The 57671-nt window shown below is 42.3% G+C and carries 50 protein-coding genes, 1 pseudogene and 1 other annotated feature (1 of these 52 running past the window's edge); of the genes and pseudogenes, 20 read left to right on the top strand and 31 right to left on the bottom strand.

What is annotated here, in order from left to right:
• The 3 genes from PSI23_RS06695 to metG form a co-directional block, all read right to left on the bottom strand.
• Positions 1–628, bottom strand: partial view of a CidB/LrgB family autolysis modulator gene (locus PSI23_RS06695; protein WP_273554347.1) — the 5' portion only. 68 nt of this gene lie to the left of the window's left edge; the window shows 628 of its 696 coding nt (coding positions 1–628); it begins with the start codon at positions 626–628; the stop codon falls past the left edge of the window.
• Entirely contained in the window at positions 622–1089 is a 468-nt protein-coding gene (locus tag PSI23_RS06690) for a CidA/LrgA family protein (RefSeq protein WP_273554346.1), read from the bottom strand. Before PSI23_RS06690 ends, PSI23_RS06695 begins: the two co-directional genes overlap by 7 nt.
• Before the next feature lie 146 nt (positions 1090–1235).
• Entirely contained in the window at positions 1236–3263 is a 2028-nt protein-coding gene (gene metG, locus PSI23_RS06685) for a methionine--tRNA ligase (RefSeq protein ID WP_273554345.1), read from the bottom strand.
• 179 nt (positions 3264–3442) lie between these two features.
• On the opposite strand from metG, the gene apbC reads away from it, so the two are divergent.
• The 4 genes from apbC (at position 3443) to asmA (ending at position 8142) form a co-directional block, all read left to right on the top strand.
• Positions 3443–4555: an iron-sulfur cluster carrier protein ApbC gene (gene apbC / locus PSI23_RS06680; RefSeq protein WP_273554344.1), complete on the top strand. Its 1113-nt coding sequence runs from the start codon at positions 3443–3445 to the stop codon at positions 4553–4555.
• 368 nt (positions 4556–4923) lie between these two features.
• A complete protein-coding gene (gene udk, locus PSI23_RS06675) occupies positions 4924–5565 on the top strand; it encodes a uridine kinase (RefSeq protein ID WP_273554343.1) in 642 nt (213 codons plus the stop codon).
• 47 nt (positions 5566–5612) lie between these two features.
• The gene (dcd, locus tag PSI23_RS06670; protein ID WP_047766961.1) at positions 5613–6194 is read left to right on the top strand and encodes a dCTP deaminase; all 582 of its coding nucleotides are present in this window, start codon (positions 5613–5615) and stop codon (positions 6192–6194) included.
• Between the two features lie 79 nt (positions 6195–6273).
• The gene (gene asmA / locus PSI23_RS06665) at positions 6274–8142 is read left to right on the top strand and encodes an outer membrane assembly protein AsmA (protein ID WP_273554342.1); all 1869 of its coding nucleotides are present in this window, start codon (positions 6274–6276) and stop codon (positions 8140–8142) included.
• 265 nt (positions 8143–8407) lie between these two features.
• On the opposite strand, the gene PSI23_RS06660 is transcribed toward asmA, so the two are convergent.
• Positions 8408–12631 (bottom strand): phage tail protein, encoded by a 4224-nt coding sequence (locus PSI23_RS06660; protein WP_273554341.1) that lies wholly within the window; start codon positions 12629–12631, stop codon positions 8408–8410.
• A 276-nt stretch (positions 12632–12907) separates the two neighbouring features.
• Complete coding sequence (locus tag PSI23_RS06655) at positions 12908–14488, bottom strand: TerC family protein (RefSeq protein ID WP_273554340.1); 1581 nt, start codon at positions 14486–14488, stop codon at positions 12908–12910.
• A gap of 290 nt (positions 14489–14778) precedes the next feature.
• On the opposite strand from PSI23_RS06655, the gene gnd reads away from it, so the two are divergent.
• A complete protein-coding gene (gene gnd / locus PSI23_RS06650) occupies positions 14779–16185 on the top strand; it encodes an NADP-dependent phosphogluconate dehydrogenase (RefSeq protein ID WP_273554339.1) in 1407 nt (468 codons plus the stop codon).
• 324 nt (positions 16186–16509) lie between these two features.
• Here gnd and PSI23_RS06645 read toward each other — a convergent pair whose 3' ends face one another.
• The gene (locus PSI23_RS06645) at positions 16510–17019 is read right to left on the bottom strand and encodes a YbaK/prolyl-tRNA synthetase associated domain-containing protein (RefSeq protein WP_373567287.1); all 510 of its coding nucleotides are present in this window, start codon (positions 17017–17019) and stop codon (positions 16510–16512) included.
• A 154-nt stretch (positions 17020–17173) separates the two neighbouring features.
• Here PSI23_RS06645 and yiaY point away from each other — a divergent pair, with 154 nt between their 5' ends.
• A complete protein-coding gene (yiaY, locus tag PSI23_RS06640; protein WP_273554337.1) occupies positions 17174–18325 on the top strand; it encodes an L-threonine dehydrogenase in 1152 nt (383 codons plus the stop codon).
• 277 nt (positions 18326–18602) lie between these two features.
• Here yiaY and PSI23_RS06635 read toward each other — a convergent pair whose 3' ends face one another.
• Positions 18603–18944, bottom strand: a complete 342-nt coding sequence (locus PSI23_RS06635; protein WP_273554336.1) for an ArsR/SmtB family transcription factor — start codon at positions 18942–18944, stop codon at positions 18603–18605.
• 120 nt (positions 18945–19064) lie between these two features.
• Here PSI23_RS06635 and PSI23_RS06630 point away from each other — a divergent pair, with 120 nt between their 5' ends.
• The 3 genes from PSI23_RS06630 to PSI23_RS06620 all read left to right on the top strand — a co-directional run bounded on the left by PSI23_RS06630 (position 19065) and on the right by PSI23_RS06620 (position 20941).
• Positions 19065–20069: a permease gene (locus PSI23_RS06630; protein ID WP_273554335.1), complete on the top strand. Its 1005-nt coding sequence runs from the start codon at positions 19065–19067 to the stop codon at positions 20067–20069.
• 65 nt (positions 20070–20134) lie between these two features.
• Entirely contained in the window at positions 20135–20476 is a 342-nt protein-coding gene (locus PSI23_RS06625; RefSeq protein ID WP_273554389.1) for a methyltransferase domain-containing protein, read from the top strand.
• Between the two features lie 39 nt (positions 20477–20515).
• Positions 20516–20941 carry a hypothetical protein gene (locus PSI23_RS06620; RefSeq protein WP_273554334.1) on the top strand — a complete coding sequence of 142 codons (426 nt, stop codon included), beginning with the start codon at positions 20516–20518 and terminating at the stop codon, positions 20939–20941.
• A 226-nt stretch (positions 20942–21167) separates the two neighbouring features.
• Here PSI23_RS06620 and hisIE read toward each other — a convergent pair whose 3' ends face one another.
• From hisIE to hisL, 9 genes are all read right to left on the bottom strand, one after another.
• Positions 21168–21803: a bifunctional phosphoribosyl-AMP cyclohydrolase/phosphoribosyl-ATP diphosphatase HisIE gene (hisIE, locus tag PSI23_RS06615; RefSeq protein ID WP_273554333.1), complete on the bottom strand. Its 636-nt coding sequence runs from the start codon at positions 21801–21803 to the stop codon at positions 21168–21170.
• Positions 21797–22573 carry an imidazole glycerol phosphate synthase subunit HisF gene (gene hisF / locus PSI23_RS06610; protein ID WP_273554332.1) on the bottom strand — a complete coding sequence of 259 codons (777 nt, stop codon included), beginning with the start codon at positions 22571–22573 and terminating at the stop codon, positions 21797–21799. The genes hisIE and hisF overlap by 7 nt, the downstream gene beginning before the upstream one ends.
• A complete protein-coding gene (gene hisA, locus PSI23_RS06605; RefSeq protein WP_273554331.1) occupies positions 22555–23292 on the bottom strand; it encodes a 1-(5-phosphoribosyl)-5-[(5-phosphoribosylamino)methylideneamino]imidazole-4-carboxamide isomerase in 738 nt (245 codons plus the stop codon). The genes hisF and hisA overlap by 19 nt, the downstream gene beginning before the upstream one ends.
• A 4-nt stretch (positions 23293–23296) precedes the next feature.
• Positions 23297–23887, bottom strand: a complete 591-nt coding sequence (gene hisH, locus PSI23_RS06600; protein WP_273554388.1) for an imidazole glycerol phosphate synthase subunit HisH — start codon at positions 23885–23887, stop codon at positions 23297–23299.
• A gap of 23 nt (positions 23888–23910) precedes the next feature.
• Positions 23911–25008: a bifunctional histidinol-phosphatase/imidazoleglycerol-phosphate dehydratase HisB gene (hisB, locus tag PSI23_RS06595; RefSeq protein WP_273554330.1), complete on the bottom strand. Its 1098-nt coding sequence runs from the start codon at positions 25006–25008 to the stop codon at positions 23911–23913.
• Positions 25005–26123: a histidinol-phosphate transaminase gene (gene hisC / locus PSI23_RS06590; protein ID WP_273554329.1), complete on the bottom strand. Its 1119-nt coding sequence runs from the start codon at positions 26121–26123 to the stop codon at positions 25005–25007. The genes hisB and hisC overlap by 4 nt, the downstream gene beginning before the upstream one ends.
• A gap of 42 nt (positions 26124–26165) precedes the next feature.
• A complete protein-coding gene (gene hisD / locus PSI23_RS06585) occupies positions 26166–27479 on the bottom strand; it encodes a histidinol dehydrogenase (RefSeq protein WP_273554328.1) in 1314 nt (437 codons plus the stop codon).
• Positions 27480–27481: 2 nt separating this feature from the next.
• Positions 27482–28381, bottom strand: a complete 900-nt coding sequence (hisG, locus tag PSI23_RS06580; protein ID WP_273554327.1) for an ATP phosphoribosyltransferase — start codon at positions 28379–28381, stop codon at positions 27482–27484.
• Positions 28382–28437: 56 nt separating this feature from the next.
• Positions 28438–28560, bottom strand: a sequence feature (His leader region).
• Positions 28536–28583: a his operon leader peptide gene (gene hisL / locus PSI23_RS06575; protein WP_113967449.1), complete on the bottom strand. Its 48-nt coding sequence runs from the start codon at positions 28581–28583 to the stop codon at positions 28536–28538. Its footprint overlaps the feature before it by 25 nt.
• A gap of 381 nt (positions 28584–28964) precedes the next feature.
• Here hisL and PSI23_RS06570 point away from each other — a divergent pair, with 381 nt between their 5' ends.
• Entirely contained in the window at positions 28965–29798 is an 834-nt protein-coding gene (locus tag PSI23_RS06570) for an SDR family oxidoreductase (RefSeq protein ID WP_273554326.1), read from the top strand.
• A gap of 11 nt (positions 29799–29809) precedes the next feature.
• Here PSI23_RS06570 and PSI23_RS06565 read toward each other — a convergent pair.
• Positions 29810–29923: pseudogene (locus tag PSI23_RS06565) on the bottom strand (glutathione S-transferase); the annotation flags it as partial.
• A 215-nt stretch (positions 29924–30138) separates the two neighbouring features.
• Between PSI23_RS06565 and PSI23_RS06560 the strand changes: the two are divergent.
• Positions 30139–31344: a serine hydrolase gene (locus PSI23_RS06560; RefSeq protein WP_273554325.1), complete on the top strand. Its 1206-nt coding sequence runs from the start codon at positions 30139–30141 to the stop codon at positions 31342–31344.
• 77 nt (positions 31345–31421) lie between these two features.
• Here the strand turns inward: PSI23_RS06560 and PSI23_RS06555 are convergent, their stop codons facing one another.
• From PSI23_RS06555 to PSI23_RS06545, 3 genes are all read right to left on the bottom strand, one after another.
• Positions 31422–32729, bottom strand: a complete 1308-nt coding sequence (locus PSI23_RS06555) for an HAAAP family serine/threonine permease (RefSeq protein WP_273554324.1) — start codon at positions 32727–32729, stop codon at positions 31422–31424.
• 1042 nt (positions 32730–33771) lie between these two features.
• On the bottom strand, positions 33772–34380 hold the full coding sequence (gene ybjG / locus PSI23_RS06550) for an undecaprenyl-diphosphate phosphatase (protein WP_273554323.1): 609 nt from the start codon (positions 34378–34380) through the stop codon (positions 33772–33774).
• Positions 34381–34878: 498 nt separating this feature from the next.
• A complete protein-coding gene (locus PSI23_RS06545) occupies positions 34879–35142 on the bottom strand; it encodes a GrxA family glutaredoxin (RefSeq protein ID WP_092518862.1) in 264 nt (87 codons plus the stop codon).
• A 210-nt stretch (positions 35143–35352) separates the two neighbouring features.
• Between PSI23_RS06545 and PSI23_RS06540 the strand changes: the two genes are divergently transcribed.
• The 3 genes from PSI23_RS06540 to rlmC all read left to right on the top strand — a co-directional run bounded on the left by PSI23_RS06540 (position 35353) and on the right by rlmC (position 37426).
• The gene (locus PSI23_RS06540; RefSeq protein WP_273554322.1) at positions 35353–35664 is read left to right on the top strand and encodes a YbjC family protein; all 312 of its coding nucleotides are present in this window, start codon (positions 35353–35355) and stop codon (positions 35662–35664) included.
• Positions 35665–35745: 81 nt separating this feature from the next.
• A complete protein-coding gene (locus PSI23_RS06535; protein ID WP_273554321.1) occupies positions 35746–36267 on the top strand; it encodes a type III secretion system chaperone family protein in 522 nt (173 codons plus the stop codon).
• Positions 36268–36292: 25 nt separating this feature from the next.
• A complete protein-coding gene (gene rlmC, locus PSI23_RS06530; RefSeq protein ID WP_273554320.1) occupies positions 36293–37426 on the top strand; it encodes a 23S rRNA (uracil(747)-C(5))-methyltransferase RlmC in 1134 nt (377 codons plus the stop codon).
• Between the two features lie 87 nt (positions 37427–37513).
• On the opposite strand, the gene artM is transcribed toward rlmC, so the two are convergent.
• The 5 genes from artM to PSI23_RS06505 form a co-directional block, all read right to left on the bottom strand.
• Complete coding sequence (artM, locus tag PSI23_RS06525; protein ID WP_273554387.1) at positions 37514–38182, bottom strand: arginine ABC transporter permease ArtM; 669 nt, start codon at positions 38180–38182, stop codon at positions 37514–37516.
• Positions 38182–38898 carry an arginine ABC transporter permease ArtQ gene (gene artQ, locus PSI23_RS06520; RefSeq protein ID WP_273554319.1) on the bottom strand — a complete coding sequence of 239 codons (717 nt, stop codon included), beginning with the start codon at positions 38896–38898 and terminating at the stop codon, positions 38182–38184. Before artQ ends, artM begins: the two co-directional genes overlap by 1 nt.
• Before the next feature lie 11 nt (positions 38899–38909).
• Entirely contained in the window at positions 38910–39647 is a 738-nt protein-coding gene (gene artJ / locus PSI23_RS06515) for an arginine ABC transporter substrate-binding protein (RefSeq protein ID WP_273554318.1), read from the bottom strand.
• A gap of 158 nt (positions 39648–39805) precedes the next feature.
• On the bottom strand, positions 39806–40534 hold the full coding sequence (gene artP / locus PSI23_RS06510) for an arginine ABC transporter ATP-binding protein ArtP (RefSeq protein ID WP_273554317.1): 729 nt from the start codon (positions 40532–40534) through the stop codon (positions 39806–39808).
• A gap of 223 nt (positions 40535–40757) precedes the next feature.
• Positions 40758–41660 carry a LysO family transporter gene (locus tag PSI23_RS06505; protein ID WP_273554316.1) on the bottom strand — a complete coding sequence of 301 codons (903 nt, stop codon included), beginning with the start codon at positions 41658–41660 and terminating at the stop codon, positions 40758–40760.
• A 393-nt stretch (positions 41661–42053) separates the two neighbouring features.
• Between PSI23_RS06505 and macA the strand changes: the two genes are divergently transcribed.
• Together macA and macB are read left to right on the top strand one after the other, a co-directional pair.
• Complete coding sequence (gene macA / locus PSI23_RS06500; RefSeq protein ID WP_273554386.1) at positions 42054–43217, top strand: macrolide transporter subunit MacA; 1164 nt, start codon at positions 42054–42056, stop codon at positions 43215–43217.
• Positions 43218–43219: 2 nt separating this feature from the next.
• Positions 43220–45175: a macrolide ABC transporter ATP-binding protein/permease MacB gene (macB, locus tag PSI23_RS06495; RefSeq protein WP_273554315.1), complete on the top strand. Its 1956-nt coding sequence runs from the start codon at positions 43220–43222 to the stop codon at positions 45173–45175.
• A gap of 62 nt (positions 45176–45237) precedes the next feature.
• Here the strand turns inward: macB and cspD are convergent, their stop codons facing one another.
• A complete protein-coding gene (cspD, locus tag PSI23_RS06490) occupies positions 45238–45468 on the bottom strand; it encodes a cold shock-like protein CspD (RefSeq protein ID WP_273554314.1) in 231 nt (76 codons plus the stop codon).
• Positions 45469–45792: 324 nt separating this feature from the next.
• On the opposite strand from cspD, the gene clpS reads away from it, so the two are divergent.
• Together clpS and clpA are read left to right on the top strand one after the other, a co-directional pair.
• Positions 45793–46113 (top strand): ATP-dependent Clp protease adapter ClpS, encoded by a 321-nt coding sequence (clpS, locus tag PSI23_RS06485; RefSeq protein ID WP_273554313.1) that lies wholly within the window; start codon positions 45793–45795, stop codon positions 46111–46113.
• Positions 46114–46144: 31 nt separating this feature from the next.
• Complete coding sequence (clpA, locus tag PSI23_RS06480) at positions 46145–48430, top strand: ATP-dependent Clp protease ATP-binding subunit ClpA (RefSeq protein ID WP_273554312.1); 2286 nt, start codon at positions 46145–46147, stop codon at positions 48428–48430.
• 122 nt (positions 48431–48552) lie between these two features.
• On the opposite strand, the gene infA is transcribed toward clpA, so the two are convergent.
• From infA to trxB, 5 genes are all read right to left on the bottom strand, one after another.
• Positions 48553–48774 (bottom strand): translation initiation factor IF-1, encoded by a 222-nt coding sequence (infA, locus tag PSI23_RS06475; protein ID WP_086111255.1) that lies wholly within the window; start codon positions 48772–48774, stop codon positions 48553–48555.
• A 163-nt stretch (positions 48775–48937) separates the two neighbouring features.
• A complete protein-coding gene (gene aat / locus PSI23_RS06470) occupies positions 48938–49627 on the bottom strand; it encodes a leucyl/phenylalanyl-tRNA--protein transferase (protein ID WP_273554385.1) in 690 nt (229 codons plus the stop codon).
• 11 nt (positions 49628–49638) lie between these two features.
• Entirely contained in the window at positions 49639–51414 is a 1776-nt protein-coding gene (cydC, locus tag PSI23_RS06465) for a heme ABC transporter ATP-binding protein/permease CydC (RefSeq protein WP_273554311.1), read from the bottom strand.
• Between the two features lie 2 nt (positions 51415–51416).
• Positions 51417–53201, bottom strand: a complete 1785-nt coding sequence (gene cydD, locus PSI23_RS06460; protein WP_273554310.1) for a heme ABC transporter permease/ATP-binding protein CydD — start codon at positions 53199–53201, stop codon at positions 51417–51419.
• Positions 53202–53306: 105 nt separating this feature from the next.
• On the bottom strand, positions 53307–54266 hold the full coding sequence (gene trxB, locus PSI23_RS06455; RefSeq protein ID WP_273554309.1) for a thioredoxin-disulfide reductase: 960 nt from the start codon (positions 54264–54266) through the stop codon (positions 53307–53309).
• 823 nt (positions 54267–55089) lie between these two features.
• Here trxB and lrp point away from each other — a divergent pair.
• A complete protein-coding gene (gene lrp / locus PSI23_RS06450) occupies positions 55090–55584 on the top strand; it encodes a leucine-responsive transcriptional regulator Lrp (RefSeq protein ID WP_004256338.1) in 495 nt (164 codons plus the stop codon).
• A 133-nt stretch (positions 55585–55717) separates the two neighbouring features.
• A partial coding sequence (locus PSI23_RS06445; protein ID WP_273554308.1) for a DNA translocase FtsK 4TM domain-containing protein occupies positions 55718–57671 on the top strand: 1954 nt, incomplete at its 3' end.

Raw genomic sequence — 57671 nt, 5'->3', positions numbered from 1 at the left:
TCATTAAGGCCAGTGAGCTGTACGCCCCTTCAATGTGATCCATTTCCGCACAGCGGGCTGTTCCCAACGCATGGGCAGCAGTACCCATAGCCAACCCTCGTGAAGCCTGAGTTTTTATTTTTAGCATGTTAAATAGATTGTGACCAAAGACCGCGCCAAAAATACCTACCGTAATGACACAAGCTGCGCTAATGGCAGGAATTCCACCTATGGAATCGGCCACAGCCATGGCTATTGGGGTGGTCACAGATTTAGGTAGAACAGAGGCTGCAATTTCAGGCGTTGCACCTGCCCATAATGCAATAGCTGTTCCCGTGACCATTGCGACAATACTGCCAATAAAACAAATACTAATAATTGATTTCCACTGAGCACGGATTTGATGTAGTTGTTCATACAGAGGGAAAGCTAAGGCAACAACGGCAGGTTGCAGCAAATCGTTCAATATCCGGCTGCCAGAAAAATAGTGCTTGTAAGGTGTATGGGTCATGAGCAGCAAGGGAATGATAACAGCCATTGATATCAATAACGGATTGAATATAGGCAGTTTGAGTCGCATTGCTAGTTTTTTAGCAAAGTAAAAGACAATTAAAGTTAATGGCAGTGACCACCAAATATGGCTTAACATTTTTCTTTCTCTTCCGATTCTTGTGATAATTGCTGTGATGGGGTTGTTGGTGTCGGGATGGGTTCTTGCGGTTTAGTACAAATAATGACGCGTTCACGATGAATATAGTGGGAACTGTAAGCAACGATAACCATGATAATAACGGTACTGACGATACAAGAAAGGAGAATTGGAAACATCTGTTGGCTAAGTTGTGAGTAATAATCCATGATTCCTACGCCGATGGGCAAAAAAAGCAGTGTCATGTTTTTCATCAGCAGGCTACAGCTTGGTTTCACCCAGTGTGAGGGAATAATTTGGAATGCGAGTAAACAAAACAGAAGAAGTAAGCCAATAATGCTGCCGGGGAGAGAGAAGGGAAGTAGTGCTGAAATGATATTCCCCGCGATCAGGCACAAATAGAGCAGCGCGAATGCGCGCAGATATTGCCAACCTATCATCAGCACATTTTGAAAAGACATAATCGATAATTCCTCAATATAACGAGGGTTTTATCATACGACTAACGTTGTAAATGTGCCATACATCACATTAAAAAGCGGGCTTTTTTTGAGCCCGCTTTGTTATCTGGTTGATAATATTAATATTTTTTTAAGAAATGCAATTATTATTTAACCTGCATACCAGGTTGAGCACCGCTGTCTGGGCTTAACAAGAAAATATCTTTTCCACCAGAGCCTGCTGCCATTACCATACCTTCTGAAATACCGAAGCGCATTTTGCGTGGTGTGAGGTTGGCAACCATCACCGTCAGACGATTTTCCAGCGCTTTTGGATCAGGATAGGCTGAACGAATACCGGAGAAAACTTGGCGAGTTTCACCACCGATATCAAGAGTCAGTTTCAACAGCTTATCTGAACCTTCGACAAAATCAGCCTGTTTGATCAATGCGATTCGCAGGTCAACCTTGGCAAAGTCATCAAATGCGATAGTGTCCTGAATCGGCTCATCGGCTAACGGGCCTGTCACGGTTTTTTGTGGTTCGATGCTCTCTTTTGAGTCAGCGACCATTGCTTCAACTTTAGCCATCTCAATGCGATTGAACAGTGCCTTGAATGGTGAAACATCATGGTTCAACAGAGGTTGTTGGATTCCATCCCAAGTCAGTTCAGTATTAAGGAAAGCTTCTGCACGCGCAGTCAGGCCTGGAAGAACAGGTTTCAGGTAAGTCATCAGTATGCGGAACAGGTTAATGCCCATGGAGCAGATAGCTTGCAGATCAGCGTCGCGGCCTTCTTGTTTAGCCACAACCCACGGTGCTTGCTCATCAACATAGCGGTTGGCAAGATCAGCCAGTGCCATAATTTCACGGATTGCTTTGCCGAATTCACGGTTGGTAAAGTCTTCTGCAATAACCTGTGCTGCATCGACAAACTTCTGGTACAGCGAAGGATCAGCGAGCTGATCTGCCAGTTTGCCTCCGAAGCGTTTATTGATGAAGCCCGCATTGCGTGAAGCAAGGTTAACGACTTTATTAACGATATCGCTGTTTACACGCTGAACAAAATCTTCCAGATTCAGATCGATATCATCAATACGGGAAGAGAGCTTCGCCGCGTAGTAATAACGCAGGCAGTCTGCATCAAGGTGTTTCAGATATGTCTCAGCCTTGATGAAGGTTCCACGGGACTTGGACATCTTAGTGCCGTTAACGGTGATGTAACCGTGAACAAACAAGTTAGTTGGTTTGCGGTAGTCACTACCTTCCAACATAGCCGGCCAGAACAGGCTGTGGAAATAAACGATGTCTTTGCCAATAAAATGGTAGAGGTCTGCTTTGGAATCTTTCGCCCAGAACTCATCGAAATTCAGGTCATCACGTTTATCACACAGATTTTGGAATGAACCCATATAACCAATTGGGGCATCTAGCCAGACATAGAAATATTTACCCGATTGATCTGGGATTTCAAAGCCAAAATAAGGCGAATCACGGGTGATATCCCACTGTTGCAGACCAGATTCGAACCATTCCTGCATTTTATTTGCCACTTGTTCCTGCAAGGTGCCGGAACGAGTCCATTTTTGCAGCATATCGCTGAAAACAGGAAGATCGAAGAAAAAATGCTCTGTATCTCGCATTTGTGGTGTTGCACCAGAGACAACGGAGCGAGGGTTGATTAGTTCCGTTGGGGAATAGGTCGTTCCACAGACTTCACAATTATCGCCATACTGATCTTCTGCCTTACATTTCGGGCAGGCGCCTTTGACGAAACGGTCTGGCAGGAACATTCCTTTTTCTGGATCATACAATTGAGAAATTGTCCGGTTTTTAATGTAACCGTTCTTTTTCAGTTTCAGATAAATTTTGGAGGCAAGTGCTCTGTTCTCTTCGCTATGCGTAGAGTGATAATTATCATAGCTAATGGCAAAACCGGCAAAATCCTGCTGATGCTCTAGGTTCACCTTGGCAATCATTTCTTCTGGTGAGATCCCAATTTGTTGGGCTTTCAGCATGATTGGTGTACCGTGGGCATCGTCGGCACAGACAAAGTGAACCTCTTTGCCGCGCATTCGATGATAACGAACCCAAATATCAGCCTGAATGTGTTCCAGAATATGACCGAGATGAATTGGACCGTTAGCATAAGGTAACGCACAGGTCACCAATAATTTTTTCGCGACTTGAGACATAGTTAGGATCTGACTTCCATTAAATTAAAAGGGTTTTTGATGTTACCTGATAAGGAGCATTGTCGCTAGGGTAACGCGAGATCTTCATCACTTTTACGTTGCCTTATCCGAAGCCGTGAGCTTCTGTTATGATGGCTGAACAGTTTTAGGTTGAAAAAGATAAATCAAAAGGAGCCGGGATGAACTCACAATCCCCCGAGCAGACCAATCCTGACCTGCTGAAAGCACATGTTGCGAAAATATTGGCAACTTTCAAACATCCGACATTAGAGCGAGATTTGATTGCCCTGAAAGCATTGCATCACTGCACTATACTGGATGGGATACTGCATATTGAATTAATCATGCCTTTTGTCTGGAAACGCACTTTTGAAGTATTGAAGAAAGAAATAACCCAACCGTTGCAATCCGTGACGGGAGCAAAATCCGTAGAATGGCGATTAACCCATAATATCAGCACATTGCGTCGTGCCAATAATTTGCCGGGCGTCAATGGCGTGCGCAATATTGTCGCCGTCAGTTCAGGAAAAGGCGGAGTGGGGAAATCCAGTACAGCGGTGAATCTGGCGCTGGCGCTGGCACAAGAAGGAGCGAAAGTGGGCATTCTGGATGCGGATATCTATGGCCCATCTATCCCCAACATGCTTGGTACAGCGAAAGAGCGTCCGACTTCCCCTGATGGTCAGCATATGGCGCCAATTATGGTACACAGTATAGCGACCAACTCCATCGGCTATCTTGTTACTGATGATAACGCGATGGTCTGGCGTGGTCCGATGGCAAGCAAAGCCTTGATGCAGATGCTGCAAGATACGCTGTGGCCGGATCTGGATTATCTGGTGATTGATATGCCACCGGGAACGGGGGATATTCAGTTAACGCTGTCCCAGAATATTCCGGTGACAGGTGCGTTGGTTATTACAACGCCGCAGGATATTGCCTTGATCGACGCGATGAAAGGCATCGTCATGTTCCAGAAGGTCAATGTGCCAGTATTGGGCATTATTGAGAATATGAGCACCCATATTTGCAGTAACTGCGGTCATCATGAACCGATTTTTGGTACGGGTGGGGCAGAAAAACTGGCAGAAAAATATAATTGTCAATTATTGGGGCAAATCCCGTTGCATATCTCATTGCGTGAAGATCTCGATCGTGGTGAGCCAACGGTGAGCCGTCAACCTGACAGTGAATTTGCGGATATTTATCGTGAAATTGCTGACAATATTTCTGCAAAGATGTATTGGCAGGGCGAAAAAATCCCAACTGAAATTTCCTTCCGCGCAGTTTGATTTGAGTAGTCATTTAATCATCTGTGTAACTAATATACGATAAACGCCGTTTTGATTAATGATTTTTGTGGGCGGCGTTTTCTTAGCGTTTCAAAATGTATTTTATTCACCTTAAAAAAATTATGTATAACTCCAGGGTGTAAGAGCGCACCTGTAGGATAAGGGATCACGTTCCTTACTTATAGAATATCCTCTATTTGAAGCATAAAATTGCGGAATTTTTATGCGAATCGTATCGAAAAAAACGAGACTTATCTTGTTTACTCTGGAATAGAAGTCATTAACTCCCTATAATCCGCCAAACGTGGTATTAGCGAATACCATGTTCCCACTTTATTTTTTTCTTTTTTAACCAGGTTATTTCTACTATGGCTGATGAAGCACATAAGTGTACAATCGTAGGTATTTCAGGTGCCTCTGCCTCAGGCAAAAGCCTTATCGCCAACACACTTTATAGAGAATTACGGGCTCAAGTTGGTGATCACAATATCGGTGTTATTCCAGAAGATTGCTATTATAAAGATCAAACCAATACCCCGATAGAAGAGCGTTATAAAGTTAATTATGATCATCCAAGCTCAATGGATCACAGTTTACTGTTTGAGCATCTTCAGACATTGAAAGCCGGAAAGCCCATCGAACTGCCGCAATATGACTACGTCGAGCACACCCGCAAATCTGAATCCATTCATTTTAAACCGAAAAGAGTCATTATTCTTGAAGGTATCCTACTATTAACGGATAAGCGTCTGCGTCAAGAGCTGGATTTTTCCATTTTTGTTGATACGCCACTGGATATCTGTTTGATGCGCCGCATTAAGCGTGATGTGAATGAACGCGGACGTTCATTGGATTCTGTTATGGAACAGTATAAGAAAACCGTACGTCCAATGTTCCTGCAATTTATCGAGCCATCAAAACAATATGCCGATATTATTGTTCCTCGTGGTGGGAAAAACCGTGTGGCCATTGATATCTTAAAAGCTAAGATTGGCCAATTTTACGAATAATCTGTTGTTCAGGTATTCATAAGTATCATCGTATTTGAGAGGAAATAATGCGACTCTGTGACCGTGACATTATTAAATGGCTAGATGAAGGAAAGTTGGTAATTACCCCACGTCCCCCTGTTGAACGTATTAATGGGGCAACTGCTGATGTGCGCCTTGGGAATCAGTTTCGCGTTTTTCGTGGTCATACTGCTGCTTATATTGATTTGAGTGGCCCTAAGGCTGAAGTCAATGCGGCACTAGACCGAGTCATGAGCGATGAAATTACTTTGCCGGCGGGAGAAGCATTTTTCCTCCATCCTGGTGAATTGGCTTTGGCGGTAACGCTGGAATCTGTCACACTGCCTGATAATTTAGTGGGGTGGTTGGATGGACGCTCATCTTTGGCGCGTCTTGGCCTGATGGTCCATGTGACTGCGCATCGTATTGATCCGGGTTGGCAGGGGCAAATTGTTCTGGAATTCTATAATTCAGGCAAACTGCCTTTGGCTTTACGTCCTGGTATGGTTATCGGTGCATTGAGCTTTGAACCGCTTTCAGGTTCAGCTGAACGGCCTTATAACCGACGTCAGGATGCTAAATATAAAAATCAGCAGGGAGCCGTAGGTAGCCGCATCAGTGAGGATTAACCTTTTCTGGTAAAGCTTTCTGGTAAGACTAGCTTTTTAGTGAAAATAGTCTTCTTGTGGACATGAGGCTGGGGAAGTCATGAAAAGATTGTTGACGACACTCGTTATTTTGTTGGTAGTCATTGTTACTGGCTTAACTGCACTGGTTATGTTGGTTAATCCAAATGATTTTCGTGGCTACATAGTTAAACAGGTACAAAAGAAGAGTGGTTACCAGCTCGTGTTCCGGAATGACTTACGTTGGCACGTTTGGCCAAAATTGAGCATCCTGACTGGTGGGATCTCTTTAACCGCCGAGAATGCTAAAGTACCGGCTATTGTGGCAGAAAATATGCGTTTGGATGTGGAGTTACTGCCACTGCTGTCTCATCAACTCTCAGTTAAAGAAGTGATGCTGAAAGGAGCTGTCTTGCGGCTCACTCCAGATAGCCAACCGAAAAAACGGTCAGAGGCCCCAATTGCACCAGAAAGCGATACCCACTATCCAATCATTGCGGGAAGTCAGGCTTGGAAACTGGATATTGCCAGAATCAGGGTAGCGGATAGCTTATTGATCTGGCAATCCAATGAACATTCCCAAATAAATGTCCGTGATATCAATTTATTGTTGGAACGCAGTGATCAGGATCACGTTGATCTTAGCCTCCGCAGTAAAATCAATAAAAACCAACAAGAACTGTCACTTGAACTCAACTCATCAATAGATATTTCTGATTACCCGCAGCAGCTATCGGCTGACATTGATTCCTTTGAATACCAATTGCAGGGAATTGGGTTACCGTCTACGGATATCCAAGGGAAGGGAAGTGCCACAGTGAAATATCAGGCTTTATCTAAATCAATTTCGCTGCAAAAAATGGCATTGACGCTGAATGATGGGGATGAGCTTAAGGGAAATATTACCGCTATTCTGACAGATAAGCCGCAATATTCTATCAACCTGAACTCACCAAAGTTCAATCTGGATAATGTGCTGGGGTGGGAGGCTTTATCGAAAAAGACACCACGGGAAAAACATGATTATCGGGTTGAAAATAATTCATTAAAACCGGTGATTGCGACATCAGTCTCGGCATTATCCAACTATGATCTTACATTTTTGCAAGGGTTTGATGGCGATATCTCGTTCACAGCAGATAAATTCATTTATCAGGGGATGGCTATTGATAATTTTGCTCTGAAAGCAGCCAATAACAGTGGCGTGGCGGAAATCACTAAATTAAATGGCAACGTGTTTGGTGGATATTTTGCGTTACCGACATCGATTGATGCTACGGTTGTTCCCGCAAAACTGCACACAAAGCCGCGCTTGCAGAAGATTGAGATACAACCTTTGTTAAATGCACTGGCATTACCGTTGATATTCAAAGGTCAGCTTAATGTAGACGGTGATCTTCTGGGAGAAGGTTATGACGAATATGCCATTTCTCATTATTGGCAAGGTGGTTTGAATATCGACCTGAAAAACGCGCGTCTGGAAGGGTTGAACATTCCTCAGCTTATTCAACAATCTTTTGCACGGGCAACAGATCAAGTTAGCCAACCCTTGAATACAGGTGACTTCACTGAAGCTACTAGTATGTTAGTAAAAGCACAATTGGATCGCGGTGAGGTTAAAATTAGTGAACTTGCAGCGAATTCAAGTGTGTTCAATATTAAAGGGCAGGGGAAAGCCAATTTACTGAAACAGAACACCGATGTTTCATTATGGGTGCAATTGACCAATGGATGGGGCAAACAGAACGAATTTGTCCGTCGCTTGGTGCAATTAAAAATCCCATTGCGGGTTTATGGTGACTGGAATAACCTGCAATATAAGCTGAATGTGGAATCCATGTTACGTGATGAATTACAACAGAAGGCCAAAAAATCTATCAGAGATTGGCTCGAAAATAACAGCGATAATAAAGATCTTAAGAAGCTAGAGGATCTACTGAATAAAAAGTAGGATCAGCCATGTGGAGAGAGAAAATAATGACTCTCTCCGCAGAGTAATATTCTATCGTTCAAAATTTGTTATTTTCTCCCCTTTACCTTATTTGTTGATGGTTGCGGGAGTATTTGCACAGGGGTAAGTGCGATTAAGTTTATCAGCGGCCTCAGGTGATCGCCGGGGCGATCACCTGATTTATTGGGATCTTAGCGAAACTATTCTATTTTACAATATTGTTCCATTCTAAAATAACGAACTAGTTCTGAACTTACTGTTTCTGCTAATACCCTACAACCTGATAATAAAAATGTGGAACCCAGCCCGTTTGAGGAGTCGTGACAGATATTGTCAGTGTATCCTTAGATAATCCGATTCCATTTGAATTATCTCTCTGTATTTTGACATCAGCCAGATAACCGGGGCGTTGGTGATCAAAAGCATCTCCGACAATACTTGCCTGACATGAGATAATGCCATTTGGCAAAGTCGTAGGCAGTTTGATTTTGTAGAAGTGGGTATAGTAAGTCACTCCACCGATCATAGATTGGTTAAGTTCACCAATTGGTTCACTGGCAACGGCAAGCCCGTTGATCATGAATATCTCACCGATCTTGATGATGGTGTGCTCGTCCATGATTCGTCGTGACTCAATACCTAATCCAACCAGATCACCTAAGCCTAAATTCCTCACAAAGGCCTGTTTATCTAGGATATCCGCCCCGTTCTTACTTTTCTCCAGTCGGTTTTCAGCGTCAGCTTTAGCTGCTATCGCATTGACATTGGCATCATTTGCTAATTTCTCAGCTTTGCCAACGCGAGTATCAACTTCTACTTTGCCATAAGCTCCTACATCAGAGGCAGTAAGTTTAATATCAGTTAACAGGGCCTTGCCATTTACAGTACGCGTGAGTGGTACTCGGCTATCCGTATTGTTGTTAGCCTCATTTGCTAGTTGTTTAACGCTTTCAATGTGAAGATCTACCTCTCCTTTGGTATAGGCATTCATATCAGATGCGGTCAACTTAATATCGGATAATAGAGCCTTGCCATTTATGGTACGGGTTAATGGAACTTTGCTATCCGCATTGTTATTGGCGGTGTTTGCATGATCTTTAATTTCGTCAATAAGGATGTCGATATGTGCCCTGTCATAGGTATCTACATCATGGGCAGTTAATGTAATATCTGCTACCAGCTCTTTATCATTCACTTTACGTGTTGATGGTACTCTGTTGTTAGCATCCTGAATGGCCGTGGTGGCGTTGTGATTGGCGGTTTCGGCCAGCTTATCCACTTTGCCGATACGGTTATCGATTTCTGCTTTATTGTAGGTATCAACATCTGCCGCCGTTAATCGAATATCTACTGACAGCTCTTTGTCATTGACCTTGCGGGTTAATGGAACTTTGCTGTTTGCCTCCTGAATGGCTGCATTGGCGTTGCTATTGGCGGTTTCGGCCAGCTTATCTACTTTACCGATATGATCATCGATTTCTACTTTGTTATAAGTACCGACATCAGCCGCATTTAGCTCAATATCAGTTAACAGTTCTTTGCCATTCACTTTGCGGGTTGAAGGGACTTTGTTACCCGCATCCTGAATGGCCTGATCAGCTTTCTTATCGGCGTGCTCAGCCAGAGTCCTAACGTCCTTGATCTGGCCGTCAGTTTCTTCTTTATTGTAAGCATCAACATCTGCCGCCGTCAGCTGAATATCTGTTGCCAGCTCTTTGCCATTGACCTTGCGGGTTAAGGGAACTTTGCTGTTTGCCTCCTGAATGGCTGTGGTGGCGTTATTACTGGCAATATTAGCCAATTGTTGAACACTATTGACTTGTGTTTTGACGCCATTAATAAGGTCATCAGTTTCCTTCTTGTTATAGGAATCGACATCCGCCGCCGTCAGTTGAATGTCGGCGATCAGCTCTTTGTCATTGACCTTGCGGGTTAATGGGACTTTGTTGTTCGCATCCTGAATAGCCGTGGTAGCGTTGTGGTTGGCGGTTTCAGCCAGTTTGTCCACTTTGCCGATATGATCATCGATTTCTACTTTGTTATAAGTACCGATATCAGCGGCACTTAGCTCAATATCAGTTAACAGTTCTTTGCCATTCACTTTGCGGGTTGAAGGAACCTTGTTACCCGCATCCTGAATGGCCTGATCAGCTAGAATTCTAACATCCTTGAGCTGGGCGTCCGCTTCTTCCTTACTGTAAGCATCAACATCCGCCGCCGTCAGTTGAATGTCAGCGATCAGCTCTTTACCATTGACCTTGCGGGTTAAGGGTACTTTGCTGTTTGCCTCCTGAATGGCCGTGGTAGCGTTGTGGTTGGCGGTTTCCGCCAGTTTATCCACTTTGCCGATACGCTCATCGATTTCCACTTTATTGTAGGTATCGACATCCGCCGCCGTCAGTTGAATGTCGGTGATCAGCTCTTTGCCATTCACTTTGCGGGTTAAAGGAACTTTGTTACCCGCATCCTGAATGGCCTGATCAGCTAGAATTCTAACATCCTTGAGCTGGGCGTCCGCTTCCTCCTTACTGTAAGCATCAACATCCGCCGCCGTCAGTTGAATGTCGGCGATCAGCTCTTTGCCATTGACCTTGCGGGTTAAGGGAACTTTGTTGTTTGCCTCCTGAATGGCCGTGGTGGCGTTGTGGTTGGCGGTTTCGGCCAGTTTATCCACTTTGCCGATACGCTCATCGATTTCCACTTTATTGTAGGTATCGACATCCGCCGCGGTCAGTTGAATGTCGGTGATCAGCTCTTTGCCATTGACCTTGCGGCTCAGGGGAACTTTGTTGTTTGCCTCCTGAATGGCCGTGGTGGCGTTGTGGTTGGCGGTTTCGGCCAGTTTATCCACTTTGCCGATACGTTCATCGATTTCCACTTTATTGTAGGTATCGACATCCGCCGCGGTCAGCCGAATGTCGGTGGTCAGCTCTTTGTCATTGACCTTGCGGCTCAGGGGAACTTTGCTGCTCGCATCGTTGATAGCTTTGATTGCGTTAGTATTGGCAGTTTCCGCCAAATTATTGACATCGCTGATCTGTATTTTGATATCTTTGAGCATGCCATCAGTTTGTTCTTTACTGTAAGCATCGATATCCGCCGCGGTCAGTTGAATGTCGGTGATCAACTCTTTGTCATTGACCTTGCGGGTCAGGGGGACTCTGTTGTTTGCCTCCTGAATGGCAGCAGTGGCATTGTGGTTGGCGGTTTCCGCCAGTTTATCCACTTTGCCGATACGCTCATCGATTTCCTCTTTATTGTAAGTATCGACATCCGCCGCGGTCAGCCGAATGTCGGCGACCAGCTCTTTGTCATTGACCTTGCGGGTTAAGGGGACTTTGCTGTTTGCTTCCTGAATGGCTGTGGTGGCATTGTGGTTGGCGGTTTCCGCCAGTTTGTCCACTTTGCCGATACGCTCATCGATCTCCCCTTTATTGTAGGTATCGACATCCGCTGCCACCAGTTGAATGTCGGTGGTCAGCTCTTTGTCATTGACCTTGCGGGTCACTGGGACTTTATTACTAGCATCTTGGATAGCCGTGGTGGCAAGTTGCTCAGCAGTTTTAGCCAATGCCTCAACGGGAGCGATAAGTTCATCGGTTTCCTTCCTGCTGTAGGCATCCACATCAAGCGCTGTAAGTTCAACATCTATTACCAGCTCTTTGCCATTAACCTTGCGGGTCAGAGGGACTTTGTTATTTGCAGTATCAATAGCTTTATGGGCTAATGTCGTAGCTTTATCGACAAGAGAATCTGTTTGGCTCTTGTCATAGGCATTGACATCTGCTGCTGTCAGTTCAATATCTTTGGACAGCTCTTTGCCATTAACTTTACGTGTTAGTGGCACATATTTATCTGTCGAAGATATTGATGTAGCCAATTCATAAGCTTTATTGGCTAATTCATACGCCGTTTTTATTGCTTTGGGTGTTGCAGCATGAGCTTCGCTATCACTGTTTACTGCGTTACTTAACGCAACAAACCCTCTTTCTTTTAAGGTTGCATCAGGATGGTTGCGGCTTTCGGCGTGTTCTTTAATTCTTTCTCTCACATATCTGCGAGTGGCAAGGCCAGAAATTAGTTCTCTTACCCACTCAGCCAAGCTATTATCGCCAATCGTCAATGCCATGCGGATAGTTTGTTCCTGAGATTCTGGCTTATAGAGGTCAGCGCAGTTTCCTACCGCAATCAGTGTGCCATCTTTATCGAATAGGCCAATTTCACGAACCCACCAATTACCTTCACCTTCAGGAATTATCTGTTCGGCGATAATTTGGTGAGGTTTTTGGGGAGCGATGGTCAGGGCATCAAGTTCAGAACGATGCTTTTCATTAATCAGACAGGATTGCTTGGCATTGGGAGTGGGTAAACTACCACCACCGTCGCCTACAGCCATATGGGTAATTTCAAGCTTGGTGCCTGATGAGGCTGCTTTCTTCAGTTTTTCTGTGCCAGTATGTGTTAATAATGCAAAATATTTTGTACTCATATAAAACCCTCACTTATCAACAATAAATGTATGTATTGCTAACTCAGCCACAAAAGAGCTTTGTAAAGCTCTTGGGCCATATGAAGGCGGTGCGACATCCCCGCTAACTGCTATTTTCTGTTAACTTAACTGCTATTGAATCGGGGTCATTGTACTTGGTGTAATCGTGAGCAAATATCCTAAAAATTAACTCAAACTGATAAAACTTATAGGAATAAAAAAACCGGCCTTATGCCGGTTTTTTCTTAGTAGGTGTTGTGGTTTTAAGATTTCTGATTATATTTCAGCGTATTCTTCCACTTTCAGTGAGGTAATCTTCACTTTATTGATGCGGTGGCTGGTGATTTCCAATGCTTCAAACAGATAGTCACCAATCTTCAATTGCTCACCTTGTTGTGGAATATGTTGCAGATATTCCATTAACAGGCCTGCCAATGTCTGATATTCTCGTTTTTCATCCAATGGCAGTGGCACGTAAAGCACTAAATCTTCCAGTGGCATAAATCCATTGGCAATCCAATACCCCTCTTCCATAACCTGAATATCATGGCGAGCATCAAGCTCTCCGCTACCGACAGGGAGATTGCCTGTAATGGTTTCCATCACATCAGTTACCGTAACTACCCCTTCAACAGAACCGAATTCATCAACAACAAAAGCAAAGTGTGTTTGTGCCTGACGGAACTGTTCCAACGCTTGTAGCAGGGAGAGAGATTCAGGGAAAATCAACGGTTGCTGGACTAACTTCCTTAAATCAAAAGTATTGTGAGTCAGCTGTTGATTAAGGATATCAATCACATGTACAACACCAAGAGGCTCATCACTGGTCTGTTCGTCTGTGACCACAATTCGCGTGTGTGGCTTTTGTTCCAGTAGCGTAGTTAATTTTTCTGTAGGAGCATGGACATCAAGATAAACCACATCATGGCGTGAAGTCATGATACTGCTGACGGTACGTTGTGCCATGCTGAGAACGCGGGCGATCATCTGGCGTTCTTGAGGCTCAAAGACTTCTTTGTTCTCTGTATGATCCGCAATCAGGTTGGAAGTATGGTTATCAAGTGCAGCGTTTTCACGTTTACCATTTAAAATGTGAAGAACAGCCTCTGCGGTTCTTTCGCGCAGGGAGCGGGAAGCACTCAAGAATTTGCGGCGATTGAACTGAGCGAACTGATTCAGTGCTTCAATCATGATGGAGAAGCCTATGGCTGCATAGAGATAGCCTTTCGGAATGTGATAGCCAAAGCCTTCAGCAACCAAGCTGAAGCCGATCATCAGTAAGAAGCTGAGACACAGAATAACGATTGTGGGATGCGCATTGACGAATTTTGTCAGAGATTTGCTAGCCCATATCATCAGGATCATGGCGATGATCACAGCAGCAATCATAATACCAATGTGATCGACCATCCCCACGGCAGTGATAACAGAATCGAGAGAAAATACTGCATCCAAGACAATAATTTGCACAACTACTGCCCAGAAGCTGGCTCCTTTGCGTTGTTGATTGGTATGCAGGTTTTTTCCTTCTAACCGTTCATTCAATTCCATTGTTGCTTTGAACAGCAAGAAGATACCCCCTATCAACATAATTAAATCACGGGCGCTGAGAGGATGTTCCCATAAAGTAACCAATGGATTAGTCAGGGAAATGAGCCAGGATAGGCTGAATAGCAGCAATATCCTCATGATAAGGGCACAGGAAAGCCCTGTCAGGCGAGCTTTATCTCTCTCTTTTTCAGGAAGTTTATCTGCCAGAATGGCAATGAATATTAAGTTGTCTATTCCGAGAACAATTTCTAAAACGATAAGTGTGGCCAGACCTGCCCATATCGTCGGATCAGCGATCCATTCCATACAATTTGTTTTACCTTTTTAATAGGACGGCATTTGCCGACTATTAAATAATGCGTATTGAAGTGCGAAATATCAATAGGTGATTTATCTCAGTTGGAAATTTTTTCAGCAAAAAAACATCTCGACGGTATCGGTTGCATCAATAACTACCCTCTATGGCCTTTCCTGAGTTAACATGTGACCTCATTAACAAATTGCTCACTCTGTTTTGTTGCATACGGCATGTAATACACTTGGTATTACGTATGCATCTTGGGTGGGCAGCAGTCATTATTAGACGGGAGTTATTCATGTCCAAACAACAGATCGGTGTTGTCGGTATGGCGGTAATGGGGCGCAACCTGGCGTTGAATATTGAAAGCCGTGGTTATTCTGTATCTATTTTTAACCGCTCAAGCGATAAAACTGATGAAGTTATTGCTGAAAATCCAGGGAAAAAATTAGTTCCAAGTTATTCCATTGAAGAGTTTGTCGATTCGCTGGAAAAGCCACGTCGTATTCTGTTGATGGTTAAGGCTGGTGAAGCTACGGATAAAACCATTGCATCACTGACACCACATTTGGATAAGGGTGACATTCTGATCGATGGTGGCAACACCTATTTTCAGGATACTATCCGCCGTAATCGTGAGTTGTCTGCTCAGGGTTTTAACTTTATCGGTACAGGTGTTTCTGGCGGTGAAGAAGGCGCATTGAAAGGCCCTTCAATTATGCCGGGTGGTCAGAAAGAAGCTTATGAGTTGGTGGCACCAATTCTGAAAGAGATCGCTGCCCAAGCTGATGGTGAGCCTTGTGTTGCTTATATCGGGGCAGATGGTGCAGGCCATTATGTGAAGATGGTTCACAATGGCATTGAATATGGTGATATGCAGTTGATTGCAGAGGCCTATTCTCTTTTGAAAAATTCATTGAACCTGAGTAATCAGGAATTGGCTGAAGTATTCAGTAATTGGAACCAAGGCGAGCTGAGCAGCTATTTGATCGAAATTACTGCTGATATTTTCCGTAAACAAGATGAAGAAGGAAAATATCTGGTTGACGTGATTCTGGATGAAGCAGCCAACAAAGGCACCGGTAAGTGGACCAGCCAAAGCTCGCTGGATCTAGGTATCCCGGTAACACTTATCACGGAATCTGTATTTGCACGCTATATCTCTTCCCTGAAAGATCAGCGCGTCGCTGCATCCAAGGTGCTGTCAGGCCCGGAAGCCCAGCCATTTAACGGAGATAAGGCTGAATTTATTGAGAAAGTTCGCCGTGCTCTGTATTTGGGTAAGATTGTGTCTTATGCGCAAGGCTTCCAACAGTTGAAGGCGGCATCGGATGAGTACAACTGGGATCTGAACTATGGCGAAATTGCTAAGATCTTCCGGGCTGGTTGTATTATTCGTGCACAATTCCTGCAAAAAATCACGGATGCATACAATGAAAACCCAGCTATCGCTAACTTGCTGTTAGCACCTTATTTCAAACAAATTGCAGACGAATATCAGCAAGCTCTGCGCGATGTTGTTTCCTACGGTGTGCAGAATGGTATCCCAACGCCAACATTCTCTGCTGCTATCTCTTATTACGATAGCTATCGTTCTGCTGTATTGCCTGCTAATTTGATTCAGGCACAGCGCGATTACTTTGGTGCGCATACTTATAAGCGTACTGATAAAGAAGGTGTTTTCCACACTGAATGGCTGGGTTAATTATTAGATATCTTTATAATAAATAAACATGTTTAAAGTTAAGGTGCTGAGTTATCAGCACCTTTTTTACTAAGTTAAACTAAAGTCTCAAGTTGAAGGTTGCCACTTAAGCAATCGTTGCACAAATATCTCCAACCATTGTGCTATCTCTGCATCGTGAAGGAAAAGGAATATAGCGAGGCTGAGGATAGCAAGACCGAGTATTACCAGAACAAAAATATTACTCATATAATAATCGCTCATTTTTGTCTGGTTAAATTATAGCAAAATGTAAACTTTGTTTAATTTAGTTTTAATTTATTGGGTAATTTCTTCGAGTTAGCCTCAATTGGCTATTTTCCGAAAAGCAATTAATTCTGGTACAGCGATGCGACGGTAATCTTGCGTATTCAAAATAATCGAGCGCTCCAAACTACCCGCATTAAATGCCAGTTCATCATAGCGCTCGAATAATAGTGGATCGGCAACTAACTTTAGGTCTGGGTGGAAACTAAATGGTGGAATGGCACCAAAAACGCAGTAAGTCAATTCAGAAACTTCTTTGGGGCTTGCCAGAGAAGCCCGGCTTCCTCCCACTTGTTTGGCAAGAGCTGCAAGATCGGCCTGTTGATCCGCAGGCAAGACAGCAAGGACATACTGCCGATAGCCATTTCCTTTCACATGGCAGACCAGGCCCTTAGCTCCTTGCCCTAGATGGGTTCCCCGTATTTTTGCCACTTCTTCTGAACGACCACCAGTAGTATGTTCTATAATACGATAGTGGGCATTGTTAGTGTCCAATAAGGCAGTGAGGCGTTCAAAAATGTCGTTTTTTAGCAAAATATTCTCCTGCATAAACTCAAAGTAAAAATTGATACCTATTTTTTTAATTTTACATAGGCAATTATTGATTCTGGTCAAAATTACTGAGAGAGATAAATGTCACATTGTAATCTAATTCTCTTACATTGAGCTTTGAAATACTTCAGTAAAATCTAAGGAGTTTCAAATGGCAGCATCAACTTTCTTTATCCCGCCAGTGAATAAAATCGGCATGGGATGCATGACTGAAGCTATCGAATTAATGAAAAATTATGGCTACAGACAGGCTTTGATTGTTACTGACCGGGTGCTAAATGAGATTGGTGTTGTTGGAAAAGTTCAGGCTTTACTGGCGGATGTCAGGATAAAAAGTGCAATTTATGATGGAACAAATCCAAACCCAACGACGATTAATGTTGCGGAAGGTTTGGAAATTCTGCGTCAACATAATTGCGATTGTGTGATCTCTTTAGGTGGTGGCTCACCGCATGATTGTGCAAAAGGTATCGCATTAGTGGCAGCTAATGGTGGGGATATTCGTGATTATGAAGGGGTTGATCGTTCAGCTAAACCACAGCTACCTTTGATTGCTATCAATACGACTGCGGGAACGGCATCTGAAATGACACGCTTCTGTATTATTACGGATGTGGAACGCCATATCAAAATGGCAATTGTGGATAAAAATGTTACGCCTATTTTGTCAGTCAATGATTCTGCGTTGATGGCAGGAATGCCAAAAGGATTGACTGCCGCGACGGGGATGGATGCATTGACCCATGCGATTGAGGCTTATGTCTCTACGGCGGCTAACCCTATCACTGATGCTTGTGCGTTGAAAGCCGTGACAATGATTAGTCATAATTTGCGTCGTGTCGTTGAAGATGGAAATGATATGGAAGCGCGTGAGAATATGGCTTATGCCCAGTTCTTAGCAGGTATGGCATTCAATAATGCGTCTTTAGGATATGTCCATGCTATGGCACACCAGTTAGGTGGATTCTATGATTTGCCACATGGTGTCTGTAATGCGGTCTTATTGCCACATGTACAGAGATTCAATGCAAAAGTTTCTGCTGCACGTTTGAAAGAGGTTGCCGCTGCTATGGGCGTTGAGGTTAATACTTTAAACGATGTGCAAGGTGCTGAAGCCTGTATTCAAGCGATCTCTGAATTGGCAGAAGATGTAAATATTCCGTCAGGTTTGTCTGAGTTGAATGTAAAAGAGGAAGATTTGCCAACACTGGCGACCAATGCATTGAAAGATGCTTGTGGGTTCACTAACCCAATTCAAGCTTCTCATGAAGAAATCTTTGCTATCTTTAACGCGGCAATGTAACTCACTGAGTCGCGATTTTAGTCACTGAGTGTTCTGGTAACATGAATTCTAATCCTTTGAAAAACACATTTTCCCTCAGAGAATGTGTTTTTCATTAGATGACAGGCAAATTATGCTATAAATGATAAAAAATCTTCACTATCAACCACTAATAGTAATTTTTTCTGGCAGTAAGTATCTGTTTTCAAAAGTGTACAGATGCACTGCACGTATCTGTTTTTCCTTTCAGGTATACTGTGACTTTATTCCGTATCCTTGACAGAAATATCGCCTTCTTCTAACACTTCTGTTTTTTATATAACCCACATGATTGTTCGGTGAAGTGTTCAACCGAAATTCCCACACAACACTCTTCTTGCAAGAAGTTGATCAAGTTTTCCAAGTGCTGGTATTCAGGTATACATACAATAGTACGACTGTGCTTCTCTTGACGGATTAGCCCAACCTTCACCATGCGGGCGAGATGATGTGATAGTGTTGAAGCAGGAATATCCAGGGCTTTCTGAATTTCTCCGACGGAAGCTCCCTGATGGTCGGCCTTAACTAAAAAGCGAAATATGGCTAATCGGTGACTATTCCCCAGTTCAGCCAGACTAGATGCGACTTCTTCATGTTTCATGTGCGTCTCTAAACAAAAATTTCTATGTTTCTAGAAATATAATTGACAGGAACGGTAATGGCAATCTAATATCTCCAATATTTCCATAAAACTAGAAATATAGATATTTGGAGGTTTAGAATGTCTTCTCAATTGCAAGAAACTTTAAACATGTTTGTCTTTCTCGCCATAGAGTTATCAGCTTTATTCATTGGTATTAGTTTATTGGTTGGTATTCTCCAGCGACATATACCCCCATCCAAGGTGGAAGCTTTACTGAGTGCTAACCGGAAAAGAGGATATTTTTTGGCTGCAATCCTCGGATCTATCACCCCTTTTTGTAGTTGTTCGACCATTCCTATGTTGAAAGGGCTAATTCGTGCCAAAACTGGTTTTGGTCCGATGATGGTATTTCTATTTACTTCCCCTCTATTGAACCCCATCATCGTTGTATTGCTTGTTGTTACTTTTGGTCTGACGCTAACAGCTATTTACGTACTATCAGCTCTTCTGGTCTCACTTGGTGCCGGATGGTCGCTACAAAAATTGGGATTTGAACGTTATATACGCCATGAAGAGGTGTCTGGTTGCGGGGTTTCTGGGAGTAGTTGTGACGTTAAGCCAACGGTATCAAACAGTTGTGAATCAATAGCGACTTCCTGTTGTCCTGCTCCCCAGATCACCACGCAATCTACAGGTTGCTGCGATAACCAAACCATCAAAACTGAGCGTCCGAAAAGTAAGTATAGTGGTTTGTGGCAGGAAGCTTGGTCAGATTTCAAGGATGTCCTGCCGTATCTAATTATTGGTATAGCAATCGGCAGTGTGATCTATGGCTATGTACCTACTAGCCTGCTCGAACAATATTCTGGCTCAGATAATCCTTTTGCTATTCCAATTGCTGCTGTCATTGGCGTGCCGCTGTATATTCGTGTCGAAGCCTTGATACCGCTTTCAGCAGCCTTGATGGCGAAAGGGGTCGGCACCGGAACGATTCTGGCGTTAATTATCGGTGGTGCTGGTGCCAGCCTGACTGAGTTAATTTTATTACGCTCCCTATTTACATTTAAGCTCTTGGCGACCTTTGTGGCGGTTATTTTTGCTATGGCAATGATTGCGGGTTACACGACTTTCCTATTTTTCTGAATGCTAATCCGAATGAGTAGATTGCCACTCATTTTCACTGAAGGTTACTGATCATAAATATATGAATAAATACAGAAGGGAACGTTATCGGCGTGGATGCTACTCTTGAACAAATTGAATTTGCTGAGAGTTACGTTGAATATCACCGGGAAGCCTATGGCTACAACGAAAGTAATGTACATTTTATACACGGAAATATTGAGTCCTTGGAGCTACTCAATTTACCGCCGAATAGTGTCGATGTCATCGTCTCCAATTGCGTCATTAACCTAGCGGCTGCAAAATCTGATGTGCTTCAGGGAATGGCCCGGTTACTCAAACCTGGTGGAGAAATTTATTTTGCTGATATTTTCTCTGATCGCAGACTTTCACAAGAGTTGAAAAATGATCCATTACTGATTGGATAGTGTATTGGTGATGTATTGTATTATGGCGACTTTGTGCGAATGGCGCGTGATGCTGGCTTTCGGGATGTACGAATTGTTGCAAGCAATTTAAAAACTATTAATAACAAATCCATTGAAGAAAAATTGGGTGGTGCAAGACTGTATTCAATGACTCTCAGGTTATTCAAGATTGATCTAGAAGATAGCTGTCAAGATTATGGTCAGGTCGCCATATACAAAGGTAATCTCCCTGATGCCCCCATTTACTTTATGTTTGATCAAGAACATGTATTTGCAGCAGGGAAAGCGGTGCCAATATGTCGAAATACAGCAGATATCATTTGCAAAAGCCGATACCATAGTTTGTTTAGTATGATTGGTGAAGGCCGTACACACTATGGAGTTTTTAACTGTGGAGCAGTCCCAAGCAATTTTGTAACTTCAATTGAGCCCCCTATGAGCGCAGCAGGAGTCTGTGGCTGCTAAATAGCCTCTAATCCATTGGCAATGGGTTTACAATTTGCTGGACACTTTGAGTGGCAGAAGAGGGCGTTAATTTGAATAGCTACCGTTATTGATGCTACATACGATCTCAGATATAAAAAGCCATCTAATAAGACAGTAAGAAGCCACTTCGTGCATATCACTTGGCAAAGTGGCTGACATTTTTCAGATTTTCAATCTTTGCTCGGAACTCTATCTGCTCGGAATTCTACTGTTGAGTAGAGTGCCGTTCCCGCAATTGACTGATGATACGACTAAGATCGAGTTCTTGATCTTGGAGTAAAACCAGCAGGTGATAGATCAAATCTGCGGCTTCGTTGGTCAACTCTTCTCTGTCATTTACTGTAGCCGCTAATGCGGTTTCTACACCTTCTTCGCCAACTTTTTGGGCGATGCGTTTTGTTCCGCTAGCATATAAGTGAGCAGTATAGGAACTGTCCGGTGAGGCGTTTTTTCGGCTTGCCAGTAATTGTTCCAATTCATAGAGAAAGCCCCATTCGGTTTGTGCAGGCGCAAAGCAGCTCTCAGTGCCTTTATGACAGGTTGGACCAATAGGATTCACTAAGGCCAGCAGAGTATCGTTGTCGCAGTCAGGATAGATCTCTACCAGATTCAGAAAGTGGCCGGAGCTTTCGCCTTTTGTCCATAATCGCTGCTTAGTGCGGGAAAAAAAAGTCACCTTGCCAGAATTGAGCGTTACATTCAGTGCTTCCTGATTCATGTAGCCCATCATTAACACCGCTCCAGAGGTGGCATGTTGAACGATGACGGGCATCAGATTATCTACTTTTTTCCAATCTAGTTTCTCAATTTCTTGAGCTGTTAATCGTCGTGTTGTCAACATGTTCTAACCTCGACATTCTGTGTAGCAAGATATTGTTTAAGTTCACTGATATTGATGATCTGTTTGTGGAAGACGGATGCAGCCAAAGCTCCATTAACATTTGCAAGTTGAAAAGCATCCAGGAAATGTTCTGGTGTACCGGCTCCCCCGGAAGCAACCAATGGCACAGAGCAGACATCGCGCACTAATTTTAGCTGAGTAAGATCATAACCATTACGGACACCATCTTGATTCATCATGTTCAGAACGATTTCACCAGCGCCACGTTGTTGTACTTCTTTGACCCAATCCAATGTCTGCCAGTGCGTTGCGGCTGTGCGCTTTTCATCTCCTGTAAACTGGTAAACCTGATAGCTGTTGGTTTTCTCATCAAACCACGTATCAATACCCACAACGACACACTGGACACCGTAGCGATCAGCCAGACGGTTAATCAAATCCGGATCAGCTAAGGCTGGAGAGTTGATGGAGATTTTATCTGCACCGAACGCCAATATTTGCCCTGCTTCTTCGACAGTTTTAATTCCACCTGCCACGCAGAAAGGGATATCGATGACTTCAGCAACTTTCGCCACCCAGCTCTTATCTACCACGCGGCCATCGGAAGAGGCGGTAATATCATAAAACACCAACTCATCAGCCCCTTCTTGTGCATAGCGCTGTGCGAGAGGAACAATATCACCAATAATTTCATGGTTACGGAATTGTACGCCTTTGACGACTTGCCCATTACGGACATCCAGACATGGAATTATGCGCTTTGCCAACATTGGATAGCCTCCGTCAGTGTAAATTTTCCTTCCAGTAATGCGCGACCGACGATAACACCTGCGACACCAGATGCAGGCAGGGGCGAAATATCGGTGAGGCTGCCAATACCACCGGAGGCTTGAAATTGGATTTGTGGATATTGTTGGCTGATCTCCTGATAGAGCACAATATTGGAGCCGCTTAATGTGCCATCACGGGAAATATCGGTACATAAAACATGCTTTAGCCCAACAGGGAGATATTGTTCAATCACATTCTCAAGGGTAGCATTGCTGTTTTCCTGCCAACCACTGATGGCGACTTGCTTAATTCCATCTGCATTGATGCGGATGTCCAGCGCCAGCACAATTGCGTCAGCACCGTATTGATGAAACCATTGCCTGACTAATTCAGGTTGTGTAATAGCGGTAGAACCAATTACAACTCGGCTTGCTCCTGCTTCAAGCAATGCTTTTACATCTGCCTCTGAACGAATTCCTCCACCGACTTGAACGGGAACAGTAACCCCTGCCAGTAGCTTTTTCAAAAGTGCAATTTGACGTCTGGCTGGATCTTTTGCGCCAGTGAGATCCACCAAATGCAGCAATTTAGCGCCTTCCTGTTCATATTGTTGTAAGCGGGAGAGCGGAGAACTGCCATAATCCCGACGCTGATCATAATCTCCTTGATGCAGGCGCACCACATTACCATCAATTAAATCTAATGCAGGTATAATCATGCGCTTACATCTCCAAAAAGTTTTTTAGTAATTGTGCGCCTGCTGCACCTGAACGTTCAGGGTGAAATTGCACACCAAAGAAATTGTCTTTTGCAATCGCACTGCTAAATGTATTGCCATACTCAGTTTGGGCAATCGTATATTCCCCAACGGGCAGAGCATAGCTATGAACAAAATAGAAACGGGAATTGTCGGCAATATCCCGAAACAGTGGATCACCTGACTGTGCTTTCACTTGATTCCATCCCATATGTGGTAATGGCAGACCTGCGGTCATTATTTTTTCGACTGGGGCGTCAATTAATTTCAGTAGGGGAACGTTATCTCCTTCTGCACTGACTTTGGCAAGTAACTGCATGCCGAGGCAGATACCCAATACAGGTTGGGTAAGAGAATTAATCAAAGGAATTAATTGTCGCTGCTCAAGCTGTTTCATTGCGGCAGTAGCCGTGCCTACTCCCGGTAGAAATAGTTTATCGGCTGTTCGTACAATATCCGCGTCTAAACTTACAATGGGCTTATAACCTAACCGACGGATAGCATAGGTAACAGAAGCAAGGTTAGCGCAGCCTGTATCTAGAATAACAACGTTCATCATGACTTCCTTTATAGCATTTCCTATAAAACACCTTTGGAGCTAGGCAAGGTATCGCCTTCTATGCGAATGGCTTGCCGCAATGTCCGGCCAAAGACTTTAAACAGGCTTTCTGCCCGATGGTGATCATTTTTGCCTTTGGTTTTCAGGTGCAGGGTGCATCCCATGGTGTAAGAGAGGGAACGGAAGAAGTGTTCGATCATCTCTGTGCTCAAATCTCCAACACGCTGATGTTTAAATTCGGCTTTATATTCGAGGTGTGGACGACCGGAAATATCCAGAGCGCAGCGTGCTAGACATTCATCCATTGGCAATGTGAAGCCGAATCTGGCAATGCCACGTTTATCTCCCAATGCTTGTTTTAAAGCTTCTCCCAGTGCGAGACCGGTATCTTCAACAGTATGATGATCGTCAATATAGAGATCACCTTTGACTTGTATATTCATGCGGAAGCCGCCGTGAGTCGCAATCTGATCCAGCATGTGATCGAAGAAACCGACACCTGTATTGATGCGACTTTCTCCTTCACGATCCAGCCAAATTTCAATATCAATAACAGTCTCTTTGGTTTTTCGTTCAACGTGAGCATGGCGATCTTTACAGGTTAATTCTTTACATGTTAATTCATTGCGGAGTAATTGATCGCAAATAGTTGACCATCCCAGTGATTCGGGTTGATAACGAATGCCTTTGATCCCCATGTTTTGGGCTAATTCCAGATCGGTTTCCCGATCGCCGATGACATAACTGTTTTCAGTATCAATGATATTTTCGACCAGATATTTTTGTACCAATCCGAGCTTGGGTTTACGGCAAAGACAGTTATCTTCTGGTTTGTGTGGGCAGATCAGCACCTCTTCAAAATGGATACCTTGTGAAGTGAAAACCTGCATCATCAGGGCATGGGGTGGTTCAAAATCCGCTTGTGGAAAACTGGCCGTACCTAACCCGTCCTGATTAGTGATCATCACTAATTTGTAATTGGCTTTTTGCAGGGACAGTAAGGCGGGGATCACACCAACCTCAAAAGCCAATTTATCAAGGCGATCAACTTGATAATCACTAGGTGGCTCGGTGATCAATGTTCCATCGCGGTCAATAAAAAGCATTTTCTGGCTCATGGGGTCTCAGTTTCCTTGATTTGTTGAGTTTGGTTGAAAAGTGCACTAATGGCACTGACTAACTGTTCACATTCATTCCGGCTGCCGATGGTAATGCGTAGGCAATTCTCTAATCCCGGTTGTTTACTTTGATCACGCAAGATGATTCCTTGTTTCCATAGCGTTTTGAAAACGAATTCTGCATTGATAAATTTCACCAAAATATAGTTAGTTTCGCTTGGAAACACGTTTTCAACCAACGTCAATTTGCTGAGTGCTTGCTGGAGATAAGCCCGGTTGCTGACAATTTCTTCCACTCGATTTCTCATTGTTTGAATACCCGTTTCAGTTAGCGCTTGTGCAGCGATATCTGCGATAGGTGTAGCAAGTGGATAAGGGGTAATCACTTTTAGCATTAGAGCGATGATATCGGCAGAAGCCAACGTAAATCCACAACGCAATCCAGCCAAAGCGAAAGCTTTCGAGAGGGTTCGCAAAATGACTAAGTGAGGATAGTCTTGTAGCCAACGGGTGGTAGCATAGGTAGTTGCATGTTGTGGGCAAAATTCGATGTAGGCTTCGTCAATAGCAACGATGGCACGGTTACGGGCCAATTCAAGGATCTGATGTAATGCAGCCGGATCAATGAGGTTGCCTGTAGGGTTGTTGGGATTACAGATATAGATCAACTTGACGCGATTCAGATTACTTTTTATGGCGGCAATATCCGGTTGCCAGTCGACGCTGACAGGGATCTTTTTCTGCTCTATGCCGAAGGTTTCGGCACTAACGCTATACATGCCATAGGTGGGTGGGCAAAACAGTACAGCATCGCGTCCCGGCTCACAAAAAACTCGGAGCAGCAATTCGATAGATTCGTCTGCGCCACGACTGACAAGAATTTGCTCCGGTTGCAGATCAGCGTAATCGGCATAACGTTGAATTACTGTTGCTGGTTGGCATTCAGGATAGCGATTGAGTGTATTTTCAGTGAGTTGGAAATTGGGTGCGATGGGGTATTCATTCGCATTTAACCAAATATCACCATGACCGCCCAGACGGCGGGCAGACATATAAGGGACTAATTTGCGAACGTTTTCTCTTGCCAGTGAATTGATATCAAAAACCGTACTCATGATTGTTCCTTAACTTTTTATGGTTATCAAACCCCGTGGTTCTCAGTCTGAGTTATTCAAGGCAGTCATGCGTAACGTAACGGCATTTTTGTGCGCGATGAGCTGTTCTGCCTGTGCCAGTGTTTCGATAGTTGGTGCGAGGTTTCTTAACCCTTGAGGAGTGAGCCGCTGAACGGTCATTCTTTTCAGGAAATCAGTCAGGCCAAGGCTGGAATAGGTTGAAGTATAGCCATAGGTAGGCAGAACGTGATTAGTGCCTGAAGCGTAATCTCCAGCAGATTCAGGCGACCAGTCACCGAGAAAAATGGAACCAGCACTGGTAATCTGCTCAACCAGTTGCTCAGGCTGACGAGTTTGAATGATCAAATGCTCTGGGCCATATTGATTGCTGATCGCCACACATTGAGTGAGATCTTCAGTAATAATAATCCGGCTGGCTTGCAAGGCTTGTGCTGCGATCTGCTGGCGTGGCAAAACTGCAAGTTGTATTTCAATTTCACGGATAACTTGTTCTGCCAAGTTTTCATTGGGAGTTACCAGTATTACTTGGGAATCGGGGCCGTGTTCTGCTTGTGACAATAGATCTGCTGCTGTGAATATGGGGTTGGCTCCACTATCAGCGATAACCAGTACCTCAGATGGACCTGCGGGCATGTCGATCGCTGCACCGTCGATCTGTTGGCTTACCTGACGTTTGGCTTCTGTAACCCATGCGTTTCCGGGACCAAAAATTTTGTCTATTTTGGGAACGGATTCGGTTCCGAATGCCATTGCTGCAATTGCTTGTGCCCCACCGATTTGAAATATTTCACTGATCCCACATAGTTGGGCAGCATAGAGGATTTCATCCGCAATGGGAGGAGGTGAACACAGGATGACTTTACGGCAACCCGCAATATTGGCAGGTGTACCTAGCATTAGTACGGTGGAAGGCAAAGGGGCAGAGCCTCCGGGAATATAGAGCCCCACTGAATCTATTGGACGCGTAACTTGCTGGCAGTGAACGCCCGGTAATGTTTCAATGTCAATCTCTGCTGGTTTTTGGGCATTGTGGAACTGACGGATATTGTTCATGGCCTGTTGCATAGCCTGCTTGATTTCTGGCGTCAGGCGAGCGGCGGCGGCATTCACTTCATTTGCAGAAATCTGAATGGTTCCAATAGTTGTTTTATCGAAGCGTTGACTGAATTCTTGTAATGCTTGATCTCCGCGTATTTTTACGGTTTCCAGAATCTGTTTAACCGTGTTGGAAATATCGTCGGATGCGGCAATCGCCGGGCGTGTCAGTAATATTTTTTGTTGTGCTGGCGTGCATTTTTGCCAGCGAATAATGGTCTTAAAATTGGTGTTCATCAAGGTTACTCCATCATTTTTTCAATTGGCAGAACCAGAATGGAACTGGCACCTAATGCCTTGAGCTTTTCCATCGTTTCCCAGAACAGAGTTTCACTGCTGACCATATGCATAGCTACACGATTTTGTGCACCTGCCAGTGGCAAGATAGTGGGGCGTTCTGCGCCCGGAAGCAGGGATATAATCTCTTCCAGTTTGTCATTGGGAGCATGTAGCATGATGTATTTGGATTCTCGCGCCTGAATGACGCCTTGGATGCGGAGCATCAATTTGTCAATAAGCTGTTGTTTGGTTGCTGGCATTTCTCCATCACGCTGGATCAAACAGGCTTTTGAGCGATAAATGACTTCAACTTCCCGCAAGCCATTGGCTTCCAATGTAGCGCCCGTTGAAACTAAATCGCAGATAGCATCGGCAAGCCCTGCTCGAGGGGCAACTTCAACTGAACCATTGAGAAGGCAGGATTTGAAGCGAATGCTTTTTTGATCTAAATAACGTTTTAATAAATGCGGGTAAGAGGTAGCAATGCGGGAATCTTGCAGACATTCCACACCTGTATAATCGCAATCAAAAGGTGTTGCCAGAGAGAGGCGGCAATCGCCAAAATCGAGGCGACGCAATGTTAAGTAGCGAGGGTCTTCTCCTTGTGCCCGGCGAGTCAGTAATTCTTCTTCGAGGACATTTTCCCCAATAATACCTAAATCGACAATACCATCCATGACAAGGCCTGGGATGTCATCATCGCGGACACGCAGAATATCGATAGGCATATTTTCAGCAAATGCAATCAGGCGTTGTTGCTGTAAGTTAATTTTGATACCACAGAGAGCCAGTAATGCTCTGGAGTCATCACTAAGGCGGCCTGATTTTTGAATGGCTATGCGTAAGCGTGTTTTATCTAGCATGTTGTGTTTTATCCTATCTCAGTATTCAGTCAGTAATTAATTCGTAAAAATCAGGAATAAAAAAACCCCCGGAAAATCTTCCGGGGGTTTTTCATCATATTCATGCCACCGGAAGACGGGTCAAATGTCTTCCAGCACACAGCAGCCTGAAAGACTAATCAGGATGATGGTGGTGATGATGGTTAAATTGAATACGATTCATGTATACGAACTCTCTATCTGCGTTTGATGTTATTTTCAGTACTATTTTTCAGTACTATTTTTCATATAACGTTCTTATATAAAGCTGTTTTTTTATAAATCTATTTTTATACAAAACGATATTTATACAAGGGTACGTTGTACTGAATGATACCTGTACGTAACGTTATATTTACGTCTAAGGATTGGTTGCTTGTTGTTTAACCTATCCGATTTTATGTATAAAAAGCAAACTTTTTTTTAAAAAAGATGTTTATTTTGTATTAATGTATTGTTTTTAAATTGAAATATGTTCGGTTGCCATTAAGTCAATATCTGAGTAATGTTAGTCATGGTCACATAATGACCTACGGGTAAAAATGGTATTGCTCTTGGGAGAATCATGGTGAGAAAAGTTTCCATTATTGGATTGGGCTGGTTAGGAATGCCATTGGCCCAAGCATTACAAAGCGGAGGGATGCAGGTTGTAGGTAGTAAAACAACACCAGATGGTGTTGAAGCTGCATGTATGTGTGGGGTAGATTGTTACCTATTGAACTTGGAGCCTCAAATTATCTGTGATGCAGATGCCCTTGACCAACTGATGTCTGTTGATGTGCTGGTTTTGGCACTGCCCGTTAGTGGTGTTGCTGGTGGTAGGGAAAAATATGTACAAGCAGTGCAATTGGTTGTTGATACTGCGCTTGCGTATTCGGTTCCACGGATTATCTTTACTAGTTCAACTTCAGTTTATGGATCGTCTGTTGGCTATCTCAATGAAGATGGACCATTGCGCCCTGAAACTGCATCAGCCAAGGCGTTAGTAGAGTTGGAAAACTGGCTGCATCAACTCCCCAATACATCGGTCGATGTATTACGTCTGGCTGGTTTGGTGGGCAATGGACGTCATGCTGGGCGTTTTCTTACAGGGAAAAAAGCACTCAGGGGAGGAAACAATGCGGTCAATTTGGTTCATCAAGATGATGTTATTTCTGCCATTAAGCTTCTTATTCAACAACCGGAAGGCGGGCATATCTTTAATTTGTGCGCGCCAATACACCCGAAAAGATCGGAATTTTATCCGTTAGCCTGTCATCAGCTCGATCTGACTCCACCAGAATTTTTGCAGTCAGAAAGTGTAGAAATCGAGAGCAAGATAGTTGATGGTAGCCGTATCTGTCGGGTACTAGGGTTTGAATACCAGTTCCCAGATCCCGGCAGAATGCCAATGAGCTAACAAGAAAAAGCTTAATTTATTTCTATCATAACAATTTTTTTAAAAGCAGGTCTTTCGGTCAGTAATTGATACCAGCGCTCTAGGTTTGGCAAGGATGGGCGCTCTACTTCTACGTTTAATGAATTTTTACGACCCCAGATTGTCAACATGGTTTTCTCCTTAATGTCAGAACATTCTTATCTATTGATAATATGACAATAAACCAGTTGGATAACAGAAAAACCTTTACGTTATGGATTGGAGTCTTCTCTTATAACATCCTATATTAATAGAGTTTTTATTTTTCATATTTACTCTGTAGATACGACACAAAGTTGAGTAGAAAAAAGGGCGAGCGACGATGAAAAAAAAGCAGCAGATACCGATAATTAAATCTTTTACTTTTAGCTTGAGTGTTTTCTGGTTGGTAAGTGTCAACGCATACGCAATGGAACAGCCCGCAGCACCTGGAATTGATGCAAAAGCTTATGTGTTGATGGATTATTCTAGTGGAAAAATCTTAGCCTCAAATAACGCGGATGAGCGGTTAGACCCTGCCAGCTTAACGAAGATGATGACCAGCTATGTAATTGGGCAGGCGATTAAGTCAGGGAAAATTTCTATGGAAGACATGGTAACCGTTGGCAAAGATGCTTGGGCTACAGGGAATCCAGTACTTAGGGGATCATCCCTGATGTTTTTGAAGCCGGGTGACAGGGTTAAGGTGATTGATCTGAACCGCGGTATTGTAATTCAATCCGGTAATGATGCCAGCATCGCACTTGCAGATTATGTAGCAGGCAGTCAGGATGCTTTCGTTGATTTGATGAATAAGTACTCGGAAACACTAAAATTGACGAATACTCACTTTAAGACAGTGCATGGCCTCGATGCAGCAGGGCAGTATAGTACCGCCCATGACATGGCTCTTTTGAGTCAGGCTATGATCCGTGATGTGCCGGAAGAATACGCCCTGAATAAAGAAAAAGACTTCACTTTTAACAACATCCGCCAACCTAACCGCAATCGTCTGTTGTGGAATAAAAACATGAATGTGGATGGTGTCAAAACCGGACATACAAGTGGGGCTGGCTATAACCTTGTTGCATCGGCAACTGAGGGGCCAATGCGCCTTATTTCAGTAGTATTGGGTGCTCCCAGTGATCGAGTGCGTTTTTCTGACAGCGAAAAACTTTTGTCATGGGGATTTCGTTTTTATGAATCTGCCACACTGTTGAAGGCCAGTGATACATTGGTGACGGAAAAAGTATGGTATGGGACTCGTTCAAAAGTAGCATTGGGAGTGGAAAAAGATGCTTCTGTGTTAGTTCCCCGCGGACAAACAGGAAATCTGAAAGCGAGCTTTACTCTGAATAACGCTTCACTTGAAGCGCCATTGGCTCAGAATCAAATTGTAGGCACAGTGGACTTTGTGCTGCATGATAAAATCATTGACCAGCGCCCATTAGTAGTTAAAGAAGCAGTGGAAGAAAGTGGTTTCTTTGGACGTATGTGGGATTTCATTGTAAAAACGGTTATTGGTTGGTTTAACTCTATTTTCGGTTAGTAAAAATGCCAGTCACCAAAAGGTTGACTGGCATTTTTTAGGTTCTACCGCCGAAAAAGACAGTACATGGGTTTTGATTACATGACTGAATAAATTGCTGCTGAAATAGCAATTGAACCCGTTACAATAACAAAAATATTGCTTGGTTTACCTGCATATTTGCGCATAGCTGGAACTTTGCTGATTGCATACATTGGCATGATAAACAGGATCATCGCAATAATTGGCCCACCCAGTGACTCAATGATATTCAGGATACTTGGGTTAAGTGTAGCTACGAACCAAGCACTAATTAGCATAAAGAGACTGGTGATACGATTCAGCGTTTTGTGCTGAATAGTTTTTCCTCTAGTGTTCATCATTGCTTTGTTCATAATGCCGTTGAAGCCTTCACGAGCACCGAGATAGTGGCCAAGGAAAGACTTGGTAATAGCAATAAAAGCGATGAGTGGAGCAATATACTCAATAGTTGGTACGCGGAAGTGGTTAGCCAGATAGGACAGAATAGTGATGTTCTGTGCTTTTGCTTCTGCTAAGTTTTCAGGTGACAAGCTTAGTACACAGCTGAAAACAAAGAACATGACTGTCAACACCATCATAATATGGGCATAAGCCAGAATGCGTGAACATTTTTTCTCTGCATGCTCACCATACTCTTCACGTTTTGCAACTGCAAAGGCTGAGATGATTGGAGAATGGTTAAAGGAGAAAACCATAACAGGAATTGCCAGCCACAGGGTAAATAGCAGACCATTATTGCTTGTGGAAGACATGGTATTGCTCAGCGACAGGGTATCAAAGATGGTTGTGTTCCAGTGAGGGATTAAATACAGTGCCAACAGCATTAAAACGGTGACAAATGGGAATACCAATATACTCATCGCCTTAACGATGGCTTTCTCACCGAAGCGGATAATGCTCATCACACCAAGAAGCAATACCAACGCCAGCAATGCACGTGGAGGAGCATCTATTTGTAGCTGATGCACAATAAAGCTCTCTACCGTATTGGTCAGTGCAACGCTGTATACTAGCAGGATAGGATAAATGGCAAAGAAGTAGAGGATCGTGATCAGGAAACCTGCAACTTTACCAAAATGTTCTTCTACTACGCTGGTGATATCTTCACCGCTGCTTTTACCTGATAAAACAAAACGACACATTCCACGGTGGGCAAAAAATGTCATGGGAAGCGCAAGAATTGCCATGATAATGAGTGGAATCAAACCACCGATACCAGCATTGATGGGGAGAAATAAAACGCCGGCACCAATCGCTGTGCCATATAATCCCAGCATCCATACAGTGTCTGATTTACGCCAGGTAGTGTAATCGCTTTTGCCGGAAGCAGAGGATGCGATCGAACCTGATTGAGATGTGTCCATAAATATCTCCGAAATAACGCGGTAAAGTAAAATTTAAAAACTGCTAAACCCGCACATTAATTAAATGCGCGAGTTGGATTTTTTTATATGTATAAGTTGTCAGATATTGCGCTGGTGTTTATCTAAACGTCTTTATTACTACATGATTACTACATTGTTACTACTACATTGTTATTACACTATTATTACATTAATAAGTTGACTAAAATCTGTTCATCTAAAGCAATGGGTTTTGCCACTCATCTGCTTTGTTTTTTTGATTCCTAAATCCAAAAACTTAACCACAGACTTTTGATGGGGAAAATATAGTTATTTTCAGTGAAATGTACCGTGATCACTCTCGCAATTGCAAGATTTATATAGAAAATGAAGGTTGTTATAAATATTTGTCTAAATGTTGATTAAATATTAAATAAAATAAATCTCAATCTCTGTTAAAGGATGTATGATTATTTTTATTTTAAACTCTAATACCTATCTGATTTTCCGTTCAGTGATATTTATATATTAATGAGTGCTATTTTTTGGTGTTAGCATGGGCTCAAATTGAATTATAAATGTCAATATTTTTATCTTTCTATATTTATCGGTAATCTGTGTTTGATTAACTAAATGATAAATAAGGTAAATTATTCTTTTCGTCTTTGTTTTATATGGCATTCTATCTTTAGATGAAAATTTGTTTTTATTTATTATTCATCGATAAGGGTTTAAGAATAAGCAATTTTTTCGTGTGAGGTTATTTCATTTATTCTATGTTTATGAAGAGATGGTAATCATTTATTAGGTTATATATTGTTAAATATAATGAAGGATTTTATTCTGATATCTAAAGTTACCATAAGTGGTAAATTTAATGTTAATAACTTGTTTGTTGTTGTGATGATATATTTAGTCATTTTGTTAACTGTATGCAGCCATATCAGTGACACCAGCCGCATAATCATTATAGATATGTGGCTGGTGCATAGTTAACCATGTACTTGAGAAACCTGTTTCTATGCCGCTATTTGAAATCTATTGAGGCTGTATTGGAGTTTGATTAATTCCTTATCCATCCTTTTTTGATAAAGAATGCACCGCAGAATTGGTAAAGCTGAATTAGTTTGTTTTGTAAACGTTCTCCATATTGTTTCCAAAGTATTTGGGAAAAGGCACATCCTAACAAGCTTACTAAAAATGCGCCTACCATATCTATTGGCCAGTGAACCCCCACATAGACACGGGACCAGGCAATTGCACAGGCAATGAGCATTAAAAATAAACCTGACCAAATCCGATGCCAAAATATAAATGCCAGGGCGAAAGTAAAAACTGCTGTGCCGTGGTTACTGGGAAAAGATTCCGTAGGAGCGTGGTAGAGAACGTTATAGCCAAAACCTTCAACAAATGGTCGGGAATGTGGAACAATTGTTCCGATGATATAGGAAGCAGTTATGCCAAAGGCAAAAGCAATGCAAGATTTACTGACAACTATGCGTTGAGAAGCAATAGCCCTTTCTTTTCCCCAAAGCCAACAAGTGGCTAATGTGATGGGGTAAATAAATACGCAATATTTCGCTATAAAGATGGCAAGCGAGATCATTACTGGTGGAGAATCTGGTGTTGCGTTGATAAACGTAAACAGATTGTGGTTAAGTTGTTCTAGCAAAGTAAGCCTCATAAGCGAGATATTATGCAAACAAGATGATTCTATTTTATCAACTTATTGTTAAAAACAGTAATTTTACAATATATAACCTATAAAAAAAGAGAATCATATGGATTCATAACTTTATTTAATGCTTGTTGATATTGCATAAGTCAATAATATATAGATTGTGATAGTAATGAAAGGTAACTTCTATCCTGCACGTAACTCGTAACCAGCATTGTGAACAACAAAAAACCCGATAGTCTTTAACCAAAGTGGATGACTATCGGGCTCCTCAATATGGGGACATCAAAGAAAAGCAGTGGCAATAATTAAGACTACATTATGATGTGAAAGTTCTCATCCTTGAGAAAAAAATCACAAAATTTTTTCAAGAGGATGGAATCTTTTTCGAAGGGTAGTATGGTTAAGGTTACCGCTATCCAGTAGGGATAAGGCTTATGGCTGGATAGCGGATTTTAAACGCCCGATTTTCTAGCTAATTATCTGGTTCAGTTATTTGTATAGTTCCAGATTTTCTTTGGCATAGGCTTCGAAATCTGTGCAACCACCGATATGTTTCTCGTCAATAAAGATCTGAGGAACAGTTTCAACAGGTTTGCCCACTGTTTTTGATAAGTCGTCTTTGGTGATGTTTTCGGCCCAGATATCCACATAGCGGTAATCAAAATCGTCGCGCTCTGTTTTTAGTTTTTCGGCTAGCTCTTTAGCGCGAACACAGTATGGGCAACCAGGGCGGCCAAAAATGACAGTATACATACAAACTCCTTAGTGGTAATGATCATGAACTTTATAGAGTGTCATCTGGAGTAACTATGCCTGTAAGTATTAATAAAAAAAAGCAGGAATTACCTTTTATTGTAATTAGCCCTGCCAATAAGTGGGCTCAGGTATGATAGGCTTACTATAATTTACTGAAGTTTATTGAGTAATGGAAAACCTATTTTCCAGACTGAAACAGGTTAAAGAATGAATATTAACCCATCAAAAGAGATGCGCTCATTGGCTGACATGCCTAAGTTAGTCATTTTATTGGAAGTATTGGGAATTGGTCTATTAGTTCTGGCTTACTTGTCGATAACTGATAGCATAATTTTATCACCTTTATTAATGACGACAGCAGCGCACATTGCTATGATCTTATTGGGTATCGGTTGCTTGATACCGGCAGCTATCCATATTATCTGGCGTGCGGTCTATAATCTTTCCTTTTTGGGAATCGATCATAAGAAAGCGGATAAAAATCATCAGATTGTCACTGATGATGAAAAAATAAAATAGATTAATTATTGTTCGTTATGCTACTTGCAGGGGGCCCTTTAGGTAGCATGTATAACTTCTCTGTCATATGAGGTTAATTCGATGGATTCTATGGTTATTCCCGATTTGTCAATTTTGCGCACGTGGCTTGAACAACTCAAAATCTCTTATTTTGAGAATGATTCAGGCTCAGTCTTGCATTTGCCTCATATGCAGAATATTGATGGCCTGTTTGATGCCAAGATCGATCTGTTGGGGGATGTAGTATTGTTTTCTGCTCTGGCTGAAGTTAGGCCAACTGCGATAATTCCACTGGTTGCTAATTTAAGTCAGATTAATGCCAGTTCCCTCACTGTAAAGGCATTTCTTGATATTCAGGATGAAAACTTGCCTAAGTTGATTGTTTGTCAGGCATTCCCAGTTGCTGCTGGAATGACTTTTAAACAGTTTTCCAATTTTATACAGCAAGGTGAAGAGCAAATTGCTAATGTGATTTTTGAGATTCACAGCAATAATCTTCTCTATGTCAATCATGATATGGAAAGTGAGATGGAAATTGAGGTGGAAGTTGAAGATGAAGATTCTTTGGCCTCGACGGAAACATCAACATTTACTTTGCACTAATATTTTTTTGATACGGTTTTTTACAATGCAATGTGTGCAGTATACCGCGGGGCATTGTCACTCCTGCCAGTGGCTCGATAAGTCCTATTCACAGCAATTATCTGATAAACAACAACATTTAAAACAACTTTTACAGGAAGCATCAGTAGTACATTGGCTATCGCCAGTGATCAGCAAAACGAGTGAGTTTCGTAATAAAGCCAAGATGGTAGTAAGTGGTAGTGTTGAACGCCCATTGCTTGGCATGTTGCATCGTGATGGCAGAACGGTGGATCTTTGTGACTGTCCGCTTTATCCAAAATATTTTCAGACAGTATTTGCAGTAATAAAAACATTTATCGCCAGAGCTGGTTTGGTTCCATACAACGTTGAACGTAAGAAAGGGGAATTAAAATATATTCTTCTGACAGAAAGTCGTGCTAATGGTGAAATGATGCTGCGCTTTGTCTTGCGTTCAGAAAAAAAATTGGCTCAGTTGGAGCGGGCTTTGCCTTGGTTAAAGGAACAGTTGCCACAAACAACAGTGATTTCCGCTAATATTCAACCAACCCACATGGCGATTTTGGAAGGTGAAAAAGAAATCATTTTTACTGAACGCAAAATGTTGATGGAAGTTTTTAACAATATTCCGCTGTATATTCGTCCACGTAGTTTTTTCCAGACGAATCCGAATATTGCTTCAGAACTGTATGCGACAGCTGGGCGTTGGGTTAGGGAATTGAGCATTAGCAGTATGTGGGATCTGTTTTGTGGTGCTGGTGGTTTTGGTCTGCATTGTGCAGATAAAAAGACTAGGCTGACGGGTATTGAGATCAGTGAAGAAGCGATTAGTTGCGCGAAAAGTTCTGCTGAAAGCCTTGGATTAGAACAGGTGGACTTTCAGGCGCTGGATTCCACCCATTTCGCCCTTGATAAATCACAAATACCTGAGTTAGTACTGGTAAACCCTCCCAGGAGAGGAATTGGCAAGGAGCTCTGTGAATATCTGAGCCGGATGGCACCAAAATTTATTCTTTATTCGAGTTGTAATGCTCAGACAATGGCGAAAGATATAACTATGCTTAAACAATATCGAATAGAGAAAATTCAGTTATTTGATATGTTTCCTCATACCGAACATTATGAAACATTGGCATTATTAGTTCTTGATGTAAATTAATAATTTTATTTATATTATTACCCGTGATAATTTATTGTTATCACGGGGTAGGGAAAGTAAAATCAGGTTATTCAGTACGGAGGTTGATTAATTTCGATGCTCAAATAATAAGGCTCGTTGTTCAATCATACGCATCAGCAGTGTCAAAAGACCATTTATGCAGAGGTAAATAATACCTGCAGCAACAAATACCGTTACATCATAACTGTGCCCGAATTGGAGCTGACTATATCCCATTATGTCTAATAGTGTGATTGTACTGGCCAGTGAAGTGCTCTTGAAAATCAATACAACTTCATTGGAATAAGAAGAGAGCGCTCGCTTAAAAGCATAAGGTAACAGAATGCGCATAGAATGCGCGTTGGACATACCAAGAGCTTGGCAGGATTGCCATTGTCCCGCAGGAATTGCTTTGACGGCCCCGTAAAATAGCTGGGTTGAGTAAGCTGCGCTATTTAATGCCAGTGTAACCATTGCACACAGCCACGGCTCTGACATAAGTTTCCATAACCACGGATATTCTTTGATTGACGGAAATTGCCCCGGCCCATAGTAGATCAAAAAAAACTGAACGAGGAGTGGGGTTCCGGTAAATAGGGTGATATAGCCTTTTATCAATTGAGAAAGCACAGGCAATTTCATGGTCAGAATCATGGTCAGGACAATGGATAGCATGAATGCAGCCAAAAGTGCAGAGAAAGTCAAACTGAGGCTGGTTTGCAAACCGGGTAAAATTTCCTTGATATGCTCAAACATCATGTAGCACTCCGTTCAAAATGGGTGGTGCGTATTTCAAACTGTTTGAGAATAAATTGGCTGATCAAGGTAATGATCAGATAGATCGCAGCAACAATCATATACCATGTGAATGGTTCCTGAGTTCGGGTTGCAATACTTTTTGTTTGTAACATTAAGTCATTAACACTAATTAATGAAACCAACGCAGTATCTTTTAACAAAACTAACCACTGATTACCCAGTCCTGGTAGTGCATGGCGCCACATCTGAGGCATAATCAAGCGAAAAAAGATACGACTTTGGTTCAATCCCAGAGCTTGTCCAGCTTCCCATTGCCCTATTGGAACTGCTTTCAATGCTCCCCGCAGCGTTTGTGAAGCATAAGCGGAATAGAGCAAGGACAGAGCAATAACGCCACATAGGAAAGGACTGACATTAAAATTGTCAATTTCCAGCTGTATTCTGAAGTGCCAGACAATAAGATTGATATCAAAACCGTCGGACAGCATAATCAGAAGTTGTGAGCTTCCAAAATAGATGAAGAGAACAACTAAAATCTCAGGTAGCCCTCGGATCAATGTGACCCAGCAGGAGCCTAAAAACGCGATAGGTTTCCAGCGAATGGATTCCCATGCAGCAAAAAGCATTGCCAGAATTAAACCGATGACCAGCGAAGAAATAGCAAGGCCGACGGTAATTCCGGCGGCACTGATTAAAGATTGAAGTTCATTCATTGGGGTTTAGTTTATTGTTTGAACCATTTTTTGTAGATGGTATCGTAAGTACCGTCTTGTTTAACTTCTGCTAGTGCTTTGTTCAGTTTACCCAGCAATTCAGTATTGCCTTTGCGAACTGCAATTCCTAAACCGATACCAAAATAGTTTTTATCTGTCACTTTATTGCCAACTGTATTTAATTCTTGGTTCTTTTTCAGCCATTCATTGACAACGGCAGTATCACCAAACACAGCATCAATACGACCATTTTTCAAATCCAGGATTGCATTTTGGTAGCTGTCATAAGGTACGGTCTTAATTTCTTTATGCTGCTCCATCAAATACTTTTGGTGTGTAGTTCCATTCTGGATCCCTACTTGTTTGCCTTTGAGAGCAATAATTTGGTCAAATTTCCCTTTGATAGCAATGAAAATAGCAGAGTTATCATAATAGGTATGAGTGAAATCAACTTGTTTCTGGCGGTCTGGTGTAATGTCGATACCAGCCATCAGAGCATCAAAACGGCGGAATTTCAGGCTGGGGATGAGGCTATCGAAAGCCTGATTGGAGAATGTACATTTTGTGTTGAGCTTTGCACATATGGCATTCGCTAAATCGACATCGAATCCTTGAATTTTATTGTTTGCATCAATAAATTCAAATGGAGGGTAAGTTGCTTCTGTTGCAAAACGGAGTGTGGTTTTCTCTGCTGCGGTTGCTGATAAGGTTACTGCACTCAACAAAGCTGCAAACAATAATTTTTTCATAGCAATATCCTGTCGTTCATGAGCTTTATGGTTGATAACTGCTTTGATGTTTGTTTTGTAATCGATTATCGATATATACACTTCATTTTTCAAGCTGCTGCTTTATTGGTTATGCTGTGGCTTGAAATCTATCGGGTTTACAGATTCAGTCTGGTATTTCAGTGTGATAAGTAATGAGCAAAGGCTTCTGTTTGAGGGCGCATAAAATGAGTTGCGTCACCTTTTTCAATAATGTGTCCTTGCTCCATATATACAACTTGGCTTGCTGTTTTGCGGGCCAGCTCCACTTCATGAGTCACGATAATTTGGATGATGCCGGTTTCAGCCAATTCTTTGATAATGTCAATGACTTGAGAGGTGATTCCGGGATCGAGTGCAGCAGTGGGTTCATCAAACAATAGAACCTGAGGCTCCATCATTAACGCACGTGCAATGGCAACCCGCTGTTGCTGCCCACCGGAAAGGTGCAGTGGAAAACGGTTGGCGAATTCATCCAAACGAAGTCGGGAAAGTAGTTTTACCGCTTTTTCCTTCGTTTGTTGTTTAGATTGCTTCAATACTCGGCAAGGCGCTTCAATCAAATTATCCATCACGGTTAAGTGTGGCCACAAATTGTACTGTTGGAAGACCATACCAACTTTTTGTCGCAATGCTAGAATTTCTTTGTGGTTAGGCTGCTGTTTGAAATCAAATTGGTGTGTTGCCACATTGAGCTGCCCAGAACGAGGCATTTCCAGCAGGTTCAAGACACGCAGCAAAGAACTCTTTCCAGCCCCACTTGGCCCTAGTAAGACAACAGTTTCTCCCGATGTACATTCAAAATTGATATCGAACAGAGCCTGGTGTGAGCCATAGAAACAATTTATGTTTTTTAGTTGAATGTTCATGCGAAAAATATGAATAGTTAATTGATTGGTGTGATGTTAATCTTACAAACATAACTATGCAATAATATACGCGAAAAATTGTTATTTTAATCGAATTAACAGGTTAAATAATCAAGTTGAAGCCATTTTTTAGATTGTTTTTTGTTCTTTCTTTGATTGGATAGGCTAACCTTTATAGCAGAAAAGCTTTTTTAGTCAGTTCGTGTATCAAATGAAGCTTGCTCTATTGAGTAAAAAATGCGATGAACAAAGGAGTTATTAAACTTAATATAAAACCATGAACGATGGCCGCCGGCACAATACTTACACCACCAAAGCGTTGTAAGATTGGTAAGGTAAAGTCGATTGAAGCAGCACCAGTTAAACCCAATGCGGTTGACCGGTAGCGGTTTATTAGCATGGGAATAAGCATGATTGATGCCAGTTCACGAGCCAGATCATTGAAAACCGCAGTACTACCAAGTACAGGCCCATAAGCATCAGAAATTAAAATGCCGGAAAGCGAATACCAACCATACCCGGACGCAATGGCAAGGCCTGTTTTGATGGGCAACCCCAGTAAAAATGCGGCCAATACGCCGCCAAGCAAAGAGCTGATGGCAACCACTATGGCGATAATTGTGCCACGGCGATTCAACAGTGTTTGTTTTAAGCTCATACCGTTATTACGTAGTTGAATTCCAACCAGAAATAGTAAAAGAACCAAAGCAATTTCACTGGCTCGGCTGGAAAAATGAAACCATGACCAGCCTGTTAACCCAATAAGAAATCCCAATATTAATGCACCACATAATTTGACGGAATCTAATGCCATATGTAATCGGGAAGGGGGCTTTTTCTGTTTATGTGCATTAATAATCCACGGATCGCGTTTATCCAAGAGGTAAAGCGCTAGTATGTTAATTATAAAAGTGCACAGGAAAAATGTCATCGCATACAGCAAAATAGAAAGTAAATTACTGCCTAGGTTTTCCAGCATGGCGAGGCTGACACCCATCAGAATGAGAATGGTATAAACCATGACATTGAGTAGCTGATGCACAAGGATTAGCATCGATTTATTATTCAGATGAATAAGGTAGCCCAGAGCCAAAGGCAGGAGAATAATCAACAGTCCTGAATACATGATTCATATCCTTATTCAATAAAAAAATCTTTTTATCTAGTCCTGATAACTAAAACCAGTCACAAAGGCTAGCAAACACATTGAAACAAAAAAATTACACTAAAGTAACAAGCAGGATAAAGGGAAACATACTGAAACTCAACGCATTTTTTAATCCCTAATAGAAGGGGTGTTATAAATAAAATTAAGTAAATCCGATATGGAAAAGGGAAATTTGTTGTTACCAACCATGTAGGAGAATGCGGCGTTGCCGCTATTATATTACTTTTAAGAGAGATGAAAGAAAATAATCAGACATTTTCTTATCAGAAATATCCCGTTGATAGGTTATGTTTATATTGTCTACAGTAAAGTGAAATAATTAGATGTCATATTTAACGGTGGGTATTTGTGATGAATCGTCTTTCTACCAAGTATCGCTGGGTTGGGGCTGGGCTTATCCTTATCGCTATTATCTCTGTATTGTCCTATCTTTTCTATTCGCCGAGGCCAGTCACATACCAGACGAATGCAGTGATCAAAAGGGATTTAGAGAGAAGTGTCCTAGCGATAGGGAAGTTGGATGCTGTCAGTAAAGTTGATGTAGGGGCCCAGGTTAGTGGTCAGTTGAAAGAGCTTTATGTGAAATTGGGGGACAAGGTTACACAAGGTCAATTATTGGCATTGATTGACCCACAAACAGCAAAAAATTCTGTGGCAGAAATACAAGAAACAGCAAAATCACTGGATGCTAATCTCCGTGGCGCGAAGGCAGAATTAAAACTTGCGCAGCTCAAAATGAGTCGCCTGAAGCATTTGTTTAAATTACATTTAACACCTCATCAGGAATTAGATTCCAGCATAACAGATATGCAGTCTAAGGCCGCTAGAATTGACGACTTAATGGCGCAAATTAAGCAAAATAAGGTCAAACTTGATACTGCAAAAACGAATTTGCAATATACCAGAATCACTGCCCCGATAGCGGGCACAGTGACAGATATCAAAACATTTCAGGGACAAACTGTGATTGCTGCGCAGCAAGCACCCACTATCCTGACACTTGCAAATCTCGATACCATGGTTGTTAACGCGGAGGTATCAGAGGCCGATGTCATAAATTTAAAGCCCGGACAAAAAGTATCATTTACCATCTTGGGGGCTCCGGGAAGGCAATTTCACAGCGTTTTGAAAGATATTCTAGCAACACCGCAAATTGTGAATAATGCTATTTTCTACTATGCTCGCTTTGAAATACCTAATCCCGGCTATATCTTACGCTTACAGATGACTGCACAAGTAAAAATAGAGCTACAGTCGCTGCATAATGTATTGATGATCCCGATTTCCGCCTTGGAGATATCTTCTCGCCAATATACGCCTTCAACCCAAAATGCATCATCACCTCAAAATATAGTTTCTACCCAATATGAAGTTAGTGTTTTACAGAATGGAAAAGCAGAGAAACGCAAAATTACGATAGGTGCCTTTGATAACACCAACGTTCAAGTGCTCTCTGGATTAAAGGAACACGAACGTGTGATCACTAAGCGCAGTGAGAGTGACATAGAGGATTAATAATGAGTGTGTTATTGGAACTGAAAGATATTAGCCGTAGTTATCCATCTGGAGAAGGACAAGTCAATGTCTTGAATAATATTTCGTTATCCATACAGGCTGGGGAGATGGTGGCTATTGTTGGCGCTTCGGGTTCAGGTAAGTCCACTTTAATGAATATACTTGGCTGCTTGGATAAATCCAGCAGTGGAGAATATTGGGTTGCAGGGAGAAATATTGCTGACTTGGATAGCAATCAGTTGGCAGAATTGCGCAGGGAATATTTTGGATTCATTTTTCAACGTTATCATTTATTGACTCATTTAACAGCCGAACAAAATGTTGAGGTTCCAGCAACTTACTTCGGTATTTCCAAAATACAACGTCGTGAACGGGCTATTGAATTGCTAAAGAGTCTTGGATTGGAAAATCGGATTAACTACCGACCAAGCCAGCTTTCAGGTGGGCAGCAACAACGGGTTAGTATTGCCAGGGCACTTATGAATGGCGGTCAGGTCATTCTTGCTGATGAACCGACGGGGGCATTGGATAGTGCTTCTGGTCAGGAAATGATGGACATCTTGAAGACGCTTTGTCAACGAGGGCATACTGTTGTGATTGTTACTCATGATCCTAATATTGCTGCACAGGCACAAAGAGTCATTGAGATTAAAGATGGGCGAATCATGAGTGATTCATGTACTTCTGAGCGTCAAACATTGCCTCATATCTCTTCTTTGGGGGAAAAGATTGCAGATGCAAAAACCTCTTCAGTTCAACAAAGCTGGGGACGTTTTAATGAAGCTTTATTTATGGCATGGTGCGCCATGAATGTTAATAAACTACGTACGCTATTGACAATGCTTGGAATTATAATAGGTATTGCTTCTGTCGTAACGATTCTAGTGATTGGTGATGCGGCAAAATCGATGTTGTTATCAGATATTAAATCTATTGCGACTAACTCTATATCGATTTACCCAGGAAAAGATTTTGGCAGTGATAGTGCTTTGAGTATGCAGGCACTGAAACTTAACGATATCCCCGTAATAAAATCTCAGCCCTATGTTCAGGCTGTTTCTCCAGAATTCACGTACAGCGAGCGTTTGCGCCAAGGAAATATAGATGCTAATACACAGATATCTGGTGTAGGAAATGAGTTTTTTCAGGTATATGCCATGAAGTTTTCCCAAGGCATACCTTTTACTGCAGAAATGATTTATCGCCAGTCTCAAGTGGTTGTCATTGATGATAATACACGTAAGAAGTTTTTTCCTCACCAGAATAATGTGATAGGCAAACAGTTGTTATTGGCAAATATACCCCTGACGGTGATTGGTGTAATTGTCGGTGGGCAAAGTCTTAGTAAGAGTAATTCATTACAAGTTTGGATGCCCTACAGTACGATGAATAGCCGTTTGATGAATCGAAATTACTTGAATTCGATCGTTGTCAGACTGAAAAATGGCTATTCTTCCAATGAAGCAGAAAAAAAACTTAACCAGTTGTTGATATTCCTTCATGGCAAAAAAGACTTCAACACTTATAACATAAATAAAATCATTAAAATAATGGATAAAACAACCCGGACGATGCAAATATTCTTAACGTTAATTGCGGTAATATCTTTGGTTGTAGGGGGAATTGGTGTCATGAATATCATGTTGGTATCAGTTACCGAGCGTACGCGGGAGATTGGTATTCGTATGGCGGTTGGTGCCAGAACCGGTGACATTATGCAGCAATTTCTTATTGAAGCTGTTTTGGTTTGTTTAATCGGGGGAATACTGGGGATCACCCTGTCATATAGCCTTTCTTTGATTGCACAGTGGATGCTGCCGAAATGGCATTTTGTTTATAACCCCATTGTATTTATTATCGCGTTTGGTTGTTCAACGGCAATAGGAATAGTCTTTGGCTTCCTGCCTGCGAGAAATGCAGCTCGTCTCAATCCTATAGAGGCCCTTGCAAGGGAATAAAATAGCACGCCACAAATAGTTCCATAACCTATTTGTGGCGTGGAAATTATGAGTTTATCGGGTTACTCTTGTTTCGATTTTGAGCTATCTGCCAGAGGCACAATAAGGCTGGCGTGGTTACCCTTGGGGCCTTGATGAACGCTAAAGTTCACTTTCTGCCCAGCTTTTAGCGTCCTATAACCATCCATCTGAATGGTTGAATAGTGAACGAATATATCATCGCCCCCGCTGGCTGGGCAAATAAATCCAAAGCCTTTTGCATTATTGAACCATTTAACAGTACCTGTTTCCATACTTCTCTATCCCTCGTATCTCGATTTCGGGTTTAAGAGTCACTAAAAATTTTTAAATATGAACAGACACCCAGACAGAAGGTGGTGTTCATAAAATATACTGTAGTGAAATTGATTACGTCGTCAAGCACATAAACAGCATCAAGTTGTCTCAAATGACCAAAGTTTGATATAGATAACGATATCCAATTTTTAAGCAAAATCTTTATTCGTTAATCAAAGAGGGGTAAGCAGAGTGCTTTATGAAGTGATAAAATATATAGCAGTAGAATGAATTAGTTCATACTAAAATTCAGCGGAAAGTTAATGCCCAATGGAAGAATAATGACTGAGTTTTATAACAACTTGAAAATTGAAGAATTTATTAGGGATGAAGCAAAACAAAAACTACAACCACCATCAATGTATAAGGTGATTCTTAACAATGACGATTATACCCCTATGGAGTTTGTGGTTGACGTATTGCAAAAGTTCTTTTCTTATGATGTTGAACGAGCAACGCAACTAATGCTGGATGTCCATCAAAAAGGGAAAGCAGTTTGCGGAATTTATACGGCAGAGGTCGCAGAAACTAAAGCTGCGCAAGTGAACATGTATGCTAAGGAGCACGAGCATCCGTTACTTTGCACGCTGGAAAAGGTCTGATCTGGCTCACTGAATTTAGGAGGAGGTGCTTATGCTCAATCAAGAACTGGAGCTTAGTCTCAACATTGCTTTTGCCAAAGCAAGGGATAACAGACATGAATTTATGACTGTAGAGCACCTGTTGCTGGCGTTGTTAAGTAATACATCAGCGCGAGAAACATTGGAGGCTTGTAAAGTCGATCTGGCAATGTTACGCCAGGAATTAGAAAGTTTTATTGCACAAACCACCCCCTTGTTATCTGAGAATGATGACAGAGATACACAACCTACATTAAGTTTTCAGCGTGTTTTGCAACGCGCGGTATTTCATGTTCAATCTTCGGGACGTTCAGAAGTCTCAGGGGCGAATGTTTTAGTTGCCATTTTTAGCGAACAGGAATCACAAGCTGCTTATTTATTGCGTAAGCACGATGTCAGTCGCTTGGATGTTGTGAATTTCATCTCTCATGGAACGCGTAAAGATGAATTCGATAATGATTCTCACCATAGTATTAATCCAGTTCAGGAAGAGCAGGTAGTTAGTGAAGATAGATTGGAAAATTTCACTACCAACCTGAATCAATTGGCACAGAAAGGGCAAATTGATCCGCTTGTTGGTCGTCAGAATGAATTGGAAAGGACAATTCAGGTACTGTGTCGTCGCCGTAAGAATAATCCTTTATTTGTTGGGGAATCGGGCGTTGGTAAGACGGCTATTGCTGAGGGACTCGCATGGCGTATTGTACAAAAGAATGTTCCCGAAGTGATGCTGGATTGTACCATCTATTCTCTGGATATTGGCTCATTGCTGGCAGGTACAAAATATCGCGGTGATTTTGAGAAGCGCTTCAAGGCTTTGTTAAAAACACTGGAGCAAGACAGTAAAAGTATTCTCTTTATTGACGAAATCCATACTATTATTGGAGCTGGTGCTGCTTCAGGTGGGCAAGTGGACGCAGCTAATCTTATTAAACCGTTGTTGTCCAGTGGGCGTATACGGGTGATTGGCTCAACGACTTACTACGAATTCAGCAATATTTTTGAAAAAGATCGGGCTTTGGCTCGTCGATTCCAAAAAATTGACATTCTTGAGCCTTCTTCTGAAGAAACGATACAGATTATCAATGGGCTGCGAACTAAATATGAGGCACATCACGATGTTCGTTATACAGCGAAAGCCATCCGTGCCGCAGTTGAGTTATCTGTGAAGTACATTACTGATCGTCATTTACCGGATAAAGCTATTGATGTCATTGATGAAGCAGGGGCAAGGACAAGATTAGTACCAGTTAGCCGCCGCAAGAAAACGATCAATGTTTCAGATATTGAGTCTGTGGTTGCTCGCATAGCCCGTATTCCAGAAAAAACTGTGTCAGCCAGTGATAAAGATGTATTGAGAACACTGGATGATCGTTTGAAAATGTTGGTTTTTGGTCAAGACAGGGCTATTGGTGCCTTGACGGAAGCCATTAAGATGAGCCGTGCTGGATTGGGGCAGGATCATAATCCAGTAGGATCTTTCTTGTTTGCAGGGCCTACCGGGGTGGGGAAAACGGAAGTAACTGTCCAACTTGCCAGAGTATTGAATATCAAATTATTGCGATTCGATATGTCAGAATATATGGAACGTCATACTGTCAGTCGTTTAATTGGCGCTCCACCGGGTTATGTTGGGTATGATCAGGGCGGATTATTGACTGATGCAATCATCAAACATCCTCATTCTGTACTGTTGCTGGATGAGATTGAAAAGGCCCATCCCGATGTATTTAACCTGTTGTTACAGGTTATGGATAATGGTACATTGACCGACAATAATGGTCGTAAGGCTGATTTCCGCAATGTTATTTTGGTGATGACAACCAATGCTGGGGTACGTGAAATACAGCGTAAATCTATTGGATTCACCGAACAGGATAACAGCACAGATGGAATGGAAGAGATAAAACGGATTTTCACACCTGAATTCCGCAATCGTCTCGATGGCATCATCTGGTTTGATGCACTTTCTTCCGAAGTTATTCAGCAAGTTGTTGATAAATTTATTGTCGAGTTACAAGCTCAGCTGGATGAAAAAGGTGTTTCTCTGGAAATCAGTGCAGATGCCCGCCAGTGGTTATGTGACAAAGGTTATGATAAAGCAATGGGTGCTCGTCCTATGGCTCGTATAATTCAGGACAACCTCAAAAAACCATTGGCGACTGAGCTGTTATTTGGCTCTTTGGTACATGGAGGTTCGGTCAGGATCAAACTTGACAAAGCTAAACAGGCATTAGTATACGATTTTAAGAGCGCTCAAAAATCGAATAGAAAGAAATCAGAAGATGCCGTGTTATAAGCATAAGGTATAAATAGTATAAAACGGAATAAGTATCAGTGATAGAAACTGGTGACTGGTGGTAAAAAACATAGCCAAACCACAGGTGAATGCGATCACCTGTGGTGCTAAAGGTATCTTAATCAGCGGCTACGGAAAGTGATGCGTCCTTTTTCCGGATCATATGTAGTTAGCTCAACTGTAACCTTGTCTCCAGTCAGGATACGGATATAGTTTTTACGCATTTTTCCTGAGATGTGAGCAGTGACAATGTGCCCGTTGTCTAATTCAACGCGAAACACAGTATTTGGTAGTGTTTCTAACACAGTACCTTGCATTTCAAAATTATTGTCTTCTTTGGCCATCTAATCCTCTAAATGTAACAACCCTAGTTTTTAATCGGCAAGATAATGCCGAAAAACCATCATTATGTAAAGGAATGTTGTATTTTAAGCCATCATTTTATATACGATAAGATGATGGCTAGTGACATTCCCACCGTGAACAGCATTAATCTCTAAGAGATGATTATAAATCCAGTCTTTGTACAGACCAGCATCCTGATTGCAATGACTGCCTTCTTAATTGATAAAGATGCTGGAGAAACAAGTTTCTCGGAATATTTTTAGCACCCAATGATTCTGTATGGTGATTTAATACCTGACAGTCAAACAATTGGCCGCCATAACGTAAAAAATGGTGATAGAATGCTACAAAAGCACACTTGGAGGCATTCTCCATTTTGCTAAACATTGATTCACCGCAAAATAGTGTGCCGACACAAACGCCGTATAAGCCACCCACAAGTTGACGATCATGCCAGACTTCTATTGAATGAGCCAAACCTTCCTTATGTAAGGTTTGATAACCTTTTTGAACTTCTGGCCCAATCCAAGTGCCTTCTTGCCGTTGGGCGCAATTATAAATTACTTCATCGAAAGCATAGTTTACCGTAATTTGGTAAGTATGTTTGCGAATAAAACGTCGCAGTGTTCGGCCAGTATGCAATTCTCCCGGAATTAGCATCGCCCGAGGATCGGGAGACCACCATAAAGGAGGCTCATCAGGCGAATACCATGGAAAAATACCCTCATGATACGCTACTCGTAAGCGTTCTGCACTTAGATCTCCTCCAAATGCCAGTAAACCATTAGGTTCAGCTAGTGCATTGGTGGGATGAGGGAATTCATATGAGTTATCCAGTTGAGCTATTGACATCATAAGTTGAATCACCCTTGCTCAGGGTAGCTCTGTGGCTGATAAAATTGTTGTCGCTGATAAAATTGATAGTAACGCCCTTGTTGAGCTAGTAGCGCATTATGCTTGCCTTGCTCGATAATACGTCCTCCATCCATCACACAGATTCGATCCATATATTGTAAGCCTGTGAGTCGATGGGTAACAATAATTAGTGTCTTATGCTGACAGCTACGGCGTAACAGCGACAGAATCTGTTGTTCTGTATCTGCATCAAGCCCTTCAGTCGGCTCATCCAGAAGCATCAATGGTGCATTGTGTAACAATGCTCTGGCAATCCCCAAACGGCGCTGTTCTCCACCAGAAAGTTGACGACCACCTTCCCCCACCCAACAGTTTAGTTTTTTATCAGTGTCTAGCAAGTATTCTAAACCTACTTGTTGTAATACAGTTGCTAATTCATCGTCATTAGCATCTGGTTTTGCCAATAAAAGATTTTCACGCAGGGTATGGCTAAATACATGTATCCGTTGGGGAACGATAGACATCATTGAGCGCAGCGTTGTCTCATCATAGTGGGAAATAGGATGTTGATTGAGTTGAATCTCACCGCTATCGATGTCCCACGCACGGGTCAATAACTGCAAGAGTGTTGATTTACCACATCCTGTTTTTCCCAATAAAGCAATATGTTCGCCTGATGTTAGGGATAGAGAAATATTTTTCAATACTGGCAGCGGTTGATCAGGATAGGTGAAATCGACATTTTTTATTTCAAGACTAAGTTCATTATTTGCCTGAGGCCCATGAGAAGGGAAGGTGACTTCCGGTTTCTGGTGCATCAACTGAGAAACACGAGTCGCAGATGAAATGACTTGCCCCATGTGCTGGAATGCTACTGTGACTGGCCCAAGTGCTTCAAACGCAGCAAGGGTGCAGAATGTAAACAGCGCAATTAATGCACCCGCCTGACTATTTTCTCCAACATCTATTTCTCCAATACCAGCCGCAGCAAGCCAAAGTATCAGCGTCACTGTCATGCCGGTGGAGAAAATCATGATGGCTTGTGAAAGCCCGGTTAAATCGGCTTGTTTTTGCTGGCTTTTTAACCAGTCATTTTCAACTTCTGTCATGGATTGACGAAAGCGTTTGAGTGCGCCGAATACACTTAATTCAGCTTGCCCCTGCAAGGCACTGGTAAGTAATGTACGATATTGACCGCGTTGTTGGGTAATGTTTCTGCCATAGGGTTTTCCTGCGTGGTAAAACACGAAAGGTAATATTAGCAGCAGTCCTAACATAATACTGCCAATGGTATAGGCAAGGGTGATATCAAGGAATCCCAGGCCAAATGTCAGTACCAGAATGACGACAAATGCGGCGAGAACAGGAGAAATAACTCGTAGATAGAGATGATCCAGTGTTTCGACATCAGCAACGAGCCTATTTAACAACTCACCTTGACGAAAACGGGCAATGCCTCCGGGAGAAAGTGGCAGTATTTTTTGAAAAGCAAAAACACGTAAATGTGCTAATACACGGAATGTTGCGTCGTGGCTGACAAGCCGTTCGCCATAACGGCCAGCAGTACGGAAAATAGCAGCTCCACGAACGCCAGCAGCAGGCAGCATGTAGTTGAATGTATATAATCCCGCGAATCCAGCCAAAGCTGTGCCGGCAAGGAACCAACCAGATAGTGTTAGCAGTCCAATACTGGCTAACAGCGTTACAATCGCCAATATCATGCCTAAGCTAATGAGAAACCAATGGCGGCGATAGAGGGCGAGAAATGGGAGTAATACACGCATGATTAAAGCTCCACACTACGGTGAGACAACAAACGAGAAAATACACCTTGAGACTGGCTTAAAGTTTGATAATCACCTTGCTCAATGAGTAATCCATTTTCCATTACCCAAATCTGGTCATATGATAGTGTTTCTTCCAGCAAGTGAGTCACCAGCAATGTGGTTTGCTGATGAGATGCTTGATTTAAGGCCATCATCACACGTTGTTCGCTATGAGCATCAAGGCTAGCGGCTGGCTCATCCAATAGCAATAATTGGCAAGGATTTAATAACGCTCGTGCCACTGCGATACGCTGAGCTTGTCCGACAGACAGGCGAGCAGCGTTATCACCTACCACCGTATTGATTCCATCCGGAAGATCGTTAATAAACTCACTGACGTAAGCTCTTTCCATCACATCATTGACTTGCTCTTGTGTTGCATCAGATTGACCAAGACATATATTATCGAGCAGTGTTTGTTCTGGCAGATGTGGGTTCTGCCCAACCCAACTCAAACATTCGCGCCATTTGGTAAGATCGAGTTCACACAACTCAATTCCATTAATTTTCAGGGAACCATGGTAAGGCAGGAATCCCAGTAATACATTGATCAACGAACTTTTGCCTGCGCCACTTTTTCCAACCAGAGCAATTCGCTGGTGTTTATCAATCGTAAAATTCAAGGGTCCAGCAAGGCGATGACCATCGTGAGACATAATTTCCAGTTTGCTGGCTTCAATGGTTACTGGTTTTTTATCTGCTGTTTTTTTATCTAATAGTATTTTCTCACCACTGTTTGTGACCTGTTCTCCATCGCTGCTAAGCAAGGTGAAAAGCGATTCTGCTGCTCCGACTGCCTGAGCTTTTGCATGATAAAACGTACCTAAATCGCGCAGAGGTTGAAAAAATTCAGGTGCAAGGATTAAAGCGAAAAATCCTGCAAATAACGTTACACCCATCCCATAACTGCCAAAATGCAATTCTCCCAAATAGGAAAAACCAAAATAAACAGCAACAACGGCAATGGAAACTGCGGCAAAAAACTCTAAAACGGCTGAAGATAAAAATGCCATGCGCAATACTTCCATCGTTTTATGACGAAAGTTTTCTGTTGACTCAGTGATTTGTTTAACTTCAGCTTCTCCTCTGTGGAACAGGCGCAACGTTTCCAGGCCCCGTAAACGATCGAGGAAATTACCGCTTAATCGACTGAGAGCAACAAAATTGCGCTGATTGGCATCTGCGGCCCCTAATCCAACCAAGGCCATAAACAGAGGAATCAATGGTGCGGTTACAAATAAAATCAATCCTGCAGCCCAATTAATTGGGAACACGGTAATCAGGATTAAGATAGGAATCATCGTAGCAAGAGCAATTTGAGGGAGATAGCGAGAGTAAAAATCTTGCATGTCTTCTATCTGCTCTAGAATAATGGTTGCCCAACTTCCTGCTGGTTTCCCCTTAACCCACACTGGCCCCAGTTGTTCAAGCTTATCCAGTACCATATTACGGATTTGTTGGCGTACAACTTTGCCACAGATAAACCCGACACGTTCCCGAACGGCATTGACAATTGCCCGTAATATAAAGGTGGCTGCCAACATGAGAAACTGGTTGATAAGATTTTCGCGGGGAACATTGTCCATAATCAGGGCTTGAAGGATGGTAGCCAAGAGCCAGGCCTGAGAGATAATCAGCAGTCCACTGATTAGGCCAAGTAGCATTGATAAACGAAGCCACCGACGGGCAGGAGCAGTTTGCTGCTTCAGCCATCGAACAAGTTCAGATTGTCTTGCTTTGTCCATAAGAAAAATTTCTGATTAAGCGGGTGATGATACGGAATATCAAAACAAGCTGTATGTTACCTGTAAAAAAGCGCTATTTCGATAGCGCTTTTGGGGAAAGATGGATTATTTAGTTGCCAATCCGTCAAGGAAACGTTCTGCATCCAGTGCAGCCATACAGCCTGTACCTGCTGAGGTGATAGCCTGGCGATATACATGATCCATAACATCTCCAGCGGCAAAGATACCTGAAATAGAGGTTTGGGTGGCATTACCATGCAATCCAGATTGGACTTTGATATATCCGTTTTCCAGTTCTAATTGACCGCCAAAGATGCCAGTGTTCGGGCTATGACCAATGGCGATGAACACTCCAGTGACATCCAGTTCTTCAATATTGTCACTTTTCGTATCACGAATGCGGATACTCGTAACCCCCATATCATCACCCAGAACTTCATCCAGAGTACGATCAGTATGCAGAATAATATTGCCGTTCTTCACTTTTTCCATCAGGCGGTCAATCAGGATTTTCTCTGAACGGAAAGTATCACGGCGGTGAATCAAATGTACTTCAGAGGCAATGTTCGCTAAATACAGCGCTTCTTCGACAGCAGTATTACCACCACCAACTACAGTAACCTTCTGTTTTCGATAGAAAAAACCATCACATGTTGCACAAGCAGATACACCGCGACCTTTGAAAGCCTCTTCGGAAGGCAATCCGAGATAACGGGCTGAAGCACCTGTCGCGATGATTAAAGCATCACAGGTATATTCCTGCTCATCACCAAATAAACGGAACGGTCTGTTTGAGAAATCAACTTTCTGAATATGGTCAGAAATGATTTCTGTTTGAAATTTTTCAGCGTGTTGGAACATGCGCTCCATCAAACCTGGGCCAGTCAGCCCTTCAGGATCACCGGGCCAGTTTTCAACTTCAGTCGTGGTGGTCAATTGGCCGCCTTTTTCAACCCCAGTAATGAGGACGGGATTTAGATTAGCGCGGGCTGCATACACAGCAGCGGTATAACCAGCAGGACCTGAGCCAAGAATGATAAGTTTACTGTGTTTGGCTGTGCTCATGAATACCTCATTTCCATTATCGCATATTGCGGATTTAGCGATTGTAGGAGAAATAATAAGTTAAAAAAAGCGATTATCAGATAAAATATTTATGTTATTAACGATTTTACCGATAGATAGTAACTATGATGTAATCGAATTGTAAGAATAGATTGTTTAACTTTCTGAATCGAATATCATTTATACATTTGAGGTATGAAACAAGCCATTGAAACGATTTATTGAAAATTTGTCTGGCAGGTTGTTCTGATTTTTGTTCATTTACTTTGACAATCGGCTGTGCATTTGCGAAAACATCGGTGTAAGGGATAACTATCTGCGTCGCTAATCAATTATTTATATAGAATAGACAAATTAGTGTGGATAATTTTCTTATTGAATATTAAAAATTGTCGTTAAGCTGTTTTCTGAAAAACCTGAAGTTTTAGGAGATAGTATTTTAGGAGATAGTGTTTTGGGAGATAGTACTCTGGAAGATAATGATCCGTAAAATAGTGTCCTGGAGAATAGCATTCTGATAAATCATACTATATGCCTAATAGATTATAAGTTGCAGTTTGGCTGCAAGGGAACGAAGCCTTAAGTGTATAGAAATTATATTAGCGACTGAGGTGAGTGAGCACAGCCAATATAGCAGCAACTTGGAAGGTAAAAAGGGATAATAATCGAATGTCAGAAGATTATATTCTGAAAAATTGTGGTAGACCTCAAATCTTTGGTTACAGATTGAGCTTTAGCCTTTGAAGACATCTTTTCCAGCTCAGCCGCTTGAAAGAGATAGGGAAAATGTTATAGGTGTAGGAAATAAAGAGAGAGCAATAAGATGATAGATAATAAGAAGCGTCCAGGAAAAGATCTTGATCGTATAGATCGTAATATCCTTAACGAGTTGCAGAAAGACGGCCGTATTTCTAATGTGGAGTTATCCAAGAGAGTTGGTTTGTCACCAACCCCTTGTTTGGAACGTGTACGTCGCTTGGAGCGTCAGGGTTTTATCTCTGGCTACACAGCTTTATTGAATCCTCATTATTTGGATGCATCATTGCTGGTATTCGTTGAAATTACGTTGAACCGCGGCGCAGCAGATGTATTTGAACAATTCAATACAGCAGTTCAGAAACTAGAAGAAATTCAAGAATGCCATTTAGTTTCTGGTGATTTTGACTACTTGCTGAAAACACGTGTGCCGGATATGTCTGCATATCGTAAATTGCTCGGCGAAACCTTGTTACGCCTTCCTGGTGTTAACGACACCCGTACTTATGTTGTAATGGAAGAAGTGAAACAGAGTAACCGTTTGGTAATTAAGACTCGTTAAGCTTTTGCCTAAAAATGTACAGATGCAAAACAGGAAAAACTTAGGTACACTCCTGTTTATGTATACAGTTTCAACGCTGAGTTACCCTCAGCGTTGTTCCGTTTAATCAACAGGAAAACCTGGAGAGCCTTTCTTGAACCAGGAATATACAGAAGACAAACGTGTTAAATTAAAGAAAATAAGCAGTGGCCGCCGGCTTCTGGAAGCCGTTCTGTTGGTTATTGTTATTTGTGCCGTGTACTTGATGGTAGCGCTTATCAGCTTCAATCCGTCTGACCCTGGTTGGTCACAGACATCATGGCATGAACCTATTCACAATTGGGGCGGCAGTGTTGGTGCTTGGTTATCTGACGCGCTGTTCTCGGCATTTGGTGTTCTTGCCTATGCAGTCCCACCGTTTATGTTTTTAGGTTGTTGGAATGCTTTCCGTCAGAAAGATAGGCAAGAGTACATTGATTTCTTCACACTCGCATTACGCGTCATTGGTGCTTTAGCCCTGATACTGACTTCATGTGGCTTGGCTGCACTCAATATTGATGATTTAAATGACTTTGCTGCAGGTGGGGTCGTTGGTAATTTATTCAGCAATGCGATTCTGCCTTGGTCCAATATCCTTGGAACAACATTGGCTCTGCTTGGTATCTGGGCGGTTGGTTTCACCTTGTTTACGGGGTGGTCATGGCTCACGATCGCAGAAAAAATTGGCGCAATCACTCTGGATTCACTGAGTTTTGTAGTCAACCGTGGTCGTAATGATGATGCTGAATATGATTCAGAAAATGCGTTAGTTTCCAATCGCTCAGTTAGTGAACAGAAACGAATAGAGCATGTAGATGAACATGACATGGATAAACCCATGGTTGCTACGGAAACGCTAAACGCAGATGAAGATGAAGATGATGTATTATTGACGGCTCCGACGGTGGTCGAATTATCTAATACAGATCCAGATTTGCAGCCTGCATCGGCTTTTCTGGTTATGGAAGAAAGCGAAAAACTTCAAAAAAATATTTCAGTAGAATCTCACTCCACAGACCTCTCTCCAGCATTTGATCAACCTGAATTACAACATCGGGAAGGGGAAAACCAGGAAGAGGGAAATCAGGGGCAAGAGCCTGTTCATTATACTTTTGAATTACCCGACGATGACCAATCAGGTACAAATCCAGAAGCGGATAACGTTTCCCAGACTATTTCGAAGCAATCCACAGATAGCTTTGTAGGCACGAACACACAGTCACAAGCTGATGTACCAGATACATTTACTCTTCCTCCACATGATAATGCCAATTTGAAAAATGCGGCGGCGGGTATCGCCAGCTCTACTGTTGCGTCGAAAAACCCACAGGTTAAGCAAGGTATTGGTCCTGAAATGCCTCGACCTAATCCTATTAGGATCCCAACACGCAGAGAATTGTATGGTATCAAAGTGCCCTCTTACCGTTTGGCAGAACACATGCAACGGGAGGAAAAAGAGAGACAGAATGAGCTGATTGCAGAAACCAATGAACAGCAAATGGATGCTCAACAGCAAGATATGTTGCGTCAGCAATTTATCGAGCAACAGCGTGAACGCTATGGTGCCAATTTTGAAGAAGAAAATAGAGAGTATCGTGAAGAAGGCACGTTGATATATAAACAACCATCAGTAGCCGAATTTACGAAAAATAGCGTAGATGAACAGGCATATGAACAAGCAGTAGATGAACAGAAAACGCAGGAAGAAACGTTGCGAATAGCATTTGAACAACAGCAATGTGAACGTTATCAAATGAATCAACCTGCCTCTTTGGTACAAGTTTCAGCACAGGATGAAAAACCAGAACCCAATTATTTCCCTCAGATAAGTGATCTTAATAAATCTGAGTTTGCTGAATCTGCATTAATGCCAACAGAATCCTCGATTCAACAAGTTCAGGAGAAAAATATAGCTATTACTCTTGATTCTCACGAATTGAAAAGTCAACATACTTTTGCGCAGCAACCGCAGCAACCGCAGCAACCGCAGCAACCGCAGCAACCGCAGCAACCGCAGCAACCGCAGCAACCGCAGCAACCGCAGCAACCGCAGCAACCGCAGCAACCGC

The sequence above is a fragment of the Xenorhabdus yunnanensis genome (genome assembly GCF_028598805.1).
GTDB classification, from domain to species: domain Bacteria; phylum Pseudomonadota; class Gammaproteobacteria; order Enterobacterales; family Enterobacteriaceae; genus Xenorhabdus; species Xenorhabdus yunnanensis.
This window is presented reverse-complemented; position numbering and strand designations above follow the sequence as displayed.

What these genes read in the sequence shown, in the direction of transcription:
- PSI23_RS06690 (WP_273554346.1), bottom strand. Translation starts at nt 1,089, where the DNA reads ATGTCTTTTCAAAATGTGCTGATGATAGGTTGGCAATATCTGCGCGCA.
- metG (WP_273554345.1), bottom strand. Translation starts at nt 3,263, where the DNA reads ATGTCTCAAGTCGCGAAAAAATTATTGGTGACCTGTGCGTTACCTTAT.
- apbC (WP_273554344.1), top strand. Translation starts at nt 3,443, where the DNA reads ATGAACTCACAATCCCCCGAGCAGACCAATCCTGACCTGCTGAAAGCA.
- udk (WP_273554343.1), top strand. Translation starts at nt 4,924, where the DNA reads ATGGCTGATGAAGCACATAAGTGTACAATCGTAGGTATTTCAGGTGCC.
- dcd (WP_047766961.1), top strand. Translation starts at nt 5,613, where the DNA reads ATGCGACTCTGTGACCGTGACATTATTAAATGGCTAGATGAAGGAAAG.
- asmA (WP_273554342.1), top strand. Translation starts at nt 6,274, where the DNA reads ATGAAAAGATTGTTGACGACACTCGTTATTTTGTTGGTAGTCATTGTT.
- PSI23_RS06660 (WP_273554341.1), bottom strand. Translation starts at nt 12,631, where the DNA reads ATGAGTACAAAATATTTTGCATTATTAACACATACTGGCACAGAAAAA.
- PSI23_RS06655 (WP_273554340.1), bottom strand. Translation starts at nt 14,488, where the DNA reads ATGGAATGGATCGCTGATCCGACGATATGGGCAGGTCTGGCCACACTT.
- gnd (WP_273554339.1), top strand. Translation starts at nt 14,779, where the DNA reads ATGTCCAAACAACAGATCGGTGTTGTCGGTATGGCGGTAATGGGGCGC.
- PSI23_RS06645 (WP_373567287.1), bottom strand. Translation starts at nt 17,019, where the DNA reads ATGCAGGAGAATATTTTGCTAAAAAACGACATTTTTGAACGCCTCACT.
- yiaY (WP_273554337.1), top strand. Translation starts at nt 17,174, where the DNA reads ATGGCAGCATCAACTTTCTTTATCCCGCCAGTGAATAAAATCGGCATG.
- PSI23_RS06635 (WP_273554336.1), bottom strand. Translation starts at nt 18,944, where the DNA reads ATGAAACATGAAGAAGTCGCATCTAGTCTGGCTGAACTGGGGAATAGT.
- PSI23_RS06630 (WP_273554335.1), top strand. Translation starts at nt 19,065, where the DNA reads ATGTCTTCTCAATTGCAAGAAACTTTAAACATGTTTGTCTTTCTCGCC.
- PSI23_RS06620 (WP_273554334.1), top strand. Translation starts at nt 20,516, where the DNA reads ATGGCGCGTGATGCTGGCTTTCGGGATGTACGAATTGTTGCAAGCAAT.
- hisIE (WP_273554333.1), bottom strand. Translation starts at nt 21,803, where the DNA reads ATGTTGACAACACGACGATTAACAGCTCAAGAAATTGAGAAACTAGAT.
- hisF (WP_273554332.1), bottom strand. Translation starts at nt 22,573, where the DNA reads ATGTTGGCAAAGCGCATAATTCCATGTCTGGATGTCCGTAATGGGCAA.
- hisA (WP_273554331.1), bottom strand. Translation starts at nt 23,292, where the DNA reads ATGATTATACCTGCATTAGATTTAATTGATGGTAATGTGGTGCGCCTG.
- hisH (WP_273554388.1), bottom strand. Translation starts at nt 23,887, where the DNA reads ATGAACGTTGTTATTCTAGATACAGGCTGCGCTAACCTTGCTTCTGTT.
- hisB (WP_273554330.1), bottom strand. Translation starts at nt 25,008, where the DNA reads ATGAGCCAGAAAATGCTTTTTATTGACCGCGATGGAACATTGATCACC.
- hisC (WP_273554329.1), bottom strand. Translation starts at nt 26,123, where the DNA reads ATGAGTACGGTTTTTGATATCAATTCACTGGCAAGAGAAAACGTTCGC.
- hisG (WP_273554327.1), bottom strand. Translation starts at nt 28,381, where the DNA reads ATGCTAGATAAAACACGCTTACGCATAGCCATTCAAAAATCAGGCCGC.
- PSI23_RS06570 (WP_273554326.1), top strand. Translation starts at nt 28,965, where the DNA reads ATGGTGAGAAAAGTTTCCATTATTGGATTGGGCTGGTTAGGAATGCCA.
- PSI23_RS06560 (WP_273554325.1), top strand. Translation starts at nt 30,139, where the DNA reads ATGAAAAAAAAGCAGCAGATACCGATAATTAAATCTTTTACTTTTAGC.
- PSI23_RS06555 (WP_273554324.1), bottom strand. Translation starts at nt 32,729, where the DNA reads ATGGACACATCTCAATCAGGTTCGATCGCATCCTCTGCTTCCGGCAAA.
- PSI23_RS06545 (WP_092518862.1), bottom strand. Translation starts at nt 35,142, where the DNA reads ATGTATACTGTCATTTTTGGCCGCCCTGGTTGCCCATACTGTGTTCGC.
- PSI23_RS06540 (WP_273554322.1), top strand. Translation starts at nt 35,353, where the DNA reads ATGAATATTAACCCATCAAAAGAGATGCGCTCATTGGCTGACATGCCT.
- PSI23_RS06535 (WP_273554321.1), top strand. Translation starts at nt 35,746, where the DNA reads ATGGATTCTATGGTTATTCCCGATTTGTCAATTTTGCGCACGTGGCTT.
- rlmC (WP_273554320.1), top strand. Translation starts at nt 36,293, where the DNA reads ATGCAATGTGTGCAGTATACCGCGGGGCATTGTCACTCCTGCCAGTGG.
- artM (WP_273554387.1), bottom strand. Translation starts at nt 38,182, where the DNA reads ATGTTTGAGCATATCAAGGAAATTTTACCCGGTTTGCAAACCAGCCTC.
- artQ (WP_273554319.1), bottom strand. Translation starts at nt 38,898, where the DNA reads ATGAATGAACTTCAATCTTTAATCAGTGCCGCCGGAATTACCGTCGGC.
- artJ (WP_273554318.1), bottom strand. Translation starts at nt 39,647, where the DNA reads ATGAAAAAATTATTGTTTGCAGCTTTGTTGAGTGCAGTAACCTTATCA.
- artP (WP_273554317.1), bottom strand. Translation starts at nt 40,534, where the DNA reads ATGAACATTCAACTAAAAAACATAAATTGTTTCTATGGCTCACACCAG.
- PSI23_RS06505 (WP_273554316.1), bottom strand. Translation starts at nt 41,660, where the DNA reads ATGTATTCAGGACTGTTGATTATTCTCCTGCCTTTGGCTCTGGGCTAC.
- macA (WP_273554386.1), top strand. Translation starts at nt 42,054, where the DNA reads ATGAATCGTCTTTCTACCAAGTATCGCTGGGTTGGGGCTGGGCTTATC.
- macB (WP_273554315.1), top strand. Translation starts at nt 43,220, where the DNA reads ATGAGTGTGTTATTGGAACTGAAAGATATTAGCCGTAGTTATCCATCT.
- cspD (WP_273554314.1), bottom strand. Translation starts at nt 45,468, where the DNA reads ATGGAAACAGGTACTGTTAAATGGTTCAATAATGCAAAAGGCTTTGGA.
- clpS (WP_273554313.1), top strand. Translation starts at nt 45,793, where the DNA reads ATGACTGAGTTTTATAACAACTTGAAAATTGAAGAATTTATTAGGGAT.
- clpA (WP_273554312.1), top strand. Translation starts at nt 46,145, where the DNA reads ATGCTCAATCAAGAACTGGAGCTTAGTCTCAACATTGCTTTTGCCAAA.
- infA (WP_086111255.1), bottom strand. Translation starts at nt 48,774, where the DNA reads ATGGCCAAAGAAGACAATAATTTTGAAATGCAAGGTACTGTGTTAGAA.
- aat (WP_273554385.1), bottom strand. Translation starts at nt 49,627, where the DNA reads ATGTCAATAGCTCAACTGGATAACTCATATGAATTCCCTCATCCCACC.
- cydC (WP_273554311.1), bottom strand. Translation starts at nt 51,414, where the DNA reads ATGCGTGTATTACTCCCATTTCTCGCCCTCTATCGCCGCCATTGGTTT.
- cydD (WP_273554310.1), bottom strand. Translation starts at nt 53,201, where the DNA reads ATGGACAAAGCAAGACAATCTGAACTTGTTCGATGGCTGAAGCAGCAA.
- trxB (WP_273554309.1), bottom strand. Translation starts at nt 54,266, where the DNA reads ATGAGCACAGCCAAACACAGTAAACTTATCATTCTTGGCTCAGGTCCT.
- lrp (WP_004256338.1), top strand. Translation starts at nt 55,090, where the DNA reads ATGATAGATAATAAGAAGCGTCCAGGAAAAGATCTTGATCGTATAGAT.